Below are 55957 nucleotides of genomic sequence, written 5' to 3'. Positions count from 1 at the left end.
GGTGGTGGGGGTGGGCGACAAGGCGCTCTTGAGAGTGCCCAGTTGTGCCGCCGGTGGCGAGAGATTCCTTCGACCGACACTGGGACTGTGCCCGTACCACGACGACCAACAAGCGTTTCATCGACCCCCCGGGATCTGGGGGCTATTGCCGGTCGACAGAAATCTCGATGTGTAAACCGTGTTATTGCCAGGGTAAGGCCGGTGAATCGGCCATGGTTTCAGATGGACCCTCGTGGGGTTGAAGCAGTGGCTCTGTCGTCTGTGCAGACGCGGCCCCCGCGGTTTCAGATGGACCCTCGTGGGGTTGAAGCATCAGTTCCGGCCACAGTTCCTTCACGGCAGCACGGTTTCAGATGGACCCTCGTGGGGTTGAAGCCGTTGGTTGCCATGGGTTCTGCGTGTTGCTTGGAACCGTTTCAGATGGACCCCTTGTGGGGTTGAAGCAAGCGGGAGGTGCTACGGAACGAAAAGACCGGGAACAAGTTTCAGACACGCTCTTGTGCGAACTTACACACCCGCGACCCACGTGATACTCGGCCTCCCGCGGCTGGGCTTTGCGACCGTGTAAGGGTCCATCAGCGAGCGCGTATAATACGGCGGACACGTCCCCATCGTGAGCGTGGCTTCGAGCGTCCACGCGTTGTGCGGGCCAACAGCAGGCGCGAGGGCGTCGACGCCCGCGCAACGCGGATGCGCTTCGATCGCGGCGGCCGCGTTGTTGACACGCTCGCGTGTTCGACGGTACAGGGACTCATCGATGGGGCTCCAGCAGATGACTGGCGGCGAGAATCGAGATCGTCAGCATGATCCCGGCGTCGGGTCCTTGGACGAGGTAGACTGCAGCCGGGCCGTACAGCGCCGCCGCGACGAGCACGACGACCCTGACGCGGTCGCGGACGGTCGCGTTCATGCGTCGACCTCCACGGTGCGGGCTTCGACTCGTCTCCTTCACATCCCTCGTGCCGCATTTGTGACTCACGGATTTGTTCGTCGCAAAATGCTCCGGCAGGGATTTGAACCCTGGTCCTTGCCGTGAGAGGGCAAGATGATTGGCCGGACTACACCACCGGAGCGCATCCAAACGTTGCGAGGAGACGGGTTTAACGATTCCGCTTTCGATCGGTTACGGCAGGCGGTCTCAGGGTTCCTCGTCGTCGAGATCCTCGAACGGCGACCGCGCGGCTTCGGGTTCGGATCCCGGTAGGCTGATGATATTCTGGCGACCGACCCGGAGCTTCGTGAGCTCGCCGTCGTCTTCCATGTCGGAGAGCAGCATACTCACCTTTGATTTCGACCACTCGGTGCCATCGACGATTTCGGTCTGTTTCATCCGGCCGTCGTTGTCTTCGAGCAACTGCCGGACGCGATCCTCGTCGCTGAGCATCGCCGTCTTCATCTCTTCGCTCGCGTCCGTCGCGACGGTCTCGTCGGAACCCTCCCCCGAGTCACTCTCGTCAGTGGCGACCGAGCCATCCTCGCCCGTTTCGAGATATCCGTTCACCCACGCTGCGACGACGACCCCCAGCGCGACCAGCGCCAGCGCCGCGACTGTCACCAGCATTCCGATCCCCGTCGAGGTGTCACCGGCGGCCGTGGTCGTCTGGTCCGTCTCGGCCCCGCCAGTCCCATCCGAACCAGCGTCCGTTACGTCGGTCGAAACCGTTGGTCCGTCCCCCTCGTTCGACTCCGTTCGGACCGCCGAAGCAGGCTGGAACGAAACAGCTGGTCGCCGATCACCGAACGACCGCTCGCCCGTCCAGGCGACCCACTCGCTGTCCGAAAGCGCCGACACAGAGGTGTTCGTCGGCGTCGGATCGACTGTTTCGAAGGCGAGACCCGGGCCGGCGACGAATCGCAGACGCTGATCTGACCGGATGTAGATGCCACCTTCGAAGACGTCGCTGATGCGTAGGCCGCCCCCGTCGCGTTGCTGCCCGAAGTTCGTCCACGTGAAAGACATCTCGACGATGCCGGTGTTACCGAGTGGTCTCACACGCGCGTCACGACTGAACGCCGTCGCGTTCATCGGCCGACCAGTGACGTTGCTACCGGAGCGAGTCAGCGCCTGGGCCTGTTCGCGGAACTCCCGATAGAGGGCCGTCTCGTTCGTCCGGAAGTCGGCTGCGAACCCCTCGAAGTTCGACTCCTCCGTCTCGTTTTCGAGCAGGCGCGTGTACCGGAACGTCCACCTGGCCGACCCGTTCTCGAAGGCTCGAATGCTGAACAGCGTCCGATCGAAGTCCCCTGCCGTTCGTTGGAACAACGCCGACTGGCCCTCCGCCGACTCCACTCGGTCGGCGAGGTGGTTCGTCCCCTCTGTATGCTCCTGTGCCAGTGGGGGAGTAGACGCCGCCCCGCCGATCGTGGCCGCGATCGGCACCACGACGAACCCGACGATGACCAGTAGGAGACCAACTGCAGCTACCCGTCGGGACATCTACCTGAGATACATCCCACGCCGCCATAAAAGGACTGCGACTGGCCCGTGGTCAGCCAGTCCGAGATCGCCACCTGGAGTCTTCGATCAGCGCACACCCGGAATACCACTTGGAGCCGTCGATCAGCGTCCGATTCCTTCCGCGAGCACCTCGATCGGGTGTGGTGGATCGTCGTTCGCCACTTCGCCTTCGCCGATCTGGTGGCGACAGGAGGCACCTGGGGCGATCACGCGTTCGCCGTGGCTGTCCTCGATCTGATCGAAGAGGACTCCGGCGACTGCCTGACTGAGCGAGTAGTGTTCGGCTTCGTAGCCGAACGACCCTGCCATCCCACAACAGCCACTGTCGAGGTGGTCGACGTCGAACCCGACGCGATCCAGGACCGACGAAGTGTGGTGGTCCTTCTTGACGGCCTTCTGCTGGCAGTGGCCGTGATACGTCAGCGACTCGCTCCCGGCCTCGACTGGGAGTTTCTCGACCAGCCCCTCCGTCTCGAGGTACTCGAAGACGCCGTAGCTGTTCTTGGCGACTGCCTCGACGTCCCCACCCGCGAGTAGGTCGAGGTAGTCCAGTTGGAACATCACTGCGACAGAGGGCTCGACGCTGACGACATCCCAGCCGTCGGCCACGCGTGGCGCGAGGGCGTCGACGTTCTCGCGGGCGTGGTCTTTCGCCTTGTCGAGAAAGCCCTTCGAGTGGGCCGCCCGGCCGCTGTCGGTCACCTCGGCAGGCACCTCGACGTGGACGCCGGCCGCCTCCAACACTTCGACGGCGGCCTTACCCGCCTGTGGCCGGTTGTAATTCGAGAAGGAGTCCGGGAACAGCAAGACCTTCCGGTCGGCTTCCGCTTCGGGCACTTGCGGACCGCGTTCCGCGAACCAGTCGACGAACGTTTCCCGGTAGAAGGTGGGGAACTCCCGTTCGCGAGCGATCCCGAGCACTTTCTCCTGGATAATCCCGGTCCCGGGCAGTCGCTGGGCCCAGTTCGAGACGGGGGCGAGTGCACTCCCGAGCGGGAACAGTCGGTCGACGTTTGCGAAGAGTTTGTCCCGGAGGCTCGAACCGTGTTCCTGGTGGTGCTGGTGGACGACTTCGGCTTTGAGTTTGGCCATGTCCACCTCGCTGGGACAGTCCTTCGCACAGCCTTTACAGCCGATACAGAGGTCAAGAACCTCGGTGACGAACTCTTCGTCGGTGACGTCGTCCGGGAGGTCACCACTCATGGACTGGCGAAGCATGTTCGCCCGCCCACGCGTCGAGGTGATTTCCTCTTCGCTCGCTCGGAAGGTCGGACACATCACGCCGCCGGTGGTGTCCTGGGGACCGCGACACCCACCACAGCCGTGACAGAGTTCGACCATGCCCTGTATACCGTTGTCGTTGTCCCAGTTGAGCGTGGGCTCGAACCCGAGGTCGAAGTCGTACTCCGGACTGAACCGGAGGTTCTCGGTCATGTCGTGGTCGCCACAGATGTTGCCCGGGTTGAGCAACCAGTCGGGGTCGAAGGCAGTCTTCAACTCCTCGAAGGTCTCCCAGAGATCATCGCCGTAGAGCTTGCGGTTGAACTGCGACCGGGCGCGGCCGTCGCCGTGCTCGCCGGAGACGCTGCCGCCGTACTCGACGACGAGGTCGGTCGCTCCCTTGGCGATCGCCTCGAACTGCTCGATGCCCTCTGTGGTCTTCGTGTTGACCAGCGGCCGGATGTGCAGACACCCTGGGCCGGCGTGCGCGTAGAAGGCTGCGAACGTCCCGACGTCCTCCAGGAGGTCCTGGAAGTCCGCGACGTACTCGGGGAGGTTCTCCGGTGGGACGGCGGTGTCCTCGATGAAGCTGATGTGTTTCTCGTCGGTCGTCCGACCCAGCAGGATCGGGTTCCCACTCTTGCGGAGCTTCCAGAATCGCTTTCGTTCGTCGTCAGCGTGGGCCTCCTGGGCGGCGAAGGCGTAGTGTGGTTCGTCCGTGATCTCACTGGCACCGTCAGTGGGTTCGAGTTCGCTATTGCCGTCTGGCAGTCGGTCGGCGATCAGGTCGGCGACTTTCTGTCTACCTTCCTCGTCGCTGTCGGCGTAGAACTCGACTAAGAGCATCGCGCCGGTGCCCTCGGGCACCATCTCCGCAACGAGAGGACCGAACTCTTCGGTCTTGCCGGCGAGTTCCAGCAGTGTGTCGTCGAGCACCTCAAGCGCCGAGGGATCGTGTTCGAGGATGATCGAGACGTCCTCCATCGCGTCGATGAGATCCTCGTAGGCCAGCAGGGCGATAGACTTCGTCTCGGGGACCGGTTCCAGGGAGACCTCGGCCTCGGTGATCACCGCGAGAGTCCCCTCGCTGCCGGCCAACAGGCGGGCGAGGTTGACCGTCCCGTCTTCGGCTTCGTCGATCAGTCGGTCCAGGTTGTATCCCGAGACGTTCCGTTTCAGATCCGGAAAGCGCTCCTCGACCGTCTCGGCCTCTTCCTCGACGATTCGGGCGACTTCGGCGTAGATTTGGGCTTCGAGGTCGCCCTGGGGATCCGCGCGGTCCTCAAGCTCATCGAGGGTGACTTCGCCGAACTCCGTGACGGTCCCGTCGGCAAGGACGACTTCGCAGGACTCGACGTAGGCGTCGGTCTTGCCGTACTTCAGCGAGTGCGAACCAGTCGAATTGTTGCCGATCGCGCCAGCGACGGCGCTCTTGTCGCCGTAGGCGGGATCCGGGGCGAACTTGAGGTCGTGCTCGGCGAACGCCGCGTTCATGTCGCCGATGTACGTCCCGGCCTGGACCCGAGCCCGGGCGTCTTCGGGGTCCGTCTCGAGGACGCTGTCCATGTAGCGGCTGAAATCCAGGACGACGGCCTCGTTGACTGTCTGGCCCGCGAGGCTGGTCCCTCCACCCCGGGGCAGGACCGGGATCTCCCGCTCGGCGCAGTATTTGACGACGTTTGCCACGTCCTCGGTCGACTTCGGGAAGACAACGCCGATCGGCAACACCTCGTAGGCACTGGCGTCCGTGGCGTATAGCTCTCGGGAGTACTCGTCGAAACGGACGTCCCCCGCGATACGATCGCGGAGGTCGGCGACCAGCCCCGGCCGCTGGACCTCCTCGGAGACGTAATCGTAGTCCGCGCGGTCGTCAGTGGCCGGGTCCGCGTGTTCCGGGACCCCCGGTCCGACCTGGTTACTCGTTCCCATGGGCATATCCTACGACCCAACCGAGATTAATGTCACGCTCCGCTGACGGTCGACTGGAATGACCGACTGGACTCGTTTTCGGTGACGCTGTGGCGGATGCACCGTTCAGATTGGTCTCGGACGTTCGGACCGGGATGTCGAGATCGATGTCCGGAAGCACGTCAATCGGGGGCTGGCCTCGGACCGTCCTCGGTGAGCGGCTCTCCGCCAGTCCCATCCGTCTCGCCGATGACGGCCTCCTTCCAGGTGCCGCGGGTGAACCACAGCGTCGCGACGATCCCGCCGAGGATGTCACCGGCTGCGAAGCCGATCCAGATCCCGAGCGGGCCAAGCGGCCCCGGATCGACCGCCAGCAGGTACACCAGCGGGACGCGACCGAGCCACAGCGCGATGATCGAGAGCACCATCGCAATACGGGTGTTACCCGCCCCGCGGAAGGCTCCAAGCATGACCTGGAACAGGCCCATGAAGCCAAATTCGAAGGCCCGAACCTGGAGGTACGTCGCCGCAAAGGCCAACGTGATGGCCGCATCTTCGGTCCCCGTCGAGAGGAACACGCCGACGATGGGTTTCGGGAAGACGAACGCGACGACCGCCGCGATCAACAGGATGCCAACAGCGACCTTCGCGGCAAGCCAGGTCGCCCGTTCGGCCCGGTCTGGCTTTTCGGCCCCAAGGTTCTGGCCGACCATCGTGTTGGTCGCCCGTCCCAGCCCCATCGACGGGAGGAATACGATCGTTCCGATCCGGTTGGTCAGTCCGTAGGCCGCGACGACGGCAGGCGAGAACATCGACACCATTGCCGTCATCGTGATCATGCCGAGTGCGGCGGCAGACTGCTCGGCCGTCGTCGGTAGTCCCAGGTCGACGAGGTCACGGATGACGTCCAGGTCCGGGCGGAGGTGTTCAAGCCGGACGTCCGGTCCGAACCCGCGGAAGAACAGGAGACCGATTCCGACGACAGCACCCAATCCGCGCGTCGAGACCGTCGCGATGGCGGCTCCTTCGATCCCGAGACCGCTGAACGACGTCAGCTCGGCGAGAGTCGCCCCGATCGCGTCGAGACCAGGCAGGGCGAACAGCGGATTGCCGGCGAATCCAAAGATGAGGATCGGGTCGATAATCACGTTTAGCCCCACGCTACCGGCCATGACGTACATCGGTGTCCGCGTGTCGCCGTACCCGCGCATGACCGTCGAGAAGACGAAGAATGCGAACAGAAACGGCAAGCCCAGATAGAAGACCTCCATGTAGTCGTTGGCCATCGGGATGATCCGTGCGGCCGTGTCCGGGCTGGAGGGCAGCAGTGCGAGCAACTGATCCGAGAGGAGATATCCCACGACCCCCAGCACGACCGCCATCCCGACGACGAAGATGAACTGGTTACCAGTCACCCTCCCTGCCGAGCCCTCGCTGTCGGCGCCGGTGTACTGGGCGACCAGGATCGCCCCCGCGGAGTTGAACCCGCCGGCGATCGAGATAAACAGGAATATCAGGGGCCAGGCGATGCTCAGCGCGCCGACCGCGTCGGCCGAATAATGGCCGAGCCAGATGGTATCAGTCACGTTGTACGCGACGTTCAGCAGTTGAAAGACCACCAGCGGCCACGCAATGGCCAGCATCGGGCGCACGAGTGCCCCTTCCGTGATGCTATCCGTCGTCTCCGTCTTTTCCACGAAGAAAAAGTTCAGCCGCTGTAGTTTAATACTCTTCGGATACCGCTCCGTTCGGACGTTGATCGCCGCTGAGAAGCCGGTGAGCGACGCGCTCGGACCCGCTTGTCGGCACGACTTCAGACGGCTCCGTCGAAGCGGTCCCGATCGGGCCAGCTGTCGACTTCCCCCATGGCTCGGAGAAGCGTTCGCTGGGCGGCGACGTTGAACTGTCCGAACACCTGGTCCGGGGATCGCCCGTTGAACAGGGCCAGAAGCGTCAGCGATTCGTTTCGATCGTGTGCCAGGAAAGCGTAGCTGCCGGGTAACGACCCATTGTGCCACAGTACCGTTCCGTCTCCGGGGCGGTCGACGAACCAGCCGAGCCCGTAGTACTGGTCGGTCCCCTCCCAGTGACTCACGTCGGGGCGGGCGAGCATGGTCTCTCTCGTCTCCGCCTCGAGGATGTCCGGGGCCCCATCGAGCCCGTCGACGCCACGCACGAACCGCAACAGGTCGGGGGCCGACCCGACCCAGCCGCCGTCGGCGTCTAAGGCTTCCCCGAGAACGCCGGCGCCGTACGGGCGCGGGACCGCCCCCTCGCCAGGGAACGGTGACTGGACCGTGGCGTGACTCAGGTAGCGGACTTCCCCCTTTCGGAGGTTCTCCTTTCGGGTCGCGCCGATCGCCAACTCGTCTGCACCGAGGGGCTCCAATACGGCCTCACGGACGTGCGTCTCGTAGTCCTCGCCGGTGACACCCTCGATGATCCGCCCCAGGACGCAGTAGCCGACGTTGGCGTACTGGAAGTCCGTCCCGGGATCGTACCCGAGGTCCTGAGTCAGCATGAATTCGACCGTGACTTCGGCGCTGGCCGGCGCTTTTGACCCCTGTGCTTCGGCCACCTGGATCGGCGCGAAGACCGGATCGAACCCAACGGTCGCGTTGCTCCACCCGGCCGTATGGGAGAGGAGCTGTCGAACCGTGATCTCCTCGACGCGGGGGTCGGCCGGCCCTTCCTCGGGGAGCAGATCGGAGCGAATCTCGAAAGCCCGATCGGAGAGCGCCAGTTTCCCCTTCTCGACGAGGTCGAGGGTCGCGACGGCGGTGATCGGTTTCGAGAGGCTCCCGATCCGAAAGTACGCATTCGGTCGGACCGGTTCGTCGCTGTCAGGGCCGACGGTCCCGTACCCGCGGGTAAATGCGAGCCGTTCGTCGTCCATCACGGCCACCGTCGCTCCGGGGATCTCCCACTGCTTCAGCAACGCGGGGAGTACCTCGTCGAAGGCCTCGACATCGCCCGGCTGTCCGGTCGTCGGCAGGTCCCTGCTCGATTTCGTCGTCTCTCCTGTAGTGCTCACATCGCCCGGGGTCGTCGGTCTGGCGGTCGGTTCTGTCGTCGTGGTCGCGTCACTGATCGTGGTCGGGGTGTCGGCGTTCGAACAGCCGGCGAATCCGGTGAGTACTGCGCCGAGACTCGCGAGTATCGACCGTCTGGAGGGCCTGTCCATACGATCCGTGCCCGGGAAGTCCCAATCAAAGTTTGGGAGCCGGAAGAGACCGGGTGACTGAGGCCACCCGTCGGTCGGTTTCGCGGCGGTGCCTGAGATCGGCCCTGTCGGAGTCGGGCTTCGATGGAGCATCTCGGCGGTCTTCGACGGAGTGTCTCTCTCGTATCCGGTCTGGGATCGAGTCCGGACACCGTCTGCTGTCCGTCCGGTTTTCGTCCCGAAGAGCGGGCTATACTGACGTCTGTTGGCAGCGAGTGCACTGATCGCTACTTTGATTACCGTCACAGTCGGATCGAAGGAATATGGCATCGTCACTGGCCGTCGTCATGACCGGCAACGACAAGGAAGCCGACCTGCTCGAGACTGCGGCCAACTTCAGCATGTGCCGTGATTCGGACCTGCTCGTCTTGCGCCTCGCTTCGCCTGACGAGTACGAGGAAGTCGCAGACACGATGGAAACGATCGGCAACGTCGAACACACCAGTTACGGCGACGACGACATCCGGGACGGTCTCAAGAACGACGCCCAGAAGGCCGCAGCCGAGGCGACTGATGGGATGGAGATGTCGACTGACGTCCTGTTGCGCGTCGTCGACGACGACGAGCGGGCCGACGCAATCCTCGAGGTCGCCCGCGAGAACGACTGTGATCACGTCTTTCTCGTCGGCCAGCGGCGCTCGCCGACGGGCAAGGCGCTGTTCGGGGACGTCACTCAGAAAGTCATCCTCAACTTCGAAGGCGAGATCACGCTGTCGATGGAGTGATCGACTCTCCGCGGGTCGTGCTTTCACTACTCACGGTAGCGTCGAGAAACCCTCATGGTCTTGCCTCTTCTGCAAGTTCTTTGTGTCACGTGGTCGGAGGGTCACATATGGCAGCGAGTGCCTCTCCCCTCACGGCCTGTCCAGAATGTGGAAGCGACGATCGTGAACACGTCGGGACCGAGCGGGTCCCCGGCGGCACCGACTGGCGATACTTCGCCTGTGAAGACTGTGGCCACGAGTGGCGCGCGTGATTGACTGGACGGCCCGTCGATTCGACTACCGTCGATCCACATTCTTTAGACAGTAGCAGTCGTCGTCTCGCCCATGGCAGGCGCTGGCGTCGGTCGTCGTCTCGAAGGGGTTGTCGCACGATACTTCGACGTGGAATTGCCCGCCACAAGCGGCCGTCCACCCTTCGTTGGGCCACTTCCCGACTGGCTCGAGGACCTCGGCCTGCGGCTCGCCTGGCCGATCGCCCTGCTCAATCTCCTCGGTACACTCTTCGGGTTCTGGTACTACGCCGGACGACCGTTGAACGTCGCGTCGCCGTTGGTCGAGGGACAACTCGGTGCCGCACCGCCCGCCGCCTGGCCGCTGATCCCCGACAGCCCGGTGGCGACGCTGTTGATCGGGCTCTCGCTGATCGCCTGGCGACTCGACGTGCGGGCGAACTGGCTGCACGTCCTCGCCTTCTTTGGCTGTATCAAACTCGGGTTCTGGACGCCGTTCGTGCAACTGTTTCTCAACGGTCCCGAGGGGATCGCCACCTGGCTGTACGTCTTCCTGATCACCAGCCACCTGGCGATGGGCCTCGAAGCGTTCCTGATCCACCGCTACGCCACCTTCTCACTGCCGGCGATTACCATCGCTGTCGGCTGGTACGGTCTGAACGATCTGGTCGATTACTTCTGGCCAGTGCTTGAGGGACCACATCACACCTGGCTCCGGGCCGAGCCCTACGTGAACGGGGTGTTCGATCACACCGTCGCCGCACACGATCTCGCGGCCGTCGCCGCGGTCGGACTGACCATCCTCGCGACGGTGCTTGCGCTCCTCACTCGCCGCATCCAGATGCGGGAACGAAACGGACGGAACGCGTAATCACTGTCCGGCGCGGTACTCGCCGTGTTTGACGCCGACCAGGAGCGTCACCAGGCCAAAGACCGCCAGCCCGCCCGAAACCATCGCGACGGTGCTCGTTTGCATCGGACTCATTTCGAGGCACACGGCGAGAGTGAGTTATCGATGGGCATCAATCCATTCGCAGAACGCTTCGAAATCCGCTGCACCGGCATCATCGGCGATATCGTGGAGTGTGCCAATACTGATCGAGTCGTGGGCTGGAACGGTCACAACGCGGGGGTCTGTATTCTCGTGGCTTTCCGGTGGCTTCCATCGTAGAATCAGATGGTCACCAGTCGTACGCACGTGCCGAAAGCCACCAACATTGACAAGTACTTTGTATATGTCTTCGCCGGAAAAATCTCCCGTCACCATCGCTACTGCAAGACATCGGGGAGTTCGTCGTCCTGGGATCGGGCGACTTCGGGATCGACACCCAGATCACGAATTTCGTCGTCGGTCGGAGGATGGCCTCCGCTGCCTTCTACTGCCTCGACAACGGCGTCAAGGTTGTCAAGTGCGACAGCTCGGCTCTCTCCCTGAGCAGTTACTCCGACGCGAAGATCACGGGCCGTCCATTGCCCGTTCGGATTCTTCAGTAAGCGGATCTCTCGATCAGGAGAATCCGCGTCGCCCGAGTCGGCTTGTGCCATAGCTACTCGTACTTTGCCAGGATGCAAAACGTTTCGGGCATCACCAGTTGGCACGACCCGTCAATGTTCGATACGCAGTCCTATTGAACGGTTGTTTCACTACAACTGCGATCGAATACTATCGTTTCAATCCCTTACGACGACGGCCAGATCGCCCTCGGTCTCGATCAGTTCACCCTCGCCGGCGTAGGTGTGTTCTTCGCGGACCTCGAAGGCATCGTCCTCGAGGGTGATGTCGCCGGCGTGTAACTGGTCGCCGTCGATCTCGTAGTCGCCCTGGCCGATCGCCGCCTCGATGTCGCCGACCTGATCGCCGTACTTGGGGCCGATCGTCGCGTAATCGAGATCGATGTCGGCGATCTCCGTGCCGATCTCGGGGGACTCGTCGCTGACGGTCAGTTCCTCGACGTGCATCGCTCCGCTGATGGCTTCCTCGAAGCCAGTCACGTCGGCGAAGACCTCCACGCGGTCGAGATCGGCGTTCAGCGCGAGGCCCTGCTCGGTTTTGTACCGGCGCAGCGCCCCGATGACGGCCATCGCTTGCTCGCCGGCCGCGATGTCGGCCTCGTAGCCCCGCGGTTCGGGCCAATCGGTCGTGTGGATCGAACTCGTCGTTCTATCGGCGTAGCGGGCCTGCCAGATCTCCTCGGTGACGTGGGGCAGGAAGGGAGCGAACAGCTTCAGGAACGTGCGATGGGCGACCGTCAGGGTGTACGCGGCCGAATCGTCCCCGCGCTGTTTTGCGATTTCGAGGTAGTCGTCACAGAATGTCGACCAGAAGAACGTCCTGAGTTCGTCTCGGGCCTTCGAGAACTCGTAGTCCGCGAGCTTCTCGGTGAGGCTCTCGACGGCCTCGTCCAGTCTCGCCAGCAGCCAGCGGTCGATCGCCGCCAGTTCGTCCGGTTCGTCGGGATCCGTTTCGGGGGCGAGTTGATCGACGAGCTTCGAGGCGTTCCAGAGCTTCTGGAGTAAGCGCTCGCCGGCTTCCAGATCGTTCTCCTTGAACGGGAAGTCGTCGCCGATGGAGGTCCCGGCGGCCCAGTAGCGAGCGGCATCAACCGGGAACTCTTCAAGCACTTCCGCGGGCGAGACCACGTTGCCCTTCGATTTGGACATGGCCTCGCGGTTCTCGTCGAGCACCATCCCGTTGACCATCACCGACTCGAAGGGCACCTCTCCGGTATGCTCGTAGCACTTCACGATCGTGTGGAACAGCCAAAAGGAGATGATGTCGTGGCCCTGGGGCCGGAGATTCACCGGGTACAGTTCCGGGTTGTCGAAGGTGAACGCCTGGGCGTCATCGTCCCAGTCCCAGCCTGAATTGATGAGCGGGGTCAGCGACGAGGTCGCCCAGGTGTCGAAGACGTCCTCCTCGGGGGTGAACGAGTCGCCACCGCACTCGGGACACGTCTCGACGGGCGGGTCGTCGCTGAGGGGATCGACCGGCAGATCATCACGGTCGGCGAAGATCGCCTCGCCACAGTCCTCGCAGTACCACACCGGGATTGGGATGCCCGAGTCGCGCTGGCGGGAGATACACCAGTCCCACTCTAAGCCCTCGATCCAGTGCTGGTAGCGGGAAAACATCTTCTCGGGGTACCACTCCATCTGTCGCCCTGCATCGAGGTACTCGTCGGTCCGGTCGAGCATCTCGACGTACCACTGCTCGGTGACGAGGTACTCGACTTCGTGCTCACAGCGCTCGTGGACCTGGACCGTGTGCTGGTGGTCACGACTCTCCAGGAGGTACCCCTCGCTGTCGAGGTCCTCGATGATCTCCTCGCGGGCGTCCTCGGTGCGCAACCCCTCGTAGTCGCCGGCACGGTCGGTCATCGTGCCGGACTCGTCGATGGCGATCCGCAACTCCAGGTCGTGGGCCTGGTACCACTCGATATCGGTCTGATCGCCGAAGGTACAGCACATGACCACGCCGCTGCCAGTCTCTAAGTCGACCCGGTCGTCCTCGATGATCGGGACTTCTTGGCCGAAGAGTGGGACTTCGGCGGTCCCGCCGACGAGGTGTTGGTTCTCGTCGTCGTCCGGATGGACGAAGATGGAGACGCAGGCCGGCAGGAGCTCGGGCCGCGTCGTCGAGATGGTCAACGTCTCGCCGTCGTCAGCCTCACCGTTTCCGTCCTCAATCAACGGGAAGGCGATGTCGTTGAACGTGGTGGCCTTGTCCTTGTCCTCCTGTTCAACCTGGGAAATCGCTGTCTCGCAGTCAGGACACCAGATCGTCGGCGCGCGCTGTCGGTACTCCCGTCCCTGCTCGTATAGATCGAGGAAGGATAGCTGGGAAAGGCGCTGGACGCGGGGCTCGATCGTCTTGTAGGTGTTGTCCCAGTCGATCGAGATGGCAAGCGATTGGACGTTGTCGGTGAAGGCGGCCTCGTAGTCGGCACAGACGTCCCGGCACTTCTCCTGGAATTCGCGGCGCTCGAAGTCCTGGTGGCGGATGCCAAGTTCCCGTTCGGTCAGGCGTTCGGAGGCGATGCCGTTGTCGTCGTAGCCAAAGGGGAAGTACGTCGTATCCTTTGCCATCCGATGGTAGCGGGCCACGAAGTCCTGCAGGGTGAACTGATAGAGGTGGCCCATGTGCAGATCGCCCGAGACCGTCGGCGGCGGCGTGTCGATCGTGAACTGCGTGTCGGCGTCGGGCGTCTCGGGTTCCTCGTAGGCGTAGGTGTCGTTCTCGACCCAGTAGTCCTGCCATCGGGGTTCGACCTCGCCGGGGTCGTAGTCCCCCTCGAGCGTGGGTTCGGGCGTCGGTGCGTCGTCGGTATCGGCGTCGTGGTCCGTGCTCATTGTTTCTCCGTTGGTGGTCGGTGATTTCCGTGTTCCGCATTCGCTGGCTGGTTGGTGTCCGATCGTGGGCCGGGACAGAACGTGAGGAGAGTGGTGGGGCTAGGCCGCCCCTACTACGGTACGTGCGTCCACAACAGGGTCGGTTTGCGGCGTAGCGCGGCCGGTGTTTTGGACGTACCGTCGCATACATCCGACTCGACGTTCCTCCGGATTGAGTGTTTCGTGTTGGATCGGCTCGAAGCAAGTGTCCATCGCGAATTGTCACGAACACAACCCCTTTGGCCGCCGATCAGCCAGCACAGCCATGGAGCCAGCCGAAGTCGAATCCCGCATCGAGTCGGCGATCGACGACGCGGAGGTGACGGTCACCCACCCGCGACCTAACGACACCGAACACCTCGCCGCCGAGGTCATCTCACCAGCTTTCGACGGGAAGACTCTCGTCGAGCAACACGAACTGGTCTACGACGCCCTCGGGGAAGCGATGACGACGGAGATCCACGCGCTGAAAGTGACGACTCGCACGCCGGCGGAAGCCAACTCGGGCAGTGATGGCACTGAAAACTGCTAGCACGTCACAGGTAGGGGCGGATGTTGCTCCGTCCCCAACCGATAGGCGGCCTCACCGCGTGACACTGACGATGTCATCAGACGCCACATCCGGGTCCGCATCCGTCGCCGACCGGGTCGATCGAGCCATCGCCGAGAACGAGGTCGTGCTGTTCATGAAGGGCACGCCACACCGTCCGCAGTGTGGGTTCTCCCAACGTGCGGTCGGGTTGATACGTGACCATCGCGACGACTTTGTGACGGTAAACGTCCTCGATGCGTTGCCCGCCTATCGCGACGCCCTGGCGGAGCAAAGCGGCTGGGAGACGATTCCACAGACCTACGTCGACGAGGAGTTCGTCGGCGGGAGCGACATTTTACAGGAACACGAAGAGAACGGCGACCTGGCCGAGGTTCTACACGCCTGAACGGGCTGTCCGGAGACCCAAGTCTCGGCTAGGTTCCCGCACCCGAGACGGCGACATCGGGCCGCTCGCCGGAGTGAGCACGAACCCAGAGTTCGCCGATCCGGGAGAGGCGCGTCCGGTAGGACTTGCCGTGCTCTTCCTGTTCGATGTAGCCCTTTCCACCGGGACCGAGGCGATCGACGTTGTAGAGGACTTTCGAGCGGAAGCTGTCGGTATATTCCTCGCCGAGGTCTTTCGCAAGTGTCTGTGCCAACTCGGAGACCGACTCGAACTCGCCGTGTTCGCCCAGCGTGAAGAGGATGAGCTCCTCGAAAGGTTTGACATTCGAGAAGGAGGCGACGGGGATCTCGACCATGTAGCTGCCGTCGATCTCCTTGGCGCCGATGGTCGTTCCGCGCTCGTCGAACTCTTTGATGAGTTCTTGGGCGCTCGTCAGGCGTTCGTCGATCTTTTCGGAGTCGATGTCGCCGGCAAGCCCTTCCAGCAGGTCGATCTGTTCGCGCAGCTCTTCGGCGAGTTCCGTCTCGAGATACTTCTCGGGAGCGGTGTAGTAGGTGTGGATCCGCTCGCGGTCGCCCTCGCGTTCGACGGCGATGGAGTGGGCGGCCGTCGCGAACGCGAAGCTCACTGTCCGGGGCATCGCGGAGATGTTGAGCCAGACATCGGCGTCCGGATCTCGGTCGAGTTCGGCACTGATCAGTGAGAAGCCCTGCTCGAAGGCGGCGTCGTAGTCATAGACGTCCTCGACGAGGATGCGCTCGGTGTTCGAGCCAAGCAGGTTCTGGAAGTCTTTTTCCAACTGGCTGGTTAGCAGCCGGGAGTATTCGGCGTTGGCCTCGTTGCCGATGGCGCCTTCCAGCAGGATGGCGCGGTCGACGGTGCGTTGTTCCCGGACCAGCGGCGCGATGAGTCGGTCGTAGTCGAACCCGACCGGGACGATGTGTGTTTGCATGGTGGTGAATTCTCAGGTAGTGGTTTAAACGTGTTCAGTCCGCGCGAAGTCCCTCATAGAGTGTCGCGTCAGCCTCAGCACCGGCCGTCGTTACCAGCGAGACACCGACTGTCAATGCGAGCCCGATTCCCATTCCGACGAGACCCGCTTGCCAGCCCCAGTAGGTCGCGGGCACGACATCAGTGAACGTCGCCAACAGGTAGAACGCCTGACTGACGCCGACGCCGGCGAGCATGCCGGCCCGGGTCGTCCCGCGCCAGTACAGCGCGACGAGTACGGGCAGAGTCAACTGGGCATAGCCTTTGAATGCCGTCGCGCCGATCTGGATGAGCGTCAGATCCGTCCCGAGACTCATCGCCAGCGCGATCAGGGCGAAGGCGACGACCGCCAGCCTGGCGACGAGATCCTCCCGGCGGTCGCTGGCATCGGGGTCGAGGAAGGGCCGATAGAGGTCCCGGGTCAGGTACGACGACCCAGACAAAAGCATCGAATCACTGGAGGACATCATCGCGGCCATCGCGCCTGCAACGACCAATGCCGCGAACCACGTCGGCGTGAAGGCGTTCAGCAACGGCGGGAGGATGTTGCCCCTGGCGTTGGGCGTAACCCCGAGTCCCGTTGCCCACGCGCCAAGAATGAACGCGGGGACGAACAGCAGGATGACCAACAGTGGCCACAGGGCGAGCGAGCGCTTGAGGACGCGCTTGCTCCGGGCGACGAAGAAGCGCTGGTTGATCTGTGGGAACATCGCGACGCCGAACCCGATCGCGATCGCCATCGAAAGCATGTATTGGGGGGAGTACAGCCCGCCACCCAGCGAGAGGAACTCGGGGTTGACCTTGCCCATCGCGCTCGTCAATTCGCCCGAGCCGCCGGTCGTGACGACGATCCATGCCAGCGCGAGCCACACGAGAACAAGCATAAACAGGCCCTGGAGCGTGTCCGTCCAGGCGACGCCGCGCATCCCCGCCAAGACGACGTATCCGATCATGAACGCAGTGATCAACGCTGCCCCCGCCCAGTAGGGGATCGCCCCTTCCGTGAGCGATTCCAGCGCCCGGCCGGCCCCGACCTGCTGGAGCATGACGTACTCCAGCAGCCAGAAGAGGCTGATCGCGGCGACCAGGCCCCGGAGCGCCCGTGAACCGAAGCGATCGCCCAGCATCTCCCCCACTGTGACGTAGTCGTGTTTCCGGCCGATCAGCCACTGCTTGTAGCCCATGACGTACCACAGGATCCCGAAGATGACGCCGTCCATCAGCCCCATCACGAGGATCCACTCCGGACCGGCCGCAAACGCCAGGTTGGGGCCGCCGAAGAAAGTAAAGGCCGATAGCAACGTCGCGAAGGTCGTAAACAGAAGGACAACCGTTCCGATCGTCCGACTCGCCAGGTAGTAGTCCTCGGCTGAGCGATCGGTGAGGCGGTAGGCGAACAGGCCGACCGCCAGGGCGAGCAGCAAGTAGCCGACGACGATTGCCATCTGCAGGGCGACGTTAGCCATCGCGAACCCCTCCTTCGACGCCGATGCCCCAGGCGTATCTGGTGAAGGCATAGAAGACGATCGCCGTCAGCCCCATCCAGCCGATATGCCACCACAACCACAGCGGGAGGCCAGCGACCACGGCGTCGTTGCCCCACAGGAACCAGGGGATCGCCAGGGCACACAGGCCGAGCCCGACGCACACCCAGAACAACTCTTCGCGAGTTGCCGTCATACGAACGTAGTTTGTCTACGTTCGGGTATAATAGTTATCACTCTCCACCAATCTGCCGGTTCGAAAAGAAAATATGTTCAAAACGTCGGGGGACTCGTCCGCCGTTCCCGTCCGCTCGGCGGGCCTGTCTCTGTCCCGACAGGTATTTGCTGGCCCGTGACATAGGGATCGCTGTCCATGCATTCGGCCATGGCATCATCATCACGTCCCATGACGGGGCAGATCATCAATGCAGGATTCAGCGAAATATCTCATTCACGCACGTTTCGAGGCAAACGGGGTGGTCGAGCGAAGTGACGTCGTCGGCGCGATCTTCGGCCAGACCGAAGGGCTGCTCGGCGAAGACCTCGACCTCCGGACCCTTCAAGAATCCTCGAAAGTCGGGCGTATCGACGTCGAAGTCCAGACCGAGGCGGGTCGTTCCCGGGGCGATGTGACCATCGCTAGCGGGCTCGACCGCGTCGAAACGGCGATCCTCGCGGCCTCTCTGGAGGCGATCGACCGGGTCGGCCCGTGCCGGGCCGACGTCGAAGTGACCGAACTCGAGGACGTTCGGACCGCAAAGCGCCGGGAGATCGTCGACCGCGCCGAGCAACTGCTGGCAGCCTTCGACGAGGAGGCCGTCTCCAGTGACGAACTCGTCGAGGAGGTCCGTCGCCGGGTGCGTGTCGATCGCATCACCGACTACGAGGGGTTGCCCGCTGGGCCGCGTGTGACCGACAGCGACGCGATCATCGTCGTCGAGGGTCGGGCGGACGTCCTGACGATGCTGGAGTATGGGATCAAGAACGCCGTCGCCGTCGAAGGGACGGATGTCCCCGATGCGATCGCCGACCTCACGCACGATCGAACGGTCACCGCGTTCTTGGACGGCGATCGCGGGGGCGACCTCATCCTGCGCGAACTCGCCCAGGTCGCCAGCGTCGACTACGTCGCCTTCGCACCGGAGGGGCGTTCCGTCGAGGATCTCTCCCGATCGGAGGTGACTGGCTCGCTCCGGGAGAAGGTGCCCTACGAGGCCGTTCTCGAGGACGGGACGGTCACGGCTGACTCCGACGCGACCGACCGAACGAGCCTCGACTCCTCGGATTCGAGCGACAGCGAGACTGACGATCAGACACCGTCAGACGGGACCGACACAGCACAATCTCCGTCTGACGACGTCTCGGCGGAGAGAAAGACGACTGGTGACGGATCCGAGACGGACACTGCCGGCGACGGAGCAGTCGTCACCTCGTCCGGGAACGGATCGGCTGTCGAGGCGGCCGAACCGACCTCGGCGTCGGAGAGCGAGGACGAGTCAGCGACGACGGGGGAAACCGACGGGGCAGTCTCGGCGACGGCGGACGACGCGGTAGCGACGACGGCTGCGGCCGACGAGGGAGCGGCAACGCCCCAGGCTGACGAGAGAGCGACGGTGGCGACGGACGGTGAGACAGCCACGACGGCCCAAAACGAAACCGAATCTACGGCGGTTGATCAGGCCGGCGAGACGCTCGACGATCACGTTCAGGCAGTGATCGGAGACAGCGTCGAGGCCGTCCGGTTGCTCGATGACTCCCTGGCGACGCTCGCCGAGTCCCCCGCCGGAGAGGCGTTCGAGGCCGTCCGGGGTGCCGATCCGGTCCCGGCAACGGTAGTCCTCGACGGCGAGGTCACCCAGCGATTGCTGGACGTCGCCGCCCAGCGCGGCGTCTCCCGTATCGTCGCCACGTCGGCCGGCGAGTTCGTCAAACAGCCGGCGAGCGTCCGGGTTTCGGTCGTCAGCGAAGCGTGAGGGCGGCTGCGGACGGGTTCCGGCCTACAGTCGTCGCCGGAGCAACAGCCCGGCCCCCGACCCGGTCTCGTAATGGTCGGGTAGTTCTTCGAGTACCTCGAAGCCACAGTCCCGATAGAACGCCCGGGCGGCATCGTCGTCGGCCCGTACTGTAAGTCGGATTTCCGTCACTCCGTCCGCTGTCGCCCGCTCGGCGGTCCTCTCGATGAGCACTGTTCCGATCCCCTGCCGTTGCCAGGCCGGTGTCACGGCCAGTTCGGGAATATAGGTAATCTCGTCTGCCGTCAGCGCCAGCGCATAGCCGACCGGGTCGTCCGTTTGCGCCGGCTGATCGACCCGCGCGACCAGGGCCAGCCCGGCCCCATCGACGGCAACAGCCAGGAGGTCTGGCGAGGGTTCGGCGAGGACTGCCCGCTGGATCGCACGTAATCGAGGCCGGTCCTCGGGTGTGGCGACGTCGATCGTGACCTCGGGTGTCACGCCACGAGCCCCGCGAGGACGAACAGTCCGCCGACCAAACCGGCGACGAGGGTCGCCAGGAAGTTCACGCCCTGGTTGCTCAGCCAGCGCCCCTCCAGCGTCGCCCCGAGCAGGCTGTCGGCCGTCATGCCGAGAATGCCGCTGCAGACGATCGCCACCGCGCCCGCCGGCCCGATCGTCTCGAAGGCGACGGCGGCGATGATTGCGATGATCGCCGCCCCCGAGATTCCGGCGAGTTCACCCTGCCAGGTGATCGCGCCGTCGGTCCCGGGTTCGACCCGTTCGAAGGAGGTGATCAGCCGCGGGGCGTCGTAGAGGCCGCCGAACTCACTGGAGAGAGTGTCGCTCATCGCCGCCGCGACCGATCCGGCGAAAACGAACAGAAACACTCGGGGGGGCAGCCCCGTCAGTTGCGGGCTGGCCGCGGCTGCGAGGACGGCCACCAGCGCGACCAGCGAGTTGGCGAGAACGTTGCCGCTGCCACGAGCCCCCTCGTTCTCCTGGGCGATGCCGCGTTGGACCTTCTCGTCGTATCTAAATTTGCTCGCCAACCCGCCGCCGCCGAAGAAGGTTATCAGCATGGCGAACCAGCCGTAGTCCCCCACGACGATCGTCAGCAGGCTGAGCAACACGCCTGTCAGCATGCCTGGGAGCGAGGCAGTCTCCAGTGCATAGGAGACGTACCCGAGCGCGGCCGTGATCGCCAGCGCGACCGTGATGCCGAACGTCGTCACCGAGATCGCGAGATCCGAGAACAGCCACAGCAGCAGGCCGATCGAGATGAGAACCAGCGGATCGTCCCGCTCGAATAGCACCGATCGGAGGAGGGCGCCCAGTAGAGCCGCGCTGACGGCGAGAAAGACCGTCTCTGGAAGGTGAAGGCCCGACCCGACGATGGCACTACTCGCCAGCAACCCAGCGACGCCAGCGACGGCACCGCCGGTGACGAATCCCGCCGTCGCACCGAACGGATCGGCGCCGAGGTTCCGTGCGACGTGGGTGGCGAGGTTCCCCACGCCCAGGACGAGCGCGGCGGCCACGGGAACGACGACTGGCATGTCGAACTGGAAGGCCAGTAGCCCGAGGGCGGCGATCGCGAGTGCGAAGCCGGCGAGTCCGTACAGGCGTCCGTCCCGGCGATCCCCGGGCCTGGCGAACAGTTCGAAGAGGATGCCCGAGTCGACGACCCAAAGCGCGGCCGCCGCCACCAACAGGAACGGGGCAGTCGCCGCGATCGTGGCGATGGCCCGATCGGCCAGGCTATCTGCGACGGGCATGATGGCCGTCCCGGCCGCGACGGCCGCGAACGCCCCCGAGCGTCGGACTGCGGTGGTCACTGTCGGCGGTTTTCCCCGAGAGGTACTTACCAGTTCCGACCCACGCCCGTCCCGTGGCCTTCTTATCGGCCCGGTCACAAGCGCTCTCCGTGGGCATCTACGACCGCTACCTTGCCGCCCGGATCCGCTACAGCGACGCCGCCACCCCCGACCGAGTCGCGATCGTCCTCACGGAACGCGACCTGCTCGAACAGGGTGCCTACGACACGCTGGAAGCCGTTTTCGAGTGGGCTTTCGAATACGGCGCCGAGAAACTCACTGTGTACGTCAGCGTCCTCGACGAGGATGCCGTCCCGACGCTGCGGCGTGAACTCGAATCCGTCGACGCGCCGCGGCCGGTTGCCGTCCGTGGTCCCGGTGACGACCAGACTGTCGAGGCACCGATCGCTGTCTCGATCGGCCTCGGCGGCAAACACGAGTTCGCCGCTGCCGTCGAGGCGCTGGCACGCGAGGTCGACGCCGGCGAACTCGATCCGGACGACATCGACGAGGCCGAGATCGAGTGTCGACTCGTCTTCCCGGCCGATCCCGATCTCGTGATCAAGACTGGTGCCGAGCGGCTCTCGGACTTCATGATCTGGCAGTCGGTGTACTCGGAACTGTACTTCACCGACGTCAACTGGCGGGATGTCCGCAAGCGCGAGTACCTGCGGGCGATCCGGGACTACCAGCAGCGCCAACGTCGCTTCGGCCAGTGATCGGTGATCGCGGCGGCCGATGACGTTTTATCGGTGTTTCGACGCCGCCGACCGCTTCGAGACCGGCGCCGTTGTCGCGGTGGCCGACCTCGTTCCGTCCGTGTCTCGATCCCGTCGACCCGCGTGCGAAGCGCCTTTGCTGTGGGGGCGGAAACGTCTTCACATGGTCGAGTCCTACGAGGCGGTGGTGTACGACCTCGACGGGACGCTCGTCGAACTCGATGTCGACTGGGCGCTGGTGACCCGCGAGGTCGCCGACCGCCTCGAGAACCACGGGGTCGCGACGGATGGGGCGACGCTGTGGAACCTGTTGAAGCGTGCTGATGCCGCCGGCGTGGGTGAGGTCGCTGAAGAACTCGTCGCGACTCACGAGCGAGTGGGCGCTCACACCTCCGAACGACTCCCGCTGGCCGACGAACTCCCCCTGTCCGTCCCGGTTGGTGTCTGTTCGCTGAACGCCGAGACGGCGGTCCGCATGGCCCTCGAACGGCACGGGCTGGTCGAGGCAGTTGAAGCGGTCGTCGGCCGGGATTCCTTGGCGCCCCACAAGCCCCAACCTGAGCCGCTGTTGGCCGTGGTGAGTCGGCTCGGCGTCGATCCGGCCGAGACGCTGTTCGTCGGCGACTCCGAGACCGACGAAATCACTGCCGAACGGGCCGGGACGGCGTTTCAGTACGTCGAGGAGCGACTCGGCGAGTGATTTCCGCTACTCGGCTCGGTCCTTGGGGAGAGACTACCGAGAGAGCGACGCTCTATCGAGGCCTCGAAAGGCTTCGCCTTTCGGTGGTTTTGATGTGGACTTCCGGCAATCAACCCTCGGCGGTTGGCCGATAGCCGTCGCCGTTCAACATTCCACATTCACGGACATCTACTAGTACGTCTCCGTTCCCCGACGTGGGCGAGGAACGCAGTCTATGCTGTCGCTTCGCCATATACCGTAGACCGACGTTGTTCACGCCGTTGTAGTCGGCGTTGATTTCGTACCCACACTTCAGACACTAGAACTTCTCGCCGGTACGGTTGTCTTCATGTGTGAAGCCACAGTCGGTGTGCGAACACCGCGGACTGGTGTGGTCTGGTCCACCTGTTCAACTGCGACACCCCGTTCTGGGGCCTTGTACTCGACGTATTTGAGAAGGAGGCGTCAGCCGAGACGACCTCTGGCGAACGGGATCGCGCCGTTGCCGAGACCAGTCCGGACAACCGTGGGCCCCGGGTCCGGACCGAACCGGCCGATGCCGGTAATTCGGTCGACGCAGCGGCCTCGGTCCGGGAAGCCGCCAAGGATGGCCGAACCACCGTCGAGTCACGAGGCCCTCCGACAGTCCGTTCGCGCGGGGGAAGCGACCGCGCTCGTAGTCTTCGTCTTCGACGCCACTGCGTCGCTGCGTCCGGCGATTCGGGCGGCCAAGGGGACCGTCATGGAGCTCATGCGGGAGGCCTACCAGGAGCGAGACGTAGTCCTATTCGTCGCCTTCGCCAGCCAGAATGCCGAGGTGTTGCTCGTGCCGATCAACAGTGTCTCGCTGGCGGCGCGCCACCTCAAAAACCTCCCGACAAGCAACCGGACGTCGCTCCCAGACGGCATCGAAATCGCCCGTCGAGTGATCGACCGCGTGGACCCGGCCGCCAGCGTCGGGGTTCTCGCCACCGAGGGGGCGGGCGAACGTCGCCGAAGACAGCCCGACTGAGGCCACGCAGGACGCGGCGGGGGCTCGCCGGGACGATCGACCGCGTCCTCACCGTGGACGCGAGCGATTCGGACGATCGTACCGGGCTGATCGACGACCTCAAGACCGTGACCGAGAGGAACGTCTTCTCGCTCTCGAAACAGTCCGCCGATCGGGTGTCCGAGAGCGTTTGGGACGTTTGCGACGTGGCGAGTGAGTGCGATCCGGGTTTAATAGAACCAGAAAGCCCCCGCTCGCTTAAGAAGGCTGTACCTAATTGACTCCATCTTGGCGCTGTCTTGCATTCAACAAGCCATCTATCTTCCGAAGCTGGTATCTGGTCAGTGCACGTTGATGACAGTCGGAGGGTTGAGAGCGACTTTGGTGACCTCCCCATCTACCGATTCAGATATCTTCTGTACCTGTTTGTTCAGGCTCTCAGTGGTTCTCACATCCGAATCCTGAACTTCTCCGTCAGAGACCGACACGACACCGTACTTTTCCTTTTCTTCTTTCGTTATATCTCCGGGGTGAACACTTCGAGTACCTTCTGCGTCCTTGTTGTCGGTGGTGACTTCTCCCCCGTCGCCTTCTTCTTGCCAGAGGGAGACATCGAATCCGACCTTGGTCCCGGGAACCAGGTGATTGACTTTGTTGGTGAACGTGCCTTCGATTGAAATGTGACCCGCCGTCGGCGAATCACCGGTCCTCAAAGCAAATCGCTGATAGTGCGCCATCTTGGACGTTTGTGCCTCATTGGGAAGATACCCCCAAAAGTCATCTTTGTGTGTGAGTTACCTTAACACCGTTGTCGATGCTGTGTTTCCCATCGTCCTTCTGGAGGGAATCTGCCAAGTTATTCAGGCCCAACAAGGCACCTGCAGCGACTCCAGTCCACGGATTACTCGTGGCTAGACTCACTGCAGAAGAGCCTGCAATGTCGAATGCTGGTTCGACCCAGGCGGGCAATTTGGGGTCACCATCAGAGCCAGCGTGTTGCTCGAATCCACGGAATCCTTCCGTAGGATCAGGAGAATCGAATTTACTGGTAGAATTGACTGCTTTAAATGTGGTATAGTTGAGGGAATCTTTTCCCACCCATTTGTCCCCTCTTTTTCTGACGTATCCTGCGGCAGAATTAAGCCCGACGTGAGCCTGCCAACCATACGTTGACTCCTTGAATACATTTAGAATCCTCAGGTCCGACCCTTGGAAGACTTGTTCACTAGTAGCGCGGATGCCCCTACAATTATCGGACCCCTTTTTCTTGTCGACAATTTCGTTCGAGGTATATTTCTCCAAGGCATCAAAAACGTTGACCGTCGCCCGAGTGGCGCCGACTACTGGCGTCGATAGTCCAATACTGACTGCTCCTATGCCTTTCAGGAATGAGCGTCTTCCCTTCATCACATATGCTTATTTTTCCTATAATAGTAATAAAGGTTACTGTTTATATTTTGTACATTTTAGCCCCGGACTGATTTCGGTAGCCTCTCGTAGGTGCCACTCAACTGGTCTTGTATATCGATGCAGTAGGCAACCGAGTGTATTCCTAAGGGATGGCTTCCTGTCTACCCGCGTCCAGCAACCATTTCGTGCTGAGCGATAGACGTGGCTCTTTGCCGGATGACGGCACTCGTAGCGTGAAAACGCCGTCTTTGCGCGAGTCATCGAATTGGTTCCACTGGTCGCGCTTGTTTACCTCCAGAAATCAAATCAGCAATCGAGAACGATGGGAACTACCGACTTTTACAGATTAATCCACTGGATAAAACGCAGCATCAGATTCTTCAATAGTTAGTGTCAAGCGATACATTGATGCTCTCTCCGTCTCGTCGCGACGCACTCCGAATGATTGGCCTCACCGGTATAACCAGTATCGCTGGTTGCAGTTTGTTCAATTCTAGGGGTGGGCCGAACGTACAGCCACCCGATTCACTTGGCACGACGTGGTCGCCATCGGCCGATGCATGGAGTTTCCCATACGCAGATGTAAAGAACACTGCACGGAGCCCCCACAGACTACAGACGCTACCGATCGTAACGTGGCAGGACCATGTAACCCCTGATAACCCCGGTTCACAAATATCGGGCGAACTCATTGCTGCGACTCCGAATCAGGTGATTAGCGCTGTTCGGTTTGACCATGAAATCCAGCTACGTGCATACGATGCCGTTGATGGCACACGACGGTGGCATCGGCGCATCCAGTATCCATCTGGCCTCGCAACGCCACAATTCGGGGGCCTCGTCGAAGATATCATCTATCTGACTGATGGAAGTACCGATGTTATCGCCATCAATGAAGCCGACGGCAAGGTTCACTGGCGATGGAACCTCTATGAACGAGTTGCCGATGAAGTTCCGAGCAAATTCCTGTCTGCACCTGATTCGCCGTTTTTGCCCCTCCCGTTTGCGACACCGGAGACCGTGTATGTTCAGAGTAGCTATGGGGTGCATGGGCTCGCTCCCGAAGATGGGGCCGAGCAGTGGCGGATATATCTCGGCAGACAAACCGATGAAATGACTCTTGGATATCCCTTTGGCTTGGCTGTGACTGATCGACGAATATGGGCTAGCTATGGTGGTGGCGTCCAATCGGTGTTTACAATCGAACTAGCGGATGGCAACCCTGAGATCAATCGGATTCGCCTGCCACTGTCCAACCCTTCGAGCCCGGTCGTCACGAGCGGGAGCGAAGCCGTTCTCACGAACGCGACTACCTGGGCAACGAGGCCCGAAAAGACGCTGGCGGTTGGTGTGACCGAAGATGGCGGGATGTGGCAGTTCCCTGGGCATGCGGGAGAGGGGGCATCTGCGTACTCATCACTAGCAACGGATAACAAGCGAGTGTTTATCTGTGAGTGCCATGCGAAGTCAGAGCGGTTGGTCGTATTCGCCTTACGGGCGGCGACTGGTAAGCTCGAATGGGTCTTCCGTAAGTCACTCGCACAGCGAGACGTGTCGGTTGGCGCTGGTCGGGAATTTCGACTTTCCCAACCTGCTGTGACTGGTGACAGTCTACTCGTGGGTTATGGGAATAGCCCTTACGCAGCGACGGGAGAAGGAGAAATTATCGCCCTTTCACGTACAGGAGGGGATATTCAATGGCGTACCGATCTCCCGGTCGCTCCCCGATATCTAGCGATGACAAACAATGGCCTCTACGTCGGTGGCCAACAAGGCAGCGTCGTTGCGCTTGCTGATGACGATTCGGAATGATACGACTCCTACACCTATTGGATTTGAAGGCCGTACTTGTTCGAAGCTGTTGTTGGAAGCGGGCATGTTCAGCCGTTTGGGCTGACTCCGCGGCGGCATTCCTCCACCGCCCCGCTGAATCCGTCTCACTTCATCCTACTGTTGCTGGCGTGCATACAGGTAGACGCCGACCGCCGTCAGAAACCAGACGACGGCCCCGGCCCGGACGGCGAACAGCGCCTTGTCGCTCCAGGTCGGCAGCGTCGCACCGAGCGAGACCAGTGCGACGACGGGCGCGCCGCCGACGATCGTCAGGACGAAGGTGATCTGCAGGACCCATCCGTGATCGACGCCCTCGGGGTCGGTACTCCCAATACGATCCGGCACACGCCTTCGTGGGGTCGGCCAGTCCTTGCGTCTGTCGGTCACGAGCCTTCGAGCAGCGTCACACTCCTGGCCTCGTAGGTCTCCTTGAACGCGCCGGGAGACCCGCCGAGACTGACGGTCCCCGCGTCCGTTTCGAGTGTGAGTCCGTTCTCCAGGGGGAATGCGCCCGTCACTGGTTCGACGAGGTGCTGGCGGGTGCCCACGACGCGACCCGTGACGGTCTCGGGCTCGTCGTGCGCTCGTCCGGAGCCGACCGCGGCTTGCGCCCTGATTGGCCGGTCGTCGCGCAAATACAGCGTCGCGTCCAGCACTGCTTTCCAGAAGCGGGGGCCGTACGTGTGTGGGAGCGAGCAAGGACGGCGGATCGCCCGTTCGGTCGACGTCCGCCACAGCGTCCCGAGGACGAAGGCGAGGACCTTGCTCGCGACGGTGAAGTTGTCGAACGCGATGGGGTTGACGTCGGCGTGTTCCGCCCCGGGGATCGACGTCGGCGAGACCACCCCCCGCCGCTTGTCGACGGTCACGACCGTCGGGAGCGGGTATGCCACCGTGTTGACGATCGAGCCGCCCCCCGCGTATCCGGCCCCGTTCTCACCGTCTCCGACCGCCAGCAACACGAGGACGCCACGATCGAGCGCCCGTTCGAGGGGTGCGATCAGTTCGGGGAGGGAGGCGACGGATGTGGCGATCACGATCTCTTCGTCTGCCCGCGCCAGCAGGTCGACGGTGCGTTCGACCACCGCCTCGCCGGATTCGAGGACGTCGATCGTCTCGAACGCCGTCCCCTGTCCGTATTCCCTGTTCACCGTCGAGAGGGCCGCCGCCAGCGCGGCGGCGCGTTCGTCGGGAACGTCGACGGCGAACCGCGTTTGCACTGTCGTCTCGGCCGTCTGCTCGTCTACGGCCACCAGCCCCTTCGCTTCGAGTCGATCGCACACTCGTCGGATGCGGCTCTCCGGGACCTCGACCGCGGACGCGAGGGCGTCGACCGCCGCCCGCTCGTGCCTGACGACGGCGAGGTAGGTCCGCGCTTCCGTCCGGGAGAAGCCGAGGTACTCGAGCCCGTCTACCAGTTCGGAGCCGTCGATCATCCCCACGATGTACTATCGCCCGCCCGTTAACCATTGGGACTACCAGTTACGTGCCGGACGGCGGAGTGACGTTGACCGGGCGGGTTTCGAGGGCGGTGGGAACCCGAAGGCGTAAGACCGACCCGCGAGGATTTCGAGACATGCCAACCGTCAGGGACGTTCGGGAGAAAGCCGGCGAGGAGCCGATCACGATGCTGACGGCCTACGACGCCACGACCGCAGGACTGGCCGAAGCCGCGGGCGTGGACGTGCTCCTGGTCGGGGACAGCGTGGGCAACACGGCCCTGGGACACGATACTACGTTACCAGTCACTGTCGAGGAGATGGAAAGTCACACCGCTGCGGTCGTCCGCGGGACCGACGACGCGCTCGTCGTCGCCGATATGCCCTTCCTCAGCGTCGGCGTCGATCAGAGCCAGTCGATCGAACACTGTGGACGCATGCTCAAGGAGGCCGGCGCGAACGCCGTCAAGATCGAATCCGGTCCCCACACGGTCGAACTGACCGAGCGCCTCACCGATCTGGGGATTCCCGTCGTAGCCCACCTCGGACTGACGCCACAGCACGTCAACCGCCTGGGATACACTCGCCAAGGTACGAGCCAGGAGGCGGCCGAGGAAATCCGCGAACTTGCCCGTGCCCACGAGGACGCCGGTGCCTTCTCGCTCGTCCTGGAACACGTCCCCGCCAACCTCGCCCGCGTCGTCACCGAAGAGCTATCGATCCCGACGATCGGGATCGGCGCTGGTTCCGATACCGACGGACAGGTTCTGGTCGTCGACGACGCCGTCGGGCTCAGCGAGTCCCCGCCGCCGTTCGCCGAGGCCTTCGGCGACGTTCGTGGGGAGTACCGCGACGCGCTCGCGGGCTACGTCGACGCCGTCGAGGAGGGTTCGTTCCCGGCTGGGGAACACTCCCACGTCGAAGCGGACCTCGATCTCGACGCTGCCTGACCGTTCCCCATTGGACACGGATCGGTGTGAACCGCTTTTCTATCTGTTTTCGATTACGGCACCCCGTGTGGGGGAAATCAGCGGTATATTTATATACTACTAGAACTAACTCTGGGTAAGCATGGAGCTCACCGAGCAGACGGTCGGCGATGCGGCGATCCGCCGGTTCGACTACGAGGACGCGACGACCTTCGCGGCCGACCTCGGCGTCGATGGGACTGTCGACGTGGTCGGCGACACCGCGATCGTTGTCACCGACGACGATCAGTACGATATTTCGGTTCCCGACGGGGAGACCGTGACAGCGTTTATCAACAACGGCGTTCTTACCATCGAGGTGAAAGGATGAAACTCACTGTCAAACCACTCAAGCAGGCCCAAGCCGGTCGCAGTCTGGCCGCGGTCGATCGCGCGGCGATGGACGAGTTGGGCGTCGAGAACGGTGACTACGTGGTTCTGGAGGGACGCGAGGGCCGGGCCGTTGCCCGCGTCTGGCCGGGCTATCCCGAGGACACGGGTGACGGAATCGTCCGGATTGACGGGCAACTCCGCCAGGAGGCCAACGTTGGTATCGATGACCATGTCTCGGTCGAACCCGCAGATGTCAACCCCGCTCGGTCGGTGACGGTTGCCCTCCCCCAGAACCTCCGGGTACAGGGCGACGTGGGGCCGATGCTCAAGAAGAACCTGAGCGGCCAGGCCATCACGCAGGGCCAGACCGTCCCGGTAAACTTCGGGCTGGGACCGCTGTCCTCGATGCGGGGCCAGCGCATTCCGCTGAAAGTCGCCGAGACCGACCCCTCGGGTACGGTCGTCGTCACGGACCAGACCGAGATCGAGGTGAGCCAGATGCCCGCCGAGCAGATCGTCGGCGAGACCGAGACGGAGGGTCGGGAGACGCCGGACGTGACCTACGAGGACATCGGTGGCCTCGAGGAGGAGTTAGAGCAGGTCCGGGAGATGATCGAGTTGCCGATGCGCCACCCCGAGCTGTTCAAACAGCTGGGCATCGAGCCGCCGAAAGGCGTCCTCCTGCACGGTCCGCCAGGGACCGGCAAGACGCTGATGGCCAAGGCCGTCGCCAACGAGATCGACGCGTTCTTCACGACGATCTCGGGGCCGGAGATCATGTCGAAGTACTACGGCGAGAGCGAAGAGCAACTGCGGGACATGTTCGACGAGGCCGAAGAGAACGCCCCTGCTATCGTCTTTATCGACGAGATAGACTCCATCGCACCCAAGCGTGACGACACCAGCGGCGACGTCGAACGCCGCGTCGTCGCCCAACTGCTTAGCCTGATGGACGGCCTCGAAGAACGGGGCGACGTGATCGTCATCGGCGCGACCAACCGGCTGGATGCGCTCGATCCCGCCCTGCGTCGGGGCGGTCGCTTCGACCGCGAGATCGAGATCGGCGTCCCGGACAAGCGTGGTCGCAAGGAGATCCTGCAGGTCCACACCCGCGGGATGCCCCTGAACGAGGAGATCGACATCGACGAGTACGCCGAGCGCACCCACGGGTTCGTCGGCGCGGACATCGAACAGCTCGCAAAGGAGAGCGCGATGAGTGCGCTGCGACGCATCCGTCCGGACATCGACCTCGAGAAAGACGAGATCCCGGCCGAAATCCTCGAATCCTTAGAGATCACCGAGGACGACTTCGCGAGCGCGTTGCGGGGCATCGAGCCCTCCGCGCTCCGGGAGGTCTTCGTCGAGGTGCCCGACGTCAGCTGGGAGGACGTCGGCGGACTCGAAGACACCAACGAGCGCCTCCGGGAAACCATCCAGTGGCCCCTGGAGTACCCGCAGGTCTTCGAGCAGATGGACATGGAGTCCGCCAAGGGCGTCCTGCTTTACGGGCCGCCGGGGACCGGCAAGACGCTGCTGGCGAAGGCCGTCGCTAACGAGGCCCAGAGCAACTTCATCTCCGTGAAGGGGCCCGAACTGCTAAACAAGTACGTCGGTGAGTCCGAGAAGGGCGTCCGCGAAGTGTTCAGCAAGGCCCGTGAGAACGCCCCGACCGTGGTGTTCTTCGACGAGATCGACTCCATCGCCGGGGAACGGGGGGCAAACATGGGCGACTCGGGCGTCGGCGAGCGCGTCGTCTCCCAGTTGCTGACGGAACTCGACGGACTCGAGGACTTAGAGGATGTCGTCGTGATCGCCACGACCAACCGGCCGGACCTCATCGACGCCGCGCTCCTGCGTCCGGGACGGCTCGACCGCCACATCCACGTGCCCGTCCCCGACGAGGAGGCCCGTCGGAAGATCCTCGAGGTTCACACCCGTGACAAACCACTGGCCGAGTCCGTGGATCTGGACGACCTCGCGCGGCGCACGGACGGCTACGTCGGTGCCGATCTGGAGGCCGTCGCCCGCGAGGCTGCGATGGCTGCCACGCGAGAGTTCATCAACAGCGTCGATCCCGAGGAGGTCGACGATAGCGTCGGGAACGTCCTCATCGACGAGAGTCACTTCGAGGCCGCCTTCGAGGAGGTCGGCCCGAGCGTCGACGAGGAGACCCGCGAACAGTACGAGGAGATCGAACAGCGCTTCGACAAACGCGAGGGTGAACTCGACGAACCCGAGGTCGGCAAGACCTTCCAGTAGTCCAGACTCACTCGCGAACGATCTCCATCCCACCCTCTTCTTCCGTTTCGACGGTCCGGAGCCCGAGTTCGTCCAGATAGTCACTCGTGCGTTCCGGAACCGCCAGCCCGGCCGCCCGGCGCGCCCGGAGAATCGGCAGCGTCGAGCGGAGGTCCGCCGGGGTCGCGAGCGTCGGCATGGGGGCCAGGACGTCAGCCGACAATCCGGCCTCGACGGCCCCCTCGACAATCGTCTCGACCATCGGGGGTCGATAGCCGTCCGTGAAGTCGATCGTGTCGGTGAACCCGGCATAGTAGATCCCGCCGGCCGTCGCGGGACCGACGACCACGTCGTGTCGCCGGAGGGTCATCGCCGCCTGGTCGATCGTACTCCGGTCGACTAGCACCGCCGTCGGTTCCAGGACGCCGACCGATGACTCGCCCTCCTCTTCAAGTAGGTGAGTCACTGTGTTTCCCAGCCTGGCCGCGGGCGTCGACCCCACCTGGCGTTCGAAACGCACCGCGTCGGGGTCATCCAGTGCCGGCTCGACCGCGTCCCTGACTTGCTGCTGGGCATCCTCGGGATGCGTGACCAGCACCGCGGCACCGCTGGTCTCGGCGATCTCGACGACGTCACCCAGTGCTCGCCGGTAGAGTGTCGCCGCTTCGTCCTCGGTCAGTGGCGTCGCCGCCGCGAGGTCGGCGAGTGGGGCTCCCTCGACTGGCCGGTCGGCCCGAATCACGACTGTAGCCATGTCCCGCCCTCGGAGTGGCGGACTCTTGAACGCGCTGTTCGTGACGACGGCAAACGATAGTTTACAGTACTGTGTCACCTGGTACCGTTATACGTTCAGGTCGCGTACTTCGGACAGACAAATGCTCGTCGAGGATCTGATGTCGACCGACGTCGTGACGGTCGGGAGCGCCGCCTCGCTACGGGAGGCCGTCGGCCAGTTGCTCGAATACGGCGTCGGCTCGGTGGTCGTGCTCAGCGACGAGGGCAACCCGGTCGGAATCGTCACCGAGTCCGACGCGCTCCGGGCGGGCTATACCACCGAGCGGCCGTTCGCCGAGATCCCCGTCAGTAAACTCGCCCATCACCCCGTCGTGACGACCCAACCGTCGACGACGATCCAGTCGGTCGCCACGAAGATGGGAGACAACGACGTGAAGAAAGTCCCCGTCATGGACGGGCTGGAACTCGTCGGGATCATCACGCTGACCGACATCGTCCGGCACCTCTCGGCCATCCGCGTCGAGGCCGGCGAAGTGGCGACGTCACCCGACGAGTGGGACTTGGATTGATACGGACTGCTATACGTTATTTCCGACGCTGGCCTTTCGTCTGTCGGTAATCCCGGTCGAGTTCGCTCGCGAAGTGTTCGCGGAAGGCCCGCCACTGGTCGTCGGTCGCTACGTTCGGCGGGAGGGTGGGCAGAATCTCGAATCCGCGACCCCGGATCGTCGTCGCGTGTTCGGCGGTCACGTCGAGGTCCTCGACGCTTCGGGTCGTGTACTCGAAGGCCAGCGCGTCCAGCGCCCCCTGGCCGACGGCGACGATCAACTCGGGGTTGATCATCCGTAGCTCAGCGGTCCGGTAACCCTCGCAGCTGCGCCGCTCTTCGTCGGTCGCCTCGCGATCCGGATGACGACACCGGGTGACGTAGGTCAGGTAGACGTTTTCGAGGGCGGGCTCGGCACTTTCGGGCGCGGACTCGCTGAATCCCAGTCCGCCGAGCAGTTCCTGGATAGCTTCGCCGGTCTCGTCGCCCGTGAAGGGGACGCCCGTGCGGTCAGCGCCCGCCGTCGGTTCCGTGCCGAGGACGACCACGTCCGCCGCGACGTCACCGTAGCCGTGGACGACCTGCTCGCGTGTCTCGACGAGCGCCGGGCAATTCCGGCACGCCTCGTCCATATCGTAGGGGTTCCGTGGATCCGGTCCGTCTGCGCTCATAGTCGAGGGGTAGGGCGGGCCACTCAAAACGCGCGTGGTCCCGGCGACGGATTCCCGAGTAGCGTTCACATGAGGGGACAAGTCGTCCCGCCGAGAACGTGACTCACGGCGGCACGGACGTCAGTTCCGAGGCACAATGCGTCGTTTCCCTCCTGTGGGGACAACTATTTTAAGTTCCGGACGCGCCACGTCGTACCCACGGATGTCAGATATCGGAGGTCCGGAAGAACACAATCACGGTGGGGACCACGACTGGCATCGCCGACTCCTGGCGAACTCACCCGATATAACGACGGTCCTGGACACAGACGGGACGGTGACGTACGTTAGCTCTGCAGTCAAGCAGATACTCGGATACAGTCCCGAAGACCTGACGGGAGATCGCGCTGAGGACTACGTCCATCCTGACGATCGAAGCGACGTTTCCGCGATGTTCGAGGGGCAGTCTGGTGAACCGGGCGACCCCGCGATCGTCCAAGCCCGGGTTCGGCGGGCCGACGCGTCCTGGTGTTGGCTCGAATCGAGGATACAGCGTCATCTACAGGACGACGTGATCGAAGGGTCCCTTGTCACCAGTCGACCGGTCTCGGAGCGCAACGAACGGGAAGCGGAACTGACTACCACGAAAGAGCGTATGACAATGGCACTGGAGGGTGCCAATCTCGGGATCTGGGACTGGGATATGGAGACTGACGAGGTCTCCCGTGACGAGTTACTCACGGACATGCTCGGGTACACCCGGTCGGAAATGGGGGATCGCCTTTCTGACTGGGCGGAACTCGTCCACCCGGACGGGAAGCAACGACACGATGAGGCACTGGCCGAGCACGTCACAGAACGGACTCCGTACTACCAGTGTGAGTACCGCCTGCGAACGAAGTCGGGCGACTGGAAGTGGGTGCGAACGATGGGCAAGGTAGTCCAGCGGGCCGACGACGGGACGCCCTTGCGGGCCGTCGGTATCCATCAGGACATCGACGACAGAAAGCGGGCCGAGTTGACGCTCAGAGAGGAGCGGGAGATGTTCACACAGGGCCCTGCCGTCGTCTTCAAGTGGACCGACATCGAGGGATGGCCGATCGAGTACGTCTCGGAGAACGTCGAGGACGTGTTCGGATACACGCCCGCGAAACTCCAGTCGGGCAACGTTCAGTTCGCCGATCTCGTTCACGAAGCCGACCGTGACCGACTCCGCGAGGAAGTCGCCGGGCAGCGATCCAGAGAGAACGACCGTATCAGTCCCAGTCCCTACCGGATTACGACCGCAAACGGAGACATTCGATGGGTGCTGGAGCATAGCAAGCGACTACAAATCGATGGCCAGGACAGCTACCGACTCGGCTATCTCGTCGATATCACGGAACGCAAACAGCGTGAACGTGAACTCGCGGCGCGCGAACGGAAGTACCGCAACCTCTTCGAGGACACCCGCGACGCGCTCACGGTCTTCGATCGAGACGGCTACATCGACTGCAACGAACGCACCCTCGAATTGTTCGGCATCGAGTCGGTCGAGGCGTTCCTCGAACGAGCGCCCTGGGAGTTAGCTCCACCGACACAGCCCGATGGAACAGGGTCGCGCGAGTCGGCGCTGGAACACATCGAAACGGCCTTCGAAGACGGGGAAGCGTTCTTCGAGTGGACGCATCAGCGGGCCGACGGTACGGAGTTCCCCGCCGAGGTGAAACTCAGCTGGTTCGAGTACGAAGGCGAGCCCGCACTCCATGCACTGGTCCGGGACATCACCGAACGCAAGGACTACGAACAGCGGATCGAAGCCCAGCGCGACAACCTCGACGTACTCAATCGAGTGTTGCGTCACGACATTCGGAACGATCTGCAGTTAGTCACGTCCTACGCCGAACTGATCGCCGAGGAATCCGACGACGAATCGATTCAGGACCACATCGAGACGGTACTGGAAAACGCCGAACATGCGGTCGAACTCACGCGGACGGCCCGAGAGATGGCCGACGTGATGCTCTCGGCGGAAGATGACATTGAGAACATCGACTTGGATAGCGTTCTCACGGACGAACTCAAAGCGGTCCGCGCGGCGTATCCCCACGCTGTGTTCACCGTCGAGTCGAGCATGCCAGCCAAACCTGTCCGGGCCAGCAGTATGCTCTCATCTGTCTTCCGGAACCTCTTGAAGAACGCAGTCCAGCACAATGACAAAGCCGTCCCAGAAGTCACCATCTCGGCGACGACTCGGGAGGAGAGAGTCGTCGTTCGCATTGCGGACAACGGTCCCGGAATCCCGGCCGAACAGCGAGACGCCATCTTCGGCAAGGGTGAGACCGGTCTGGAGAGTTCGGGGACCGGGATCGGGTTGTATCTGGTCGAAACGTTGGTCGATAGCTACGGTGGCTCGGTCCGAGTCGAGGACAACGACCCCGACGGCGCCGTATTCGTCGTAGAGTTACCGACCGTTCGCTGACTCGATGCAAGCCCAGCAAGCGCTCACAAGCCACGCACACTGACATTCTCATTCGTCATCATGACCGTCGTTCAGAGACGGATCGTGGCCAGCGGATCGCGCGTCTGATCGGTCCCTTCTCGCGTCTTGGTAGGCTGTTGATTGGTGGATCTCAACTTCGCGACGCAGGCCGAGATAGATCGTATAGACCATCACCACCATGATCGCCCCAAACGGAAGCCCGGCCGCAATTACTGCCGTCTGGAGCGCGTCTAGTCCATTTCCCACGAGTAACGCCGCAGACGTTCCGCCGATCAGGACCGGCCATAATACCCGCTGTCGCGTGACAGTATCTTGCTTCCCTCCGGCGGCCAGATAGCTCGTCACCAGTGCCCCCGAATCGGCGGATGTGACGATAAAGGTAATCAGATTCGCAGTGACCAGGATACTCGCCGCGAGGGTGAGTGGATAATACGATAGCAACTCGAACAATGCGACGGCTCGTCCGTGTTCCTGGAGCGGATCGAGGATCGCGCCACTGTGGACGTTCAGCTCGACGAAGAGTGCGGACCCGTTGAACGCCGCCATCCAGACGAGCGAGAACAGCGTCGGGACGAGTAACACACCGGCGACGAACTGCCGGATCGTCCGGCCCTTCGAAATCCGCGCGATGAACATCCCCACGAACGGAGCCCAGGCGATCCAAAAGCCCCAGTAGAATATCGTCCATTCGTGTTGCCAGCCGGCATCGGCCCCGGCGAAGGCCTCGGCGTAGAAGCTCAATTCGAGGAAATTCCCCAGATAGGCACCGACCCCGCTGTTGAGCACGTCGAGCAGGTATACGGTCGGCCCGGCGACGAACATGAACGCTAACAGCACACTCATTAGTATCACGTTCACCGTGGACAGCCGTTTGATACCGCCTTCGAGACCAGCCAGGACGGAGAGGGAGGTCGCCCCGATAATCGCGGCAATGATCGCGATTGTGACCCACGTCGCGGTGGGAATCGTGGCCCCGAAGTAGTTCGTGGCTAGAAAGTTCGCTCCCGCATGGATCTGCAGCGCGCCGAGTCCAACAGTCGTCGCCAGCCCGAACACTGTCGCGAGGACTGCCGCAAGGTCGACGACGTGGCCCGGCCACCCGTAAATACGCTCACCCAGCAGCGGGTAAAATACCGACCGAATCGAAAGCGGGAGCCCACGATTGAACGCAAAGAAGGCCAGTCCGAGTCCGACCACGCCGTAAATCGCCCATGGGTGTAACCCCCAGTGAAACATCGACAGCGCGGTCGCCGACTGGGCCGCAGCTGGTGAGCCCGGTGGAACGTCGAAAAACGACCCCCCGCCCGAAAGGAAGTGGTACATTGGTTCGGCGACGCCGAAAAACAGGAGCCCGATCCCCATGCCGGCACTGAACAGCATTGCCAGCCAGGCGAACGTGGAGAACTCGGGTTCGGCGTCGGGGCCACCGAGTCTGATCTCTCCGTACTTGCTCAGCCCGAAGGCGACCAGCGTGGTGATGAAGACGTTGACCGACAGCACGTAAAACCAACCGAAGTTCGCGGTGACAGCGTCGAAGACGGTCTTGTAGGCAGTGGCTGCATCGTCGCCGAACCCGATCGTGAGGGCGACGAAGACCGCGATGAATGCCAAAGAGAAGGGGAACACGACCGGATGAACGTCGATGCCCCATCGACGGACGTTGTCGTCGCCGGGCTCCTTCTCAAGGTCGGCGTGAAATAGTCGCTCCCGGGTCGTCGGCTCGCTCCCTGCTGTCGGCTCTTCGGCCGAATCGCTCACGCGACACCTCGCCCGGTCTGGTTTCGAGCGACTCGCCTCCACTGATGGCCTGGGTAGAAAACGACGGCATGGGCGTGCGAACTCGATTGGAGGGTGTCAGAATGTGCCATTGAACGGCTATCACAGTCTGTCACTAAATAACTCACTCCGGCGCCCTGATAGCGGTGGGGCTGTTTGAGGGCGAAAAGATTGTGACGGCTCAACCGCAGCGAACTGTCGTTCACGATGGAACACTGCGACACGTACCGCCGCAGCCCGTGCCCTGATACGGATGAGGAAACTAACGTGACGTATGCCACGTCGACGCATCGGCCGTGTGGTCTATCTGGCTGCGTTCATCGCCGTCCAACAATTCACCGGGGTCTTCACACAGTACCCCACACTTGAACTGCTCGCGATCGTCGGCGTCGCGTTCGTCGGCCTGGACGCGCTTGTCTGTTCGATCCGCCGCTGGCGGTCGATTGATGGGTCGCTGCTGGGCGGAGACGCGTCGGGTGAGTGATCAGCTGCGATCGTTCTTGTCTTTTGAATATAACTCCCGTAGTCAGCGTTCCAGCCTCCCGATAGAGGTGTTTTAGCAGTCAGTTAAACGGATATATTCAGCAGAGTAATCACTTACAGCGAGTAATCACTCCGCATGGACATAGAGCCGACTACGTTATCCAGGTTCGGGGCGTGGGGGCAGCTCGGTTTTATTGTTTTGGGCGTGGTTTTCTGGATGTTCGGGGTGGCAAACGGCGTGCTCACAGCAGCTATTGGATACTTCATAGTCACGATACTGGGAATCATCGGCATAGCCAGAACAGAGTCAACGATCGGTGGAGCCATCGTGTATCCGTTCATCGTCCCGGGATTCGTTCCACTCTATTATTTTGTCACTCAGTAGGCAGACCGAACGAGCGGGTAGTTCGTTCATCTCGGCGTGGAACAGACGACAGTATCCTGCTGAACGCAACTCCTCAGTCTTGCACGCGGATTATGACGTGGTTGTAGCGCTCTTCAGTCTGCAATGACGAGATGGTGTCGACGTACTGGGCCGTAGCTGCTCGTCTCTCAGTCACCGAGACTCAATGACCAGTCGCCTCAATTGTTCTCTCGCTTGAGATACTGACTCCGCATCTCGTCGACCGCTCACCCTTCACCCGACAATCAGATGTCCTGCGTTCCCCGCGTTACTCGTCGTCGATTGTCTCGGCCTGCGTCGCGGCGTCGTCGGGGTCGTTGACCGGACTCGATGGGTGGTAGTCGGTGTCGTACTCGCCGGGCCGGTCGTCCAGCCGGTCGGGATTGAGCCGCCCACCGAGTAGCATGAAGTCAAGCACGGTACAGTACAGCAGCGACTCGACGACAGGGACCGCACGCGGCGGAAGAACCGGGTCGTGGCGACCGACGACTTGGATCTCCTTGCGTTCGCCCGTTTCCCAGTCGACGGTCTCCTGTTCGGCGGGAATGGACACCGGCGGATGCCAGGTAACCTCGCCGTAGATGGGATCGCCGGTGGTGATCCCACCCTGGATGCCGCCATGGTCGTTGCCGACTGGGGTGAGATCTCCCTCAGAATCAAATTCCCAGTCCTCGTTGTACTCCGTCCCGCGCATCGTCCGGGCGTCCCGGCCGACGCCGTACTCGAAGTCGTTGACAGCCGGAATCGAGTAGATGAGCTGGCCCAGTCGCGAGGGAACGGAGTCAAACCGGGGCGCACCCAACCCTCGCGGAATCCCTCTGCACTCGAAGTAGACCGAGCCACCGATGGAGTCACCCTCTTGCTGGTACTGCTCGGCGACCTCGCGCATCTCCTCGGCGGTCTCAGGGTGGGCACACCGGACGTCGTTCTCTTCGGTGTGTTCGAGCATCTCCTCGAAAGTGACTTCGGGCGCCTTCACATCGCCAATCTGGTTGACGTGGGCCTTGATCTGGACATCGTACTCGCTCTGTGCTAAGACCTGCTTGGCGATGGCACCCGCAGCCACCCAGCTGACGGTTTCCCGCGCCGAGGAGCGCCCGCCGCCGCCCCAGTTGCGCGTGCCGAATTTGGCCGAGTAGGTGAAATCGCCGTGACTGGGACGGGGTGCCGTGACGAACGGTTCGTACTTGCCCGAGCGCGAATCCTTGTTCTGGATGACCATCCCGATCGGTGTGCCCGTCGTGTAGCCGTCCTGCAGGCCGGACTTGATCGAGACGGCATCCGGCTCGTCCCGCGAGGTGGTGATCATCGACTGGCCGGGCTTGCGCCGGTCGAGGTCGTGCTGGATTTCGCCTTCACTCAACTCGACGCCAGCGGGCACGCCCGAGACGGTACATCCCATCGCCTCGCCGTGACTCTCCCCGAAAGTCGTCACCTGAAACAGGCGGCCGAAGCTGTTGCCGTTCATTAGCCCGGTGTGAGGGACGGGCGCATTTAGTTGTTGAGACTGGGTTTCGTCCAGCCAAACCTTATTCCATAACTTGGCCACACAGTGAAAGCTAGCCACCTGATTTGCCGTGTCAACGAGAGCAGTCATCTTGAGCATTTGAGCCGGGTATTCCTCTGATGGTAGTCCTGACATATCTAAATGAATAATGTATGTTATATATCTAATACAATCTATTCCTAAAATAATATACAAATAGGCCTAACGTTGTATTTATAAAATTATATTATGGTTTTAATAATCCATAATTTAAAAAACGTTTTTAATTGTGTGATTTGAGCAAAGAGTACTTGTCTGAGGATACAAATCCTTCACAGTGTGCGACGCAAAGTCCTCCTTATTAGTTTGTGTCTTGTCTTAGCCGGGTGTAGTGGAATTCCCGAGACGACAACGACACAGAGTATGAATCCCCAGGAGACAGATGTATCGACAAATAGTCCCCTTGAACAGCGATTTGATGGAGATGCGAATGCAAATGTCCGAGTTTTCAATCCCACAAACAAGACATGGAACGCCTCATACCGGATTGAGAGGAATAATAAAGTTATAAGGAATATCTCAAATTCTGTTCGCTCAGGAGAAATGTGGAAAGTGACGACTATCGATCAACCAGGGAATTACACGTTTACTATTACGACTGAAAATTGGACAGATTCTACATCAGTTCAGCTTCCACGTGCAGTGGGAGATCGAGAAAGCTACATTGAGATCAAAAAGATAAACAATGAGTTTCATCTTCGAGTTCGATGGGAACAATGATTAACAAAGGATGTACTGATTGATCTACTGTTCTACTCTGAGAAAGAAGATAAGATATGGGTATCTTAACTGAACACTCGGAGATAACATTCCTTATGAAAATCCTAAAAGGTGTGCGCCCCATATCTCGTAGGGGGTTTTAGCTGTACCCCGGCAGACGCGTGAGCGAACCAATAAATTCTTTTACAAATCTCGATACGAATACTCGTCGGGGCCCCAATCGCCTGGTCCCGGTGTGCTTATCAGTCGGCCCGGCCAATCACCTCTCGATGGTCGAACTCCCGGGCGAGGACATCGGGTACGCCGAACTGGCGACGCTGAAACTCCTGGCGCTGGCTGGCGCGGTCGACGGCGACGCCAAGATCACGGGTTCCGGCCTCGCGTCGAAACTCGACGCTTCCACCCAGACCGCCTCGCGTCGCCTCCAGCGTCTGGAGGACACCGACCTGGTCGCCCGGGAGATCGTCAGCGACGGCCAGTGGGTCCGGATCACCGACGACGGCGAACGCCTCCTCCAAGAGGAGTACGCCGAGTACCAGCGGATTTTCGAGCACGGGATCGGCGTCACGCTGTCGGGGTCGGTCGAGAGCGGCATGGGCGAGGGTCGCCACTACGTCTCGTTGTCGGGCTATCACAGCCAGTTCGTCGAAAAACTTGGGTATGAACCCTTCCCCGGGACCTTCAACCTCGATCTGGACGACCGGAGTGCCCGCGCCCGGGCGCGGATGAACGCACTCGATCCGGTCGAGATCGAGGGCTGGGAAGACGGCGACCGGACCTACGGCCCGGCGTACTGCTACCCAATCACCCTCGAAAGCGATACCGCGACCTACGAAGGTGCCCACGTCGTCTCGCCCGAGCGGACCCATTACGACGACGCCGAACTGGAGATCATCGCCCCCGATCAACTCAGGACGGAACTCGGCGTTGCGGACGGCAATGCCGTGACGGTCCACGTTCACGAGCGGTGATGGCTTGAACCAACGTTTTGGATTCCCATTCTGTACGACAACGTTTCACAGTTCTCGGTCCAGTACACCACCGGCTCGCTCCAACAAATTGTTTTATAAGATGGTATTGCAATGTGCCGCCAGAAACGTGGAACCGGTACTCGGCTGCTCAAACGACAAATGAAGACGTCTACACGAGGTCGAAAGCGCTCATCTCGCTGTTCTGGAGCATAAAGGAACCAGAATGAGAGATCTGCCACGATTGCAATAGTGAGATTTCCGAGAATCACCCATCCGGTGAAACCGCTAAATATGAATATTATATTATGTTTCGTACCCCTCATTGCGTCGCAAATCAGTATTGACGGTCCGATGATACGCTGTAGCCACAGTCGAACGGAAGTCCCGTGCTACTCGAACCGTGAACACTCTTAACGGAGGCTCCCTTTCGGGGTAGTATGAGTTTCGACGACATGGACGTCGGGACGATCTGGATGGACGGCGAATTCGTCGACTGGGACGACGCCCAGGTGCACGTCCTCACGCACGGCCTGCACTATGGGACGGGCGTCTTCGAGGGCGTTCGGTGTTACGACACCGAAAACGGCCCGGCGATCTTTCGGTGGGAGGAACACCTCGACCGGTTCTATCAGTCAGCCAAACCCTACGAGATGGAGATCCCCTTCGACCGCGAAGAACTCACCGAGGCGACGATCGAACTGATCGACCGGGAGGACCTGCCCTCGTGTTACATCCGTCCGATTGCCTTCTACGGCTACGACATGCTTGGACTGGATCCCGGCGACGCACCAGTCAAGGTGTCGATCGCGGTCTGGCCGTGGGGGGCCTACCTCGGCGAAGAGGCCTTGGTGGATGGTGTCGACGTGGCGATCTCCTCCTGGCGGAAGTACGCCTCCAGCCAGATCCCGACCAACGCCAAGACCACCGGCACGTACGTCAACAGCGTCCTGGCAAGCCAGGAAGCTGACAGCAACGGCTACACCGAGGCGATCCTCCTCAACAAGGACGGCCAAGTGGCCGAGGGTCCCGGCGAGAACCTCTTTCTCGTGCGTGATGACGAGATTTACACACCAGGCCTCGCGGAGTCGAACCTCGACGGTATCACCCGCCGCACCGTGATCGATCTCGCGGAGGAACTGGGCTATACGGTTCACGACGAGGCGACGATCTCGCGTGGGGAACTCTACACGGCAGACGAACTGTTCTTCTCGGGGACGGCAGCGGAGGTGACGCCGATCAAGAGCGTCGACGACGTCGAGGTCGGTCCCGGCACGAAGGGGCCAGTCACCGACGAGATTCAGGAAACGTTCTTCGACGTCGTGGAGTCGGGCGACCGAGAGGCGTGGTTCACGTACGTGTGAGACAGGGATCGACCCACGACCGATAGTCGCTGTGTGCGCAATTGGATCGACCCACGACCGATAGTCGCTGTGTGCGCAATTGGATCGACCCACGACCGATAGTCGCTGTGTGCGCAATTGGATCGGTCCACACCGGCAGTCGCTGTGACTCAGTTCGTTTCCTCGCCGTTTGCCGTCTCGCCGGCGACATCTTCGACATCGATGTGCATGACGCTCTCCTCGCTCTCGCCGAACCCGGCGCTGAGGATGCGCGTCAGTGCCTCCTCGACGCGCTCGTCGGTCTTGGTATACCGCTCCGGTTTGGCCTCGATGACGAACCCGGTCGTGATGTTCGGCGCCGTCGGAAGGAAGAGAACATCCCGGCCGTCGTCTGTCGACTTCCCGGTCAGAAACGCAGTCATACGCATCCCGTTCCAGGTTTCGAGTTTCACGGGAGCCTGCAGGTCGTCGGTCCCGGTCAATGCGGTCTCGGCCGCCATCTTCGAGGCGTTATAAACGACTCGCAGCCCGGGCAACTGGTTCATCAGGTCGTCGATCGCGTCCTCGAGCAGCCCACCCAGTGCCGTTCGCATCAGATAGCCGACGGCGAACACCAGCAACACGAAGACGACAATGGTCACCGCGACGCGCAACGGTTCCGGTTCGATCGCGATCGGCACGGCCTTCAGACGGTTGTACAACCACAGGAGGACGGAGACCGTGACCAACAGGGGCGCCAGCACGATCAGACCACTCGCGAAGTCGCGCTTCCACGTCGAAGCCATTGACGGCAATCTGTCGCGGGATCGTAATCAGCCTTCCTGTTGGTCCACCCACATCGACTGAAACGGAAAGTCGTAGATATCGACGCCACCAACCGTGGACGTGCGCTACCGCAACGCCCTGCTGTTCGTAAGTCTGGCGGCGATCTGGGGGAGTGCGTTCGTCGCGATCAAGGCCGGACTGGCAGCGTTCCCACCCGTGCTGTTCGCAGCGATCCGCTACGATGTCGCGGGCGTGCTCGTGCTGGGATACGCAGCACTCGTGACCGATCCGTTACCGCGTGATCGACGGGATCTGGCGGCGATCGCTGTCGGGGCGACGCTGCTGATCGCCGGCTACCACGCGCTGCTGTTCGTCGGCGAACGATCGACCACGAGTGCCGTCGCCGCGGTCCTGGTCAGCCTCTCGCCGGTGTTGACGACGGGTGTGGCCCGCGTGGCCCTCCCCGAAGAACGGCTCTCAGTTGTCGGTCTCACGGGTCTCTCACTGGGGTTTCTCGGCGTGATCGTCGTAGCTCGACCTGCCCCCGCGAACTTACTGGCGAAGGACATACTCGGTCCGGTCCTGATCGTCGGTGCGGCGCTGTCTTTTGCCGTCGGCAGCGTGCTTACCCGTCGACTCGACGCCGACCTCTCGATCGAGGCTATGGAGGGGTGGTCGATGGTTGGCGGTGCGATCCTGCTGCACGGACTCAGCCACGCCGTCGGTGAATCAGCGGGTGCGATCGACTGGACCCCGCGGGCGCTCGTCGCACTCGGGTACCTCTCGCTCGTCGCGAGCGCCATCGGCTTTCTGTTGTACTTCGATCTGTTGGATCGACTCGGCCCCGTCGAAATCAATCTCGTCTCTTATGTCGCACCGCTGTTTGCCGCACTCACCGGGTTCTTGCTTCTGGGAGAGCCGCTAGCACCAGCGACAGGGGCCGGCTTTCTGCTCATTGTCCTCGGGTTCGTGGCGATCAAACGCGACGGCATCAGGGCGGCGCTGGATCGTCATTTCCGTCAGCGATGGTAGGCGTGACCGACGTACAGCGCGAAGACGTTGACCGCCAGGAGGGCGAGGAAAGCGATCGCGGTCGTCGGCTCTCCCAGTCCGGAGACGATCAGGGGCAACTGGACGAACGGCAGCGCGATCGCGGTCCAGAAAGCGACGCCCCTGATCGGTTCCAGCAGCGGGCGCCGGGAGCGAGTCGACTGAGCGGACTGTGCGTCAGCGGGCGGTCCAGTTTCGGCGATTGAGGGCGTCGAGCTTGACATTGGGGACACCGTCTGTTACAGCTAATCCATACATCGGACGGACCATATAACCTCCAGAGCCTTCGCTTCGTTTCGACCTGTTTTACTCGTGTCTGACGGACGTCTGGGACGTTTTATAACGGCTCAAAAAGCCCTAATACGTTTTATCGAGTCATTTCAGGCTGCCTCGGAGGACAAGTTGAAAGAACAGAACGAACAGCTCGCCTCCCGGGATTCCCGCGCCCACTCCGATCACGACGAAGAGATAGTCAGTCGAGGGCAATCAGAGACGGAAGTCGCCTGACACAATCGGCCACACGGATGGTCGACAATGGACGCCAGACGATCGGTGCCAGCCTCGGGCAGTTCAAAGCCGATCCGATAGGCAGTTTCGGCGTCGAGGGTCACGTCGAGTTCGCCCTCGAAGAAGCGTTCGGTGACACAGCGGCGCCACTGGAGGTGCCGTGCCAGTGTTTCTCCGTCGTCAGTCAGCGCCGCACCCTTGTAGCGTTCGTGATCGACGAGTCCCTCCGCGCCGAACTTTTCGACCATCTCGGTTACGCTGGCGCGACTCACTTCCAGACGGGTCGCCAAATCGCCCGTTGCGACACGATCACACCCGGCCAACGAACACCGCAAGAGTCCACAGAGGTACTTGCCACCGGTACGGGTGACTGGCTGTTCTTTGAGCGAAACCTCCGCGCAATTCGATTGACGATTGGTCATGGGCTCGATCTCTCATTGTCGATCCGCTCGGGCGGATGCGACGTGGTAGCTAGAGAACACTACGTCGAGCCCGCGAATAACCTTTCGGAGGATGTTCAGTGAGTTGGAACGCAACCGCTCAGACGAGTGCGAGAAGGACACTCGAGACACCCTCGACGACCGTCTCCCAAACTGAGACACCAGCCGTGATCGCAAGGACCGTATCGGCGGCGAAGAAGGTGAAGATCGCCGCACCGGCGAAGTGGGCTTTCCGGAGGTTCACGAGATGAGCGAATCGATGGAAGAAGTAGGCGTTGAGCAGGCTCACGGGGATGATCGCCAGCATCTCGCCGAACCAGATCGCCGACGTGGCGCCGTAGTCGGCCGCCAGGCCGATCGTCACCAGCTGGGTCTTGTCGCCGAACTCGCCGGCAGCCATCATAGCGAATATCGGCACCCATCCGCCCAGGAGAGCGGGGATTCGGTACCCGAAGATCGACACGTCAAGGTCACTCATCGCAGCAACGCCGCCGTCGGTCGTCGCCGTCTCCGCGTTGGGTTTTGGGGCCGACCGGACCATCAGGACGGCAAACAGCAGGAACAGGCCGGCAGTGAACGCATCGAGGTACAGTCCCGGGAGCGCGTTCTTGATCGCCTCACCGAAGATGATCTCGAGGACCGTCCAGCCCGCGAAGGCGCTTCCAGCCGCCGAGACCACCACCAGGGGATGATAGCGCGTCGAGAGCCCGGCGATGATGAACTGGACCTTCTCGCCGGGCAGCACGGCGAGCTGAAAGGCAAAAGCGACAACGAGGATCTCCAGGTATTCACTCACAGTCCGGGCACCTCCTCGGTACCGGCGTCGCTGCGGGCCGCAGCCGAGCGCACGTAGATGCAATCGGCCGTCGTCTCCGGTAACTGTCGGGTATCGCACTCACACTCCAGCACGTAGGTCCCGACAGGCGTGATCTCGGTGATCGTCAGCTCCCGGCCGGGAACGATCCCCTCCGCCTCGAGATACTGGAGGGTCTCTGTATCGCGCTCACGGACGCTGGCGACTACGACTGCCTCGCCCGCTTCGTGGGTCGAGAGGGGTTCGACATCCTCCTCGACGGGTGCCTCCAGGTCAGCACTCGGGATCGGTTCGCCGTGGGGATCGACCGGCGGGTGATCGAGTGCCCGTGCAATCCGTTCCTCGAAGTCCTCGCTGATGTGGTGTTCGAGCCGTTCGGCCTCGTCGTGGACTTCTTCCCACTCGTAGTCGAGATGTTCGACGAGATAGGCCTCCAACAATCGGTGGTGGCGGATCGTCTCCAGGGCGATCGCCCGACCGTGCTCGGTCAACTCGACGCCGCTGTACTTCTCGCGTTCGAGTAAGTCTTCCTCGGCCAACTTCTCCAGCATCCGTGTGGCCGTCGGGGCAGTCACCCCGAGTGCGTCGGCGATCGCCGACGTCCCCACCGGGGGCATCCGTTCGCGCTCAAGTTCGTAGATAACCTTGAGGTAGTCTTCCATGACGGCGGTGTCCATGTTACCCGGGTTTAGATGGGTCTAACTCTTAAGTCCATCGTCTGCAAACAAATAGTTGTAGAAGAGACACCTCACCGCTCGCCAGGGATACCGACGCGGTCGAGGAACGTTTCGGGAGCGAGATCGAACCGCATCGCTGGCTTGCGCGTCAGTGCAACGGGATCGGCGTTGGGGGCGGTCAGATTCCACTCGTGGGCGATCCGCTCGTGGAGGTAGTAGCCGGCGCGCTCGTTGTCGGGTTTGACGTACTTCTCGCTCAGCCGGATCGGGTCACGTTCGAACAACCCGCCCGGTTCACGTCCGTCGACGATGACGACGTACTTGCCGTCGGCGCCGATCCAGTCGTAGTAGAGTTCGCCGTCCGTGGCCCGCCTGGCGTGGGCGTTGTCGGCGTGTTCGGCGAGCAGCCGTCGCTGTTCGTCCCGAGAGAGTCCTTCCGTGGTGAGGACTGACTCGACCGTGAGGTAGCCGATCAGATACCGATGGGGATCGCCGCCATCGGGCGGCGCCAGTCCGGCGTAGAACCCGACGATGTCGCCCGGCTCCAGCGCCTCCAGTAACGGGACGTAACGCTTTCGGCGATCGACGCTGCCGCGGTGTTCGCCGTAGGTTAGCGCCTCGAAGTTGGGATCACGGTGAAGCGGCCAGCCGGCGATCCGCTCGGAATCGGTGATCCAAGAGTCCTCGCGGCCCGGTGCGGACCTGATCTTCGACAGCACGTCAGCGGCGACACCGCCGGCCCGGAGGCCCCAGGACCCGAACGTCTCTGGTTCGTCCGTCTCGGCGGTCTTCTCGGGGATGGGAATGTACTCGAAGGTCCCGTCGTCGTACAGCGGAAGGTTCCGCCCAACGTTGGACTGGTCGGCACCGATGCCGGCGAGGACGACTGTCATCGGGGGAACTACAGCACCGTCCGGGAAAACGATCGCGGCCTCAGAATTCAGTGAGCAGGTCGGCCATTTCGATCGCACTCTCGGCAGCCTCACTGCCTTTGTTGCCCTGCTTGACGCCCGCTCGATCGACGGCCTGCTCGGTCGTGTCGGTGGTGAGGACGCCAAAGGCGATGGGCACGTCAGTGTCGAGGGTTGCCTTGGCGACGCCCTTCGTTGCCTCGTTGGAGACGTACTCGAAGTGGGGAGTCTCCCCGCGGATGACCGCGCCCAGGGCGATCACAGCATCGTAGTCGCCACTCTCGGCCATGCGTTGTGCCGTCAGGGGGATCTCCCAAGAGCCGGGCACGCGGGCCACGTCGATGTCGTCTTCGCTGGCGCCGTGGCGCGTCAGCGTATCCAGGGCGCCATCCAGCAGTTTGCCGGTGATGAGGTCGTTGAAGCGGCTGACCACGATACCGAATTCGCGGCCGCTCGCGTCCAGTTCGCCTTCCAGTTCCGTCACGTCGTAGTCTGTCATTAGTGGAGTCTCCGTCGCGTTAGTCGGTGTTGAACACGTCGAGTTGGTGGCCGAGTTTCTCGGCTTTCGTTTCGAGGTACGATTCGTTCTCCGGGTTGGGTTCGATCTCCAGGGAGTCGGTCTCGACGTCGAAATCGAACCGTTGCAGGGCATCGACCTTCCGGGGGTTGTTCGTCAACAGCCGGACGCGGTCGAGGCCGATGTCCCGAAGCATCTGGGCGGCAGCGTCGAAGCGTCGCTCGTCGGGTTCGAATCCGAGTTCGCGGTTGGCCTCGACGGTGTCGTAGCCCTCCTCTTGAAGCTGGTAGGCTTTCAGTTTGTTCAGCAGACCGATCCCGCGTCCCTCCTGATCGAGGTACAGCAAGACGCCGCCGTCCTCGCTGATTCGGGCCATGGTTTCTTCCAGTTGGAAGCCACAGTCACACTTCAGCGAGTGCAAGGCATCGCCGGTCAGACACTTCGAGTGAATGCGCACGAGGGGGCGGTCCGTTTCGAGATCCACGTCGTCGAGGTTGACCAGGGCGACGTGGGTCTCGCCCATGTAGTCGTATCCATAGAGGTCGAACTCGCCGAACTCCGTCGGGAGACGGGTATCGACCTCACGGGAGACGAGCGTCTCGGTCAGGTAGCGGTATTCCAGCACGTCGGCGACGGTCACGATCGGCATGTCGTGTTCGTCGGCGAATTCCAGCAGGCGATCTTCTCGGGCCATCGTGCCGTCGTCGTCGACGATCTCACAGATGGCACCCGCAGGCCGATAGCCGGCGATCCGCGCCAGGTCGACTGCGGCCTCCGTGTGGCCCTCCCGATCGAGGACGCCGTCAGGCCTGGCCTCCAGTGGGAAGACGTGGCCGGGTTTCTCGAAGTCCGTTGGCGCCGCGTCGGGAGCTGCCAGTTTCCGGATCGTCTCCGCGCGGTCGTACGCGGAGATGCCCGTGCCGGTCGAGACGGCATCGACCGAGACAGTAAAGCGCGTGCTCATTTCCTCGGTGTTCTCGGCAGGCGGGACCATCTGTTCGAGACCGAGCGTGTCGGTCAGTTCGGGGGCCATGGGCGCACACACCAGCCCGCGGCCCTCCGTGAGCATGAAGTTGAGCTGTTCGGCCGTGACTGCCTCGGCCGGGACACAGAGGTCACCCTCGTTCTCTCGGCCCTCTTCGTCGACGAGCAAGACCATTTCGCCGGCCTCGAGGGCCGCGATAGCGTCTTCGACGTCGTCGAACCGCGAGCGATCGCGGTCGGACTCGACGATACTCATCGCGATCCCTCCATGGCCCCTAGCTTCGCCATCATGTCAATACCCTCGTCGTCGGTTCCGACACCACTGCTCGCCAACCGCTCGACGTACCTGGCGATCACGTCCACTTCGAGGTTGACCTCGTCGCCGACCCCTGTCTGCCGGAGCGTCGTCTCATCCTCGGTGAAGTCGGTGATCGAGACGCTGAAGGTCCGGTCGACATCGACGACCGTCAGGCTCACACCATCGACGGCGATCGACCCTTTCGGCGCCAGATACGGGAGGAGTTCCTCGGGCGGACGGATCGAGTAGATCCGTGCTTTCTCCTCGCGCCTGCGGTCCGTGACGACGCCCGTCCCGTCGACGTGGCCGGTCACGAGATGCCCGCCAAGGTCTCCGTTCAACTGCAGAGCGGACTCCAGGTTGACCGGACTGTCCGGCCCGAGTTCCCGCAGCGTCGTCCGCCGATAGGTCTCGGGGGTGACCTCGACGGTGAACGTCTCTGCCGTCCGGTCGGTCTCGACGACCGTCAGACAGGGGCCGCCGACCGCCACGCTGTCGCCCGGTTCGAGGCCCGTCAACTCGTCGCTGTGGATCGTCAACACGAGCGCGTTCGCCCGCCGATCGACCGCCTTGACTGTCCCGACGTCTTGGACTATTCCCGTAAACATCTGTCTGCCCTCCCTGTCCGAGAACCCGCCAGGTCGGGCCGCCCGTCTCCCCGACCGGTCGAACAGTCGACCGTCGGCACCGGTTGGTTTCCGTCTCTTCGCTCCATTCGGACGATCCTTCGTCGCACAAAGGTATAAAATAATTGGAATCGATCTCAGTTGTGAATGCTACCACCACGGCGAGAGCTGGAGATGTCAGTGGACGTGTATCGTCAGCGACGGAACGGGGCGGATTAGCCTCAGCGGTCGAGTTCGCCGTGATGGACTCGTTCGGTCACCAGCGGCGGTCGATACTGCTGAGGCCCTTCCCGCGTTGAAGGCCACGCGTTGTCCTCGCACTTCCGAATTATCTCCACGCTGAGAGTCCCGCTCCGTAGATCACACGATAGGCTCTGGGGCTGGTGCCCCGAGTGGAATGCTCACCCGAACGGCCCGCGATCGCCGCCGAAACCCTCCTCCATGACCGCACATTCGCCGTTCTGGTCGATCAGGACGCGGCCCTGATAGCCGCAACTGCCGTTGTTGTTGTACTGACACCGCGTGCAGCGACATTCGAGATTCTTCGAGCTATTCCCGATGGACATACAGTGCGGTATGTGACCCAGACACTTGGAACCACGCTTGAAAGAACCATCACTCGCCCACGAGCAACGCTTCGAGCAACTGGATCGAGAGACCCTTCTCCAGCGGATCGTTGGCGTTCCCACAGTGCGGTGACTGGACGCAGGCCGGACAGCCGCCGTCGCAGTCACAGTCGGCAACCAGTTCGTGGGTCGTCGCCGCCAGGTCGTCGATGGACTCGTAGCCGGCCTTCGCGATCCCGACCCCACCGGGATAGCCGTCGTAGATGAAGATCGTACTCCGGTCGGTGTGGGGATGATGAGGTGTCGAGAGCCCGCCGATGTCGCGTCGGTCACACAGAAACGAGAGAGGCATCGTGGCGATCATGGCGTGCTCGGCGGCGTGGATCCCGCCGGGGAAATCCCCGGCTTCGCGGAGCTGGGTCTCCAGGTCGGGATCGAGTGCATAGTACAGTGCCCGGGTCCGCAGGCTCGTCTCGGGGACGTCGAGTGACTCCCGACTGATCGCCTCGCCCGAGCGGGCATCGTGGCGCTCGAAGCCCGTGATCTGCTTGCGCATCGTCACGTCCGCAAATCGGACCGGTACGTCCGCCCGACCGTCGAAGGGCTTTTCCCGTAGATCTTCCTCGACGGTGATCGTCTTCTCGTGGCGGACGCGGGTGTACTGGTCGGCGTAGGTACGGTCGAGCGTCGCCACGTCGTGGGCCAGATCGAGGTCCACGACCTCGTATTTCGTTCCCTGGTGGTGATAGATCGCCCCCGGGTGGGCATCACGCAACGCGTCGCCGAAGGGGAGGGACGCAATCACGTCGTTCGAACCGCGCTCGCGTAGCCGGATCTCGCGGTCGTCAGCGCTCCGGAGGCTGGTCTCGTGCTGGGGACTGCCCCCGCCGTCGTAGAGCCATCGCGTCCCGGCGTTGGTCGTCCGGCGTTCGAGATCGCCCCGGGCTTCGAGATCGCTCACGACGTCCGGGAAGGGTCCACCGAAGTGGCGGTCGTCGCCCGGTGACAGCCAGTTCTCCCGGGCGGCTGACCGGACGTGATCCGGGAGGATCTGATCGTTGCCGGGGTTCGTCAGGGCCTGCTCGGGGTCGCGGTCGAACAGCGCTTCCGGGTGGCGGGCAACGTACTGGTCGAGTTGGTCCTCGCCGGTCACCAGCGCGACCAACGCGGGGTCTTCGCCCCGACCCGCCCGGCCCGCTCGCTGGAAGGTCTCCATGCGCGTACCCGGGTATCCATCGAGGACGACGGCGTCGAGGCCCCCGACATCCACCCCGAGTTCGAGGGCGTTCGTGCTCCAGACCCCCCGGATCGACCCATCGTGCAGGCCCGCTTCCAGTTCCCGTCGTCGATCGCTCGTCAGTGCGGCCTGGTAGGCGCCGATCTGCGTCGCGAGTGTGCCCTCGCCGCGTTCACGGAGCTTCTGACTACTCTCGGTCGCGTAGCGTTCAGCTACCTGCCGGGAATCGGTGAAGACGACCGTTTGTAATCCGCGTTGCACCAGATCGACGAACAGCCGCTGGGTCTCGACGTGATGTGAGCGTCGGCGTCCCTGCCCGCCCCCACCACGTTTCTCCGGTGGGTTCCAGACCACCCACTGTCGGGGGCCGGTCGCGCTGTCGTCCTCGCTGAGACGGCGAAACGACGATTCCGGCTGGTTGGTCACTGTCGCGGCGTGTTCGACCGGATTGCCGATCGTCGCCGAACAGCAGACGTACTGCGGGTCGGCGTCAAATCGCTCGGCGAGTCGATTGAGCCGGCGAAGAACGAGCGAGACGTGGCTGCCGAAGACGCCGCGGTAGGCGTGGACCTCGTCGATGACGATCGTCTCCAAACGCTGGAAGAACCACTCCCAGAGTCGGTGGGCGTGGGGCATGATTCCGTAGTGGAGCATGTCCGGCGTCGTCAGCAGGACCGTCGGCTGGCGCTCACGGACGGTCTCTTTCTCTGACTGGGACAACCGACCGGTGTAGCGATCGACAGTCACTCGCGACCCAAAGCCCAGGCCGTGGGCGAGATCCGAGAGCGTCTCGGCCTGATCGTTGATGAGAGCGACCTGCGGGGCGATATACAGCGTCGTCCCAACGTGATCCATCGCCCGCTCGAAGGCCGGGACGGTGTAGGCGAGGCTCTTCCCGCTGGCGGTCGGGGTCGCGAGCACGACGTTCTCGCCGTCACGGACGGCCTCGATCGCCTCGGATTGATGGCAGTAGAAGCGCTCGACACCCTGGCTCTCTAAGGTGTCCGCGAGGCGATCGGGCACGTCGAGGTCGCCGTAGAGCGCTTCACGACCGGGCAACCGTCGCTGTTCGACGATCTGACCCTCGTAATAGGGCCGATCCCGGAGCCAGGCGAGAACGTCGTCCACGCGATCGCTTGTGGGTGCGTGGTCCTAACGATTGTGCTCGGCCACGCTCCTCCTTGAAGACAGCCCGTATCGCTCACCGCGACACTCATTACGCGACTCATCCCCGGCCTGGGGGACGGGACCCTCTCGCTGTTTGGTGATCAAAACCTACTTTTCGGGGCACTACAATGCTAGAGTATGACTCACGAGTCGTTCGATGATCGGGACTGGCTGCAGGACCGACTGACGTCAGTCCTCGAGTTCTACTACCCACGTGGCCTCGACGAGCGGACGGGCGGCTACATCGCTAATCTGGACGAACAGACGGGCGAGATCTACGACGCGGACGCGAAACACCTCGTCGCGAGTAGCCGGTACGTCGTGAACTTCTGCGTCGGCGATCTGGTCGACGGTCCCGAGTGGAGCCGGGCGGCCGCGGCTCGGGGGGTGGACTTCCTGCAGGCGGGCCACCACGACCCGGAGACGGGCGGCTACGACTGGCTGCTCGAAGGGACGGAACCGCTCGACAGCAAGCGGGTGTGTTACGGCCACGCCTTCGTCCTGCTGGCGTACGCTCGCGCCGTCGAAGCGGGTATTCCGGGAGCTACAGACTCCCTCGAAACCGTCTACGACCTGTTGATGGATCACTATTGGGAAGCCGACTACGGGCTGTGTCGGAGTGAGTTCGATCCCGGTTTCGAGACGGCCGAGACGTACCGCGGCCAGAACGCGAACATGCACACCTGCGAGGCGATGCTGGCCGCCTACGAGGCCACCGACGAGGATCGCTTTCTGGATCGCGCCCGCGAGATCGCCCACGCCCTGACGGTGGAGCTGGCGGCCGAACACGACGGCCTGCTGTGGGAACACTACACCGAGGAGTGGGACCACGACATGGCGTACAACCGCGACCAGCCCGAGGACACCTTCCGACCGTGGGGGTATCAGCCGGGCCATCACATCGAGTGGGCAAAGTTACTGGCGGTCCTCGATCGGTACGCCGACACTGACTGGGCGCTCGACCGGGCCACAGAGTTGTTCGAGATCGCCGTCGAACACGGCTGGGACGACGAGTACGGCGGGTTCGTCTACACTTTCGATCCCGACGGCGAGCCGATCGTCGAGGACAAGTACGGGTGGCCCGTCGCCGAGGCGATCGGGGCCGCCGCCGCGCTGTACGAACGAACTGACGACGACACCTATCTCGAGTGGTACGACCGTCTCTGGGCGTACGCACAACAACACCTGACGGCGCCAGGCGGCAACTTCTACACCAAGCTAACCCGGGAGAACGATCCCTGCGAAACGGACGAGAGTCCCGCGGTCGAGCCCGGATACCACCCGATCGGTGCCTGTTTCGAAGCGATCCGATCGTTCGACGACCGACCTGCGGAACGGGTTCAGTGAGTCCCACCACGAGGCGAAGCTCGACAGGTGAGTTTTGATCAGGCCGCCACGGCGGTCTTCGAAGGAATCGAGGGTGACGGTCCGGGACTCGCCGGGTCGCTGGTAGAGAGACTGGTCCGAGAATCCGCCTGCAAATCCGGAGCCGAGATGGCGACACGGACCGGCACGAACCACCACTCTTGACGATGCCGTCTATGAGTTCGATGCCCGTTACTGGAAGCGTCGGGTTCTCTGCGGTGTGGAGATCGCAGCACCGAAACGAGGCGCGCTGGTCACCCGAAGGGGTTGCCGCCCATACCGCCCATGCCGCCGCCACCCATGTCACCCTGGTCCATCTGTTTCATCATCCGCTCCATGTCGGCGTCGCCCATCCCCTGGAACTGTTTGAGGGTCCGTTCCATCATCTTGTGTTGCTCGAGGAGTTCCCGGATCCGGTCTTTGGGCTTGCCCGAG

General features: G+C 62.5%; 56 protein-coding genes, 1 tRNA gene and 1 pseudogene (1 of these 58 cut by a window edge). 22 read left to right on the top strand and 36 right to left on the bottom strand.

Annotation, left to right across the window (positions count from 1 at the left end):
* Positions 1–751 precede the first annotated feature (751 nt).
* The 6 genes from BN2694_RS17315 to BN2694_RS16870 all read right to left on the bottom strand — a co-directional run bounded on the left by BN2694_RS17315 (position 752) and on the right by BN2694_RS16870 (position 8771).
* On the bottom strand, positions 752–910 hold the full coding sequence (locus tag BN2694_RS17315) for a hypothetical protein (protein WP_167880083.1): 159 nt from the start codon (positions 908–910) through the stop codon (positions 752–754).
* Positions 911–998: 88 nt separating this feature from the next.
* Positions 999–1073 (bottom strand) — tRNA-Glu (locus BN2694_RS16890).
* A gap of 65 nt (positions 1074–1138) precedes the next feature.
* Entirely contained in the window at positions 1139–2437 is a 1299-nt protein-coding gene (locus BN2694_RS16885; protein ID WP_135667759.1) for a helix-turn-helix transcriptional regulator, read from the bottom strand.
* Positions 2438–2560: 123 nt separating this feature from the next.
* Positions 2561–5608 carry an FAD-binding and (Fe-S)-binding domain-containing protein gene (locus BN2694_RS16880; protein WP_135667757.1) on the bottom strand — a complete coding sequence of 1016 codons (3048 nt, stop codon included), beginning with the start codon at positions 5606–5608 and terminating at the stop codon, positions 2561–2563.
* A 161-nt stretch (positions 5609–5769) separates the two neighbouring features.
* Positions 5770–7230 (bottom strand): MATE family efflux transporter, encoded by a 1461-nt coding sequence (locus tag BN2694_RS16875; protein ID WP_135667790.1) that lies wholly within the window; start codon positions 7228–7230, stop codon positions 5770–5772.
* A 170-nt stretch (positions 7231–7400) separates the two neighbouring features.
* Positions 7401–8771 carry a serine hydrolase domain-containing protein gene (locus tag BN2694_RS16870; RefSeq protein ID WP_167880082.1) on the bottom strand — a complete coding sequence of 457 codons (1371 nt, stop codon included), beginning with the start codon at positions 8769–8771 and terminating at the stop codon, positions 7401–7403.
* Between the two features lie 302 nt (positions 8772–9073).
* Here BN2694_RS16870 and BN2694_RS16865 point away from each other — a divergent pair, with 302 nt between their 5' ends.
* From BN2694_RS16865 to BN2694_RS16860, 3 genes are all read left to right on the top strand, one after another.
* Positions 9074–9535: a universal stress protein gene (locus tag BN2694_RS16865; protein ID WP_135667753.1), complete on the top strand. Its 462-nt coding sequence runs from the start codon at positions 9074–9076 to the stop codon at positions 9533–9535.
* Positions 9536–9642: 107 nt separating this feature from the next.
* Complete coding sequence (locus BN2694_RS17310) at positions 9643–9786, top strand: hypothetical protein (RefSeq protein ID WP_167880081.1); 144 nt, start codon at positions 9643–9645, stop codon at positions 9784–9786.
* 73 nt (positions 9787–9859) lie between these two features.
* The gene (locus BN2694_RS16860; protein ID WP_135667751.1) at positions 9860–10636 is read left to right on the top strand and encodes a DUF1405 domain-containing protein; all 777 of its coding nucleotides are present in this window, start codon (positions 9860–9862) and stop codon (positions 10634–10636) included.
* Here the strand turns inward: BN2694_RS16860 and BN2694_RS18270 are convergent, their stop codons facing one another.
* From BN2694_RS18270 to BN2694_RS16845, 4 genes are all read right to left on the bottom strand, one after another.
* Entirely contained in the window at positions 10637–10750 is a 114-nt protein-coding gene (locus BN2694_RS18270) for a DUF7333 family protein (protein WP_449272222.1), read from the bottom strand.
* A 24-nt stretch (positions 10751–10774) separates the two neighbouring features.
* Complete coding sequence (locus tag BN2694_RS16855) at positions 10775–11032, bottom strand: type II toxin-antitoxin system HicA family toxin (protein ID WP_135667749.1); 258 nt, start codon at positions 11030–11032, stop codon at positions 10775–10777.
* A gap of 2 nt (positions 11033–11034) precedes the next feature.
* Complete coding sequence (locus tag BN2694_RS16850; RefSeq protein ID WP_135667747.1) at positions 11035–11310, bottom strand: type II toxin-antitoxin system HicB family antitoxin; 276 nt, start codon at positions 11308–11310, stop codon at positions 11035–11037.
* Between the two features lie 126 nt (positions 11311–11436).
* Positions 11437–14115 (bottom strand): valine--tRNA ligase, encoded by a 2679-nt coding sequence (locus BN2694_RS16845; protein ID WP_135667745.1) that lies wholly within the window; start codon positions 14113–14115, stop codon positions 11437–11439.
* A gap of 304 nt (positions 14116–14419) precedes the next feature.
* On the opposite strand from BN2694_RS16845, the gene BN2694_RS16840 reads away from it, so the two are divergent.
* Positions 14420–14686 carry a BolA family protein gene (locus tag BN2694_RS16840; RefSeq protein WP_135667743.1) on the top strand — a complete coding sequence of 89 codons (267 nt, stop codon included), beginning with the start codon at positions 14420–14422 and terminating at the stop codon, positions 14684–14686.
* 70 nt (positions 14687–14756) lie between these two features.
* Positions 14757–15092, top strand: a complete 336-nt coding sequence (locus BN2694_RS16835; RefSeq protein WP_135667741.1) for a glutaredoxin family protein — start codon at positions 14757–14759, stop codon at positions 15090–15092.
* A gap of 28 nt (positions 15093–15120) precedes the next feature.
* On the opposite strand, the gene BN2694_RS16830 is transcribed toward BN2694_RS16835, so the two are convergent.
* The 3 genes from BN2694_RS16830 to BN2694_RS16820 are packed head-to-tail and all read right to left on the bottom strand — an operon-like array spanning position 15121 to position 17762.
* Positions 15121–16044 (bottom strand): HFX_2341 family transcriptional regulator, encoded by a 924-nt coding sequence (locus BN2694_RS16830; protein WP_135667740.1) that lies wholly within the window; start codon positions 16042–16044, stop codon positions 15121–15123.
* A gap of 34 nt (positions 16045–16078) precedes the next feature.
* Positions 16079–17548, bottom strand: a complete 1470-nt coding sequence (locus tag BN2694_RS16825) for a sodium:solute symporter family protein (protein WP_135667738.1) — start codon at positions 17546–17548, stop codon at positions 16079–16081.
* Complete coding sequence (locus BN2694_RS16820; RefSeq protein WP_135667736.1) at positions 17541–17762, bottom strand: DUF3311 domain-containing protein; 222 nt, start codon at positions 17760–17762, stop codon at positions 17541–17543. The genes BN2694_RS16825 and BN2694_RS16820 overlap by 8 nt, the downstream gene beginning before the upstream one ends.
* A 229-nt stretch (positions 17763–17991) precedes the next feature.
* Between BN2694_RS16820 and dnaG the strand changes: the two genes are divergently transcribed.
* Entirely contained in the window at positions 17992–19539 is a 1548-nt protein-coding gene (gene dnaG / locus BN2694_RS16815) for a DNA primase DnaG (protein ID WP_135667734.1), read from the top strand.
* A gap of 24 nt (positions 19540–19563) precedes the next feature.
* On the opposite strand, the gene BN2694_RS16810 is transcribed toward dnaG, so the two are convergent.
* Together BN2694_RS16810 and BN2694_RS16805 are read right to left on the bottom strand one after the other, a co-directional pair.
* On the bottom strand, positions 19564–20019 hold the full coding sequence (locus BN2694_RS16810; protein ID WP_135667732.1) for a GNAT family N-acetyltransferase: 456 nt from the start codon (positions 20017–20019) through the stop codon (positions 19564–19566).
* Positions 20016–21356: a DUF92 domain-containing protein gene (locus tag BN2694_RS16805; protein ID WP_135667730.1), complete on the bottom strand. Its 1341-nt coding sequence runs from the start codon at positions 21354–21356 to the stop codon at positions 20016–20018. The genes BN2694_RS16810 and BN2694_RS16805 overlap by 4 nt, the downstream gene beginning before the upstream one ends.
* Before the next feature lie 89 nt (positions 21357–21445).
* Here BN2694_RS16805 and BN2694_RS16800 point away from each other — a divergent pair, with 89 nt between their 5' ends.
* Positions 21446–22054: an undecaprenyl diphosphate synthase family protein gene (locus BN2694_RS16800; protein ID WP_135667788.1), complete on the top strand. Its 609-nt coding sequence runs from the start codon at positions 21446–21448 to the stop codon at positions 22052–22054.
* Between the two features lie 163 nt (positions 22055–22217).
* On the top strand, positions 22218–22754 hold the full coding sequence (locus BN2694_RS16795; protein ID WP_135667728.1) for an HAD family hydrolase: 537 nt from the start codon (positions 22218–22220) through the stop codon (positions 22752–22754).
* A 109-nt stretch (positions 22755–22863) separates the two neighbouring features.
* On the opposite strand, the pseudogene BN2694_RS18200 reads toward BN2694_RS16795, so the two are convergent.
* Positions 22864–23198 (bottom strand): annotated as a pseudogene (locus tag BN2694_RS18200) (zinc ribbon domain-containing protein); the annotation flags it as partial.
* 142 nt (positions 23199–23340) lie between these two features.
* On the opposite strand from BN2694_RS18200, the gene BN2694_RS16785 reads away from it, so the two are divergent.
* On the top strand, positions 23341–23745 hold the full coding sequence (locus tag BN2694_RS16785; RefSeq protein WP_135667726.1) for a hypothetical protein: 405 nt from the start codon (positions 23341–23343) through the stop codon (positions 23743–23745).
* A gap of 320 nt (positions 23746–24065) precedes the next feature.
* Here the strand turns inward: BN2694_RS16785 and BN2694_RS16780 are convergent, their stop codons facing one another.
* Together BN2694_RS16780 and BN2694_RS16775 are read right to left on the bottom strand one after the other, a co-directional pair.
* Entirely contained in the window at positions 24066–24461 is a 396-nt protein-coding gene (locus tag BN2694_RS16780; RefSeq protein ID WP_135667724.1) for a hypothetical protein, read from the bottom strand.
* A 40-nt stretch (positions 24462–24501) separates the two neighbouring features.
* Complete coding sequence (locus BN2694_RS16775; RefSeq protein ID WP_135667722.1) at positions 24502–25131, bottom strand: hypothetical protein; 630 nt, start codon at positions 25129–25131, stop codon at positions 24502–24504.
* A gap of 444 nt (positions 25132–25575) precedes the next feature.
* Between BN2694_RS16775 and BN2694_RS16770 the strand changes: the two genes are divergently transcribed.
* On the top strand, positions 25576–26946 hold the full coding sequence (locus BN2694_RS16770) for an outer membrane protein assembly factor BamB family protein (RefSeq protein WP_167880080.1): 1371 nt from the start codon (positions 25576–25578) through the stop codon (positions 26944–26946).
* A gap of 135 nt (positions 26947–27081) precedes the next feature.
* Here BN2694_RS16770 and BN2694_RS16765 read toward each other — a convergent pair whose 3' ends face one another.
* The gene (locus tag BN2694_RS16765) at positions 27082–27312 is read right to left on the bottom strand and encodes a DUF5822 domain-containing protein (RefSeq protein WP_135667718.1); all 231 of its coding nucleotides are present in this window, start codon (positions 27310–27312) and stop codon (positions 27082–27084) included.
* 38 nt (positions 27313–27350) lie between these two features.
* A complete protein-coding gene (locus BN2694_RS16760; protein ID WP_135667716.1) occupies positions 27351–28403 on the bottom strand; it encodes a TrmB family transcriptional regulator sugar-binding domain-containing protein in 1053 nt (350 codons plus the stop codon).
* A gap of 140 nt (positions 28404–28543) precedes the next feature.
* Here BN2694_RS16760 and panB point away from each other — a divergent pair, with 140 nt between their 5' ends.
* From panB to BN2694_RS16745, 3 genes are all read left to right on the top strand, one after another.
* Positions 28544–29356 carry a 3-methyl-2-oxobutanoate hydroxymethyltransferase gene (panB, locus tag BN2694_RS16755; protein WP_135667714.1) on the top strand — a complete coding sequence of 271 codons (813 nt, stop codon included), beginning with the start codon at positions 28544–28546 and terminating at the stop codon, positions 29354–29356.
* Between the two features lie 121 nt (positions 29357–29477).
* Positions 29478–29705: a DUF7127 family protein gene (locus tag BN2694_RS16750; protein WP_135667712.1), complete on the top strand. Its 228-nt coding sequence runs from the start codon at positions 29478–29480 to the stop codon at positions 29703–29705.
* Positions 29702–31966: a CDC48 family AAA ATPase gene (locus BN2694_RS16745; RefSeq protein WP_135667710.1), complete on the top strand. Its 2265-nt coding sequence runs from the start codon at positions 29702–29704 to the stop codon at positions 31964–31966. Before BN2694_RS16750 ends, BN2694_RS16745 begins: the two co-directional genes overlap by 4 nt.
* A gap of 7 nt (positions 31967–31973) precedes the next feature.
* Here the strand turns inward: BN2694_RS16745 and BN2694_RS16740 are convergent, their stop codons facing one another.
* A complete protein-coding gene (locus BN2694_RS16740; RefSeq protein WP_135667708.1) occupies positions 31974–32699 on the bottom strand; it encodes a DUF2064 domain-containing protein in 726 nt (241 codons plus the stop codon).
* Positions 32700–32820: 121 nt separating this feature from the next.
* Between BN2694_RS16740 and BN2694_RS16735 the strand changes: the two genes are divergently transcribed.
* Positions 32821–33249: a CBS domain-containing protein gene (locus tag BN2694_RS16735; protein WP_135667706.1), complete on the top strand. Its 429-nt coding sequence runs from the start codon at positions 32821–32823 to the stop codon at positions 33247–33249.
* A gap of 16 nt (positions 33250–33265) precedes the next feature.
* Here the strand turns inward: BN2694_RS16735 and BN2694_RS16730 are convergent, their stop codons facing one another.
* Entirely contained in the window at positions 33266–33898 is a 633-nt protein-coding gene (locus tag BN2694_RS16730) for a uracil-DNA glycosylase (RefSeq protein ID WP_135667704.1), read from the bottom strand.
* Positions 33899–34100: 202 nt separating this feature from the next.
* Here BN2694_RS16730 and BN2694_RS16725 point away from each other — a divergent pair, with 202 nt between their 5' ends.
* Positions 34101–36338, top strand: coding sequence for a PAS domain S-box protein (locus BN2694_RS16725; RefSeq protein ID WP_167880079.1), 2238 nt, complete (start codon positions 34101–34103; stop codon positions 36336–36338).
* A gap of 48 nt (positions 36339–36386) precedes the next feature.
* Here the strand turns inward: BN2694_RS16725 and BN2694_RS16720 are convergent, their stop codons facing one another.
* Positions 36387–38117, bottom strand: a complete 1731-nt coding sequence (locus tag BN2694_RS16720; protein WP_135667700.1) for a BCCT family transporter — start codon at positions 38115–38117, stop codon at positions 36387–36389.
* Between the two features lie 292 nt (positions 38118–38409).
* Between BN2694_RS16720 and BN2694_RS16715 the strand changes: the two genes are divergently transcribed.
* The gene (locus tag BN2694_RS16715; RefSeq protein WP_135667698.1) at positions 38410–38619 is read left to right on the top strand and encodes a hypothetical protein; all 210 of its coding nucleotides are present in this window, start codon (positions 38410–38412) and stop codon (positions 38617–38619) included.
* Positions 38620–38754: 135 nt separating this feature from the next.
* Positions 38755–39003: a hypothetical protein gene (locus BN2694_RS16710; RefSeq protein ID WP_135667696.1), complete on the top strand. Its 249-nt coding sequence runs from the start codon at positions 38755–38757 to the stop codon at positions 39001–39003.
* Positions 39004–39289: 286 nt separating this feature from the next.
* Here BN2694_RS16710 and aroC read toward each other — a convergent pair whose 3' ends face one another.
* Positions 39290–40489 carry a chorismate synthase gene (gene aroC / locus BN2694_RS16705; protein WP_135667694.1) on the bottom strand — a complete coding sequence of 400 codons (1200 nt, stop codon included), beginning with the start codon at positions 40487–40489 and terminating at the stop codon, positions 39290–39292.
* 1067 nt (positions 40490–41556) lie between these two features.
* Between aroC and BN2694_RS16700 the strand changes: the two genes are divergently transcribed.
* Together BN2694_RS16700 and BN2694_RS16695 are read left to right on the top strand one after the other, a co-directional pair.
* A complete protein-coding gene (locus tag BN2694_RS16700) occupies positions 41557–42258 on the top strand; it encodes a DUF120 domain-containing protein (protein ID WP_135667692.1) in 702 nt (233 codons plus the stop codon).
* Positions 42259–42695: 437 nt separating this feature from the next.
* Entirely contained in the window at positions 42696–43619 is a 924-nt protein-coding gene (locus tag BN2694_RS16695) for a branched-chain amino acid transaminase (protein ID WP_135667690.1), read from the top strand.
* 149 nt (positions 43620–43768) lie between these two features.
* Here the strand turns inward: BN2694_RS16695 and BN2694_RS16690 are convergent, their stop codons facing one another.
* The gene (locus BN2694_RS16690) at positions 43769–44383 is read right to left on the bottom strand and encodes a DUF502 domain-containing protein (protein WP_135667688.1); all 615 of its coding nucleotides are present in this window, start codon (positions 44381–44383) and stop codon (positions 43769–43771) included.
* A 100-nt stretch (positions 44384–44483) separates the two neighbouring features.
* Between BN2694_RS16690 and BN2694_RS16685 the strand changes: the two genes are divergently transcribed.
* On the top strand, positions 44484–45395 hold the full coding sequence (locus BN2694_RS16685) for a DMT family transporter (RefSeq protein WP_135667786.1): 912 nt from the start codon (positions 44484–44486) through the stop codon (positions 45393–45395).
* Here BN2694_RS16685 and BN2694_RS16680 read toward each other — a convergent pair.
* The 10 genes from BN2694_RS16680 to BN2694_RS16640 all read right to left on the bottom strand — a co-directional run bounded on the left by BN2694_RS16680 (position 45383) and on the right by BN2694_RS16640 (position 54118).
* Positions 45383–45637, bottom strand: a complete 255-nt coding sequence (locus tag BN2694_RS16680; RefSeq protein ID WP_135667686.1) for a hypothetical protein — start codon at positions 45635–45637, stop codon at positions 45383–45385. The genes BN2694_RS16685 and BN2694_RS16680 overlap by 13 nt on opposite strands.
* A gap of 231 nt (positions 45638–45868) precedes the next feature.
* On the bottom strand, positions 45869–46342 hold the full coding sequence (locus BN2694_RS16675) for a metal-dependent transcriptional regulator (protein ID WP_135667684.1): 474 nt from the start codon (positions 46340–46342) through the stop codon (positions 45869–45871).
* A gap of 118 nt (positions 46343–46460) precedes the next feature.
* Positions 46461–47156: a TMEM165/GDT1 family protein gene (locus BN2694_RS16670; protein ID WP_135667682.1), complete on the bottom strand. Its 696-nt coding sequence runs from the start codon at positions 47154–47156 to the stop codon at positions 46461–46463.
* Complete coding sequence (locus BN2694_RS16665; protein ID WP_135667680.1) at positions 47153–47851, bottom strand: metal-dependent transcriptional regulator; 699 nt, start codon at positions 47849–47851, stop codon at positions 47153–47155. The genes BN2694_RS16670 and BN2694_RS16665 overlap by 4 nt, the downstream gene beginning before the upstream one ends.
* A gap of 71 nt (positions 47852–47922) precedes the next feature.
* Positions 47923–48744 (bottom strand): Nmad3 family putative nucleotide modification protein, encoded by an 822-nt coding sequence (locus BN2694_RS16660; RefSeq protein ID WP_135667678.1) that lies wholly within the window; start codon positions 48742–48744, stop codon positions 47923–47925.
* Positions 48745–48784: 40 nt separating this feature from the next.
* The gene (ribH, locus tag BN2694_RS16655) at positions 48785–49261 is read right to left on the bottom strand and encodes a 6,7-dimethyl-8-ribityllumazine synthase (RefSeq protein WP_210409010.1); all 477 of its coding nucleotides are present in this window, start codon (positions 49259–49261) and stop codon (positions 48785–48787) included.
* 19 nt (positions 49262–49280) lie between these two features.
* Positions 49281–50519 carry a 3,4-dihydroxy-2-butanone-4-phosphate synthase gene (gene ribB, locus BN2694_RS16650; protein WP_135667676.1) on the bottom strand — a complete coding sequence of 413 codons (1239 nt, stop codon included), beginning with the start codon at positions 50517–50519 and terminating at the stop codon, positions 49281–49283.
* Complete coding sequence (locus BN2694_RS16645; protein ID WP_135667674.1) at positions 50516–51169, bottom strand: riboflavin synthase; 654 nt, start codon at positions 51167–51169, stop codon at positions 50516–50518. The genes ribB and BN2694_RS16645 overlap by 4 nt, the downstream gene beginning before the upstream one ends.
* A 419-nt stretch (positions 51170–51588) precedes the next feature.
* Complete coding sequence (locus BN2694_RS17305) at positions 51589–51753, bottom strand: hypothetical protein (RefSeq protein WP_167880078.1); 165 nt, start codon at positions 51751–51753, stop codon at positions 51589–51591.
* 49 nt (positions 51754–51802) lie between these two features.
* On the bottom strand, positions 51803–54118 hold the full coding sequence (locus BN2694_RS16640) for a DEAD/DEAH box helicase (protein WP_135667673.1): 2316 nt from the start codon (positions 54116–54118) through the stop codon (positions 51803–51805).
* Between the two features lie 177 nt (positions 54119–54295).
* On the opposite strand from BN2694_RS16640, the gene BN2694_RS16635 reads away from it, so the two are divergent.
* Complete coding sequence (locus BN2694_RS16635; RefSeq protein ID WP_135667671.1) at positions 54296–55504, top strand: AGE family epimerase/isomerase; 1209 nt, start codon at positions 54296–54298, stop codon at positions 55502–55504.
* 27 nt (positions 55505–55531) lie between these two features.
* Entirely contained in the window at positions 55532–55687 is a 156-nt protein-coding gene (locus BN2694_RS17300; protein WP_167880077.1) for a hypothetical protein, read from the top strand.
* A gap of 89 nt (positions 55688–55776) precedes the next feature.
* Here the strand turns inward: BN2694_RS17300 and BN2694_RS16630 are convergent, their stop codons facing one another.
* Positions 55777–55957, bottom strand: the end of a protein-coding gene (locus BN2694_RS16630) for a signal recognition particle protein Srp54 (RefSeq protein ID WP_135667668.1). 1211 nt of this gene lie beyond the right edge of the window; 181 of the gene's 1392 nt are visible here — the last part of the coding sequence; its start codon lies beyond the right edge, outside the window; its stop codon occupies positions 55777–55779.

It is taken from the genome of Halorhabdus rudnickae (assembly GCF_900880625.1).
GTDB classification, from domain to species: Archaea; Halobacteriota; Halobacteria; order Halobacteriales; family Haloarculaceae; genus Halorhabdus; species Halorhabdus rudnickae.
This window is presented reverse-complemented; position numbering and strand designations above follow the sequence as displayed.

What these genes read in the sequence shown, in the direction of transcription:
- BN2694_RS16690 (WP_135667688.1), bottom strand. Translation starts at nt 44,383, where the DNA reads ATGGCTTCGACGTGGAAGCGCGACTTCGCGAGTGGTCTGATCGTGCTG.
- BN2694_RS16825 (WP_135667738.1), bottom strand. Translation starts at nt 17,548, where the DNA reads ATGGCTAACGTCGCCCTGCAGATGGCAATCGTCGTCGGCTACTTGCTG.
- BN2694_RS16680 (WP_135667686.1), bottom strand. Translation starts at nt 45,637, where the DNA reads ATGTCAAGCTCGACGCCCTCAATCGCCGAAACTGGACCGCCCGCTGAC.
- BN2694_RS17305 (WP_167880078.1), bottom strand. Translation starts at nt 51,753, where the DNA reads ATGTCCATCGGGAATAGCTCGAAGAATCTCGAATGTCGCTGCACGCGG.
- BN2694_RS16880 (WP_135667757.1), bottom strand. Translation starts at nt 5,608, where the DNA reads ATGGGAACGAGTAACCAGGTCGGACCGGGGGTCCCGGAACACGCGGAC.
- BN2694_RS16635 (WP_135667671.1), top strand. Translation starts at nt 54,296, where the DNA reads ATGACTCACGAGTCGTTCGATGATCGGGACTGGCTGCAGGACCGACTG.
- BN2694_RS16875 (WP_135667790.1), bottom strand. Translation starts at nt 7,230, where the DNA reads ATGCTGGCCATTGCGTGGCCGCTGGTGGTCTTTCAACTGCTGAACGTC.
- BN2694_RS16780 (WP_135667724.1), bottom strand. Translation starts at nt 24,461, where the DNA reads ATGGCGCACTATCAGCGATTTGCTTTGAGGACCGGTGATTCGCCGACG.
- BN2694_RS16865 (WP_135667753.1), top strand. Translation starts at nt 9,074, where the DNA reads ATGGCATCGTCACTGGCCGTCGTCATGACCGGCAACGACAAGGAAGCC.
- BN2694_RS16775 (WP_135667722.1), bottom strand. Translation starts at nt 25,131, where the DNA reads ATGAAGGGAAGACGCTCATTCCTGAAAGGCATAGGAGCAGTCAGTATT.
- BN2694_RS16830 (WP_135667740.1), bottom strand. Translation starts at nt 16,044, where the DNA reads ATGCAAACACACATCGTCCCGGTCGGGTTCGACTACGACCGACTCATC.
- BN2694_RS16855 (WP_135667749.1), bottom strand. Translation starts at nt 11,032, where the DNA reads ATGGTGACGGGAGATTTTTCCGGCGAAGACATATACAAAGTACTTGTC.
- ribH (WP_210409010.1), bottom strand. Translation starts at nt 49,261, where the DNA reads ATGACAGACTACGACGTGACGGAACTGGAAGGCGAACTGGACGCGAGC.
- BN2694_RS16870 (WP_167880082.1), bottom strand. Translation starts at nt 8,771, where the DNA reads ATGGACAGGCCCTCCAGACGGTCGATACTCGCGAGTCTCGGCGCAGTA.
- BN2694_RS16860 (WP_135667751.1), top strand. Translation starts at nt 9,860, where the DNA reads ATGGCAGGCGCTGGCGTCGGTCGTCGTCTCGAAGGGGTTGTCGCACGA.
- BN2694_RS16740 (WP_135667708.1), bottom strand. Translation starts at nt 32,699, where the DNA reads ATGGCTACAGTCGTGATTCGGGCCGACCGGCCAGTCGAGGGAGCCCCA.
- BN2694_RS16850 (WP_135667747.1), bottom strand. Translation starts at nt 11,310, where the DNA reads ATGGCACAAGCCGACTCGGGCGACGCGGATTCTCCTGATCGAGAGATC.
- aroC (WP_135667694.1), bottom strand. Translation starts at nt 40,489, where the DNA reads ATGAACGGCAACAGCTTCGGCCGCCTGTTTCAGGTGACGACTTTCGGG.
- BN2694_RS16695 (WP_135667690.1), top strand. Translation starts at nt 42,696, where the DNA reads ATGAGTTTCGACGACATGGACGTCGGGACGATCTGGATGGACGGCGAA.
- BN2694_RS16770 (WP_167880080.1), top strand. Translation starts at nt 25,576, where the DNA reads ATGATTGGCCTCACCGGTATAACCAGTATCGCTGGTTGCAGTTTGTTC.
- BN2694_RS16845 (WP_135667745.1), bottom strand. Translation starts at nt 14,115, where the DNA reads ATGAGCACGGACCACGACGCCGATACCGACGACGCACCGACGCCCGAA.
- dnaG (WP_135667734.1), top strand. Translation starts at nt 17,992, where the DNA reads ATGCAGGATTCAGCGAAATATCTCATTCACGCACGTTTCGAGGCAAAC.
- BN2694_RS16715 (WP_135667698.1), top strand. Translation starts at nt 38,410, where the DNA reads ATGCCACGTCGACGCATCGGCCGTGTGGTCTATCTGGCTGCGTTCATC.
- BN2694_RS16785 (WP_135667726.1), top strand. Translation starts at nt 23,341, where the DNA reads ATGGCCGAACCACCGTCGAGTCACGAGGCCCTCCGACAGTCCGTTCGC.
- BN2694_RS16885 (WP_135667759.1), bottom strand. Translation starts at nt 2,437, where the DNA reads ATGTCCCGACGGGTAGCTGCAGTTGGTCTCCTACTGGTCATCGTCGGG.
- BN2694_RS16700 (WP_135667692.1), top strand. Translation starts at nt 41,557, where the DNA reads ATGGTCGAACTCCCGGGCGAGGACATCGGGTACGCCGAACTGGCGACG.
- BN2694_RS16675 (WP_135667684.1), bottom strand. Translation starts at nt 46,342, where the DNA reads ATGACCAATCGTCAATCGAATTGCGCGGAGGTTTCGCTCAAAGAACAG.
- BN2694_RS16745 (WP_135667710.1), top strand. Translation starts at nt 29,702, where the DNA reads ATGAAACTCACTGTCAAACCACTCAAGCAGGCCCAAGCCGGTCGCAGT.
- BN2694_RS16795 (WP_135667728.1), top strand. Translation starts at nt 22,218, where the DNA reads ATGGTCGAGTCCTACGAGGCGGTGGTGTACGACCTCGACGGGACGCTC.
- BN2694_RS16725 (WP_167880079.1), top strand. Translation starts at nt 34,101, where the DNA reads ATGTCAGATATCGGAGGTCCGGAAGAACACAATCACGGTGGGGACCAC.
- BN2694_RS16735 (WP_135667706.1), top strand. Translation starts at nt 32,821, where the DNA reads ATGCTCGTCGAGGATCTGATGTCGACCGACGTCGTGACGGTCGGGAGC.
- BN2694_RS16660 (WP_135667678.1), bottom strand. Translation starts at nt 48,744, where the DNA reads ATGACAGTCGTCCTCGCCGGCATCGGTGCCGACCAGTCCAACGTTGGG.
- BN2694_RS16750 (WP_135667712.1), top strand. Translation starts at nt 29,478, where the DNA reads ATGGAGCTCACCGAGCAGACGGTCGGCGATGCGGCGATCCGCCGGTTC.
- BN2694_RS17315 (WP_167880083.1), bottom strand. Translation starts at nt 910, where the DNA reads ATGAACGCGACCGTCCGCGACCGCGTCAGGGTCGTCGTGCTCGTCGCG.
- BN2694_RS18270 (WP_449272222.1), bottom strand. Translation starts at nt 10,750, where the DNA reads ATGAGTCCGATGCAAACGAGCACCGTCGCGATGGTTTCGGGCGGGCTG.
- BN2694_RS16840 (WP_135667743.1), top strand. Translation starts at nt 14,420, where the DNA reads ATGGAGCCAGCCGAAGTCGAATCCCGCATCGAGTCGGCGATCGACGAC.
- BN2694_RS17310 (WP_167880081.1), top strand. Translation starts at nt 9,643, where the DNA reads ATGGCAGCGAGTGCCTCTCCCCTCACGGCCTGTCCAGAATGTGGAAGC.
- BN2694_RS16710 (WP_135667696.1), top strand. Translation starts at nt 38,755, where the DNA reads ATGGACATAGAGCCGACTACGTTATCCAGGTTCGGGGCGTGGGGGCAG.
- panB (WP_135667714.1), top strand. Translation starts at nt 28,544, where the DNA reads ATGCCAACCGTCAGGGACGTTCGGGAGAAAGCCGGCGAGGAGCCGATC.
- BN2694_RS16760 (WP_135667716.1), bottom strand. Translation starts at nt 28,403, where the DNA reads ATGATCGACGGCTCCGAACTGGTAGACGGGCTCGAGTACCTCGGCTTC.
- BN2694_RS16820 (WP_135667736.1), bottom strand. Translation starts at nt 17,762, where the DNA reads ATGACGGCAACTCGCGAAGAGTTGTTCTGGGTGTGCGTCGGGCTCGGC.
- BN2694_RS16665 (WP_135667680.1), bottom strand. Translation starts at nt 47,851, where the DNA reads ATGGACACCGCCGTCATGGAAGACTACCTCAAGGTTATCTACGAACTT.
- BN2694_RS16730 (WP_135667704.1), bottom strand. Translation starts at nt 33,898, where the DNA reads ATGAGCGCAGACGGACCGGATCCACGGAACCCCTACGATATGGACGAG.
- ribB (WP_135667676.1), bottom strand. Translation starts at nt 50,519, where the DNA reads ATGAGTATCGTCGAGTCCGACCGCGATCGCTCGCGGTTCGACGACGTC.
- BN2694_RS16645 (WP_135667674.1), bottom strand. Translation starts at nt 51,169, where the DNA reads ATGTTTACGGGAATAGTCCAAGACGTCGGGACAGTCAAGGCGGTCGAT.
- BN2694_RS16835 (WP_135667741.1), top strand. Translation starts at nt 14,757, where the DNA reads ATGTCATCAGACGCCACATCCGGGTCCGCATCCGTCGCCGACCGGGTC.